Raw genomic sequence first — 57,671 nt, 5'->3', positions numbered from 1 at the left:
GAAGTAAGAAATGCATCTAAAGCTTCGGCTTGCGAAAGTGTTCTTGGATATCCGTCAAACAAAATTCCGTTTGTATCCGGATGTTTATTTACCTCATCAATCAGCATTTTTGTAGTCAATTCATCCGGTACTAAATCTCCGGCATCCATGAATACTCTTGCTTGCTTGCCTAATTCAGTATCGTTTTTTAAATTAAAACGAAATACATCACCGGTGGAAATATGCGTTAATTTGTATTTTTCTTTCAAAAACTCTGCTTGAGTTCCTTTACCAGCTCCTGGCTTTCCAAATAAAACAATGTTAGTCATGTTGTTGTGTAGTTATTCTTTTAGTTTATATACTTCGGGTAAATTCCTCCCTAATCCATTGTAGTCTAATCCATAACCAACGATAAATTTATTTGGAATTCTAATTCCAATATAATCTATTTTGATATCTTTTGTATACGCTTCCGGTTTGAAAAAAAGCGTTGCTATTTTAAAATGTTTTACATTTTGTTGCTTGAATAACTCCTTCAATTCCACCAAAGTATTTCCAGTATCAACAATATCTTCAATTATAACGACCGTACGTCCGGTTAAATCCTGGTTCAATCCTATTAATTGTTTCACTTCGTTTGTTGAAGAAATCCCTTCGTAAGAAGCCATTTTGATGAAAGACACTTCGCATGGTTTTTTGTAAAGCTTCATAAAATCAGAGACCACCATAAAAGCACCGTTCAAAACACCAACAAATACTGGAGTTTCATCAGCAAAATCGTCTGCAATCTGGGCAACCATTTTTGTCAAGGCAAATTCTATTTCTTTGGCAGAAATAAACGGAACAAATTGTTTATCGTGAAGTTGTATCATTATTCTCTTGTTTAAAATAATGCGCAAAGATACAGAATTCGGATTTGTGAATTGATAAATGGGAATTATTTTCTGTTATTAAGTGAAATCTACAAAAAACGACTCAAAAATGAATTACAACAACAAATCTTGTACTATAAATTCCGAAAAAATAAAATAGCATTTTCAACAGTAAAGGTCTTAGAAGAAATTCAAAAATATTCAGCCTACTGTTTTACTTTCTCTTTATTGTCGACTTGAATCATTAGAAAAACAAAAAAAGGCTGCCTTTATAAAAAAGAAAGCCTTTGATTATTTTTAAATTAAAACACTTTTGAAATCAGAGCAAAAACCTCTCAGTTCATTTGTGTATTTTTTACTGCTTGGTCTACTATAGCATCTTGATTACACATTAGCCACAACGGAATTTATTCGAAATTCCAACCCAATGTTAATCCGAATGCAACGGGTTTGATAGTTGCGTCTTTGTCAGTACTATACAATCCGTTTGCTTTTCTGTCAGTACTTGATGTTGGGTTATAGCTTAAATAAGACTCGTTTTGTTTTTGATCAAGGATTGTTCCATAACCGCTGTCAAGAAACATAGCGGCGTACAAAGCGTTCTTTTCTCCCATTTCAAAAGCAAACCCTAGCTCAAAAGTACTCATAAAAATACCTTTTGTGTTGTACTCTCCTGATGCAGCGTAATTTTTTTGATTCCCAAAACCATATTCAGGTAAATTATCAATATAGAGATTAACATCTGGGTAGTAAGCAATCCCATTTACAGATGACGCTGAAGACTCAATTTTATAATTTACAGGGAGAAAATACTTTACACCTACTCTAAAATTGAAATCAATTCCTTTATTAATATTCTTTTTATACTGCACAAAAAGCGGAATCTGAATGGCTTGCAGTGTTTGTGATTCTTTATAATTTCCTGTAGTAATATTGTACGAAAATGCAGAGCCAGTTTGATCAACCTCAAAATTAGTTAGCGTTGCTGAGGGTTGTTCTAAAAACACCTTTTGCTTATATTGTGCAAACTCAACTCCAGACCCGATACCTATGTGATCCGTCAATGAGTATATGTAACCTGCCTTTAATGCTCCGCCTATATCAGTGGATGACCTCACCCCTTTTACATCACTTTGAATATTCCCTATTCCTGTTTGTACGCCTACATAAAACTGCGCTTTAATTCCTTGAGAGAATAAAATCAGTGCAAATCCTACTATATATTTAACATCAAATTTCATATTTTATTTGTTTTTATTGCATTTGAATAATCCATCCTCGTTGCTATTAAACGAGGATTTCATACTCTTAATAATTTGATTTCTAATTTTTAACTAAAAGGTTTTTTGTAAAGTATTTACCATTTGCTAAGGTCATCCTTACCACATAAATCCCCTCCGTACTTGGCGCAATCATATCCGTTGTTATGCCATCAACCATTTTATCGTTCACTAGTACTCCAAGTATAGTAAAAACTGTAATACGAGCATTTTGCAACTTAGCTGAATCTACATTAGTAAGGATTTGGTAGCTTGCATTACTTTTAACCGGATTAGGTGCAATCTTTAAATATTCATCTACTATTGATGCAGAAAACGTCAAAGGACATGTTGTAACAACCGTTCCATCTGTTTTTGTAGCTTTAGCATAATAGGTGCCATTAAGAACTCCACTATCTTTAAAATATTGTGCTGTTTGACCGGATACTAACACTCCATTTTTATACCAACTATATGATACAAAAGCTTTAGAACTGTTATCAAAGAAAATAACATCGTCAAAATGTTTTCTAATTAAATTAGGCTGACTATTAACAATTGTTACAATAGCTGTTCTAGTAGCAACATTTCCACTATTATCTGTTACTTTTAGAGTAATAACATTCTCCCCTACATCGGCACAACTGAATAATGCTTTATCGAGTTCTAATAAACTGATTCCACAATTATCCGTTGAACCATTATTTACATCGGCAGCAGCTATCAATATATTTGACGAAGCATCAAGTTGAACAGTGATGTTTTTTGTAAATACTATTGGTGCAATTTTATCTTCAACTGTTATGATTGCCGTTTGAGTAGCAACATTTCCGTTATTATCTGTAACTTTCAATGTTACTGTGTTTGCTCCAACATTAGCACATGTGAATGCCATTTTATCCAACTCTACTAAACTGATTCCGCAATTATCTGTTGAACCATTGTTTACGTCTGCAACAACTATCGAAGCAGTTCCTGCAGCATTCAATTGAATAGTCTTATTTTTAGTAACTACAACTGGAGCCATTTTATCTTCAACTGTAACAATTGCCGTTTGAGTAGCAACGTTTCCGTTATTATCTGTAACGGTTAAAGTAACGGTATTAGGTCCAACACTTGCACAACTAAATGAAGTTTTATCTAATGCCAAAGTCGCAATTCCACAAGAATCTGTTGAACCATTGTTTACGTCAGCAGCTACTATTGTTGCATTTCCTGCAGCATTGAGTTGAACCGTGATGTTTTTAGTAAGTGCTACTGGTTTTTGAATGTCAGTTACAACTATGGTTTGAGTTACCGCTACCGCATTGTTGTTATTAGCATCTGCTACATTCCAAGCTATTGTTGTTGTCCCCACCGGGTAAAGTGCATCTAGTGCTAAACCATCACTGCGAACTCCCGTTGGTAATCCAACAGTACAATTGTCTGTTGCTGTTGCCGAAACAACAACTGTGGCACCACAAGTATCTAAATCTGTGTTTACATTTTTATCTCCATTTGAAACAATAACAGGAACTTGATTATCCGTTACAACTACCGTTTGAATAACTTCAACTGCTGCATTGCTGTTAGCATCTAAAACATTCCAAGCTATGGTTGTTGTACCTACTGGGTAAAATGCATCTAGCGCTAAACCGTCACTACGAACTCCCGTTGGCAATCCAACAGTACAATTGTCTGTTGCTGTTGCCGAAACAACAACTGTGGCACCACAAGTATCTAAATCTGTGTTTACATTTTTATCTCCATTTGAAACAATAACAGGAAGTTGATTATCCGTTACAACTACCGTTTGAATAACTTCAACTGCAGCATTGCTGTTAGCATCTAAAACATTCCAAGCTATGGTTGTTGTCCCTACCGGATAAAGTGCATCTAGCGCTAAACCATCACTACGAACTCCCGCTGGTAATCCAACAGTACAATTGTCTGTTGCTGTTGCCGAAACAACAACTGTAGCGCCACAAGTATCTAAATCTGTGTTTACATTTTTATCTCCATTCGAAGTTAAAACAGGCAACTGATTATCTGTTACAACTACCGTTTGAATAACTTCAACTGCTGCATTGCTGTTAGCATCTGAAACATTCCAAGCTATGGTTGTTGTACCTACTGGGTAAAGTGCATCTAGCGCTAAACCGTCACTACGAACTCCCGCTGGTAATCCAACAGTACAATTATCTGTTGCTGTTGCCGTTACTACAACTGTTGCACCACAAGTATCTACATCTGTGTTTACATTTATATCACCATTTGAAGCTATAATAGGAAGTTGATTATCTGTTACAACCACATCAAAACTTGTTGTTGACATATTGCCACTTCCATCTGTAGCTGTAAATGTATTTGTTGTAGTACCCACAGGAAAAAGAGAACCTGATGCTAAACCTGCTATTTGAGTCAATTGTACAATTGCACCATAACTAACTGCATTACTGTACAATTTTTGAATGTTCACATCTGACAAGACTGTTGAACCATTGAAATTTCCAGCGTTTTGAAAACCAATCGCCTTTCCTCCATTTGAAAACTCCCTAACAGCAACAGCATCTCCTTGAGATGAAGTCATCAATACTATAGGTTGATTGCTAGAATATACTCTTGCAAATCCAATATTTCCTCCTGCTACAGGCAAATTAAATGAAGTAGGAACGCCAGCAAGAATAGGATGTGATGCTTGAGAAGAAACCTGCGAATAAGTAGTTGAAGCTGTAAAACCACTATTTCTTTGCAAAACAATTATCTCTTTCATTGCTGCCATTGTACCAGCATCATCGGCCTCATAAGCGGACCATTCATCTGTAACATATGTTTTACCTTGATTCAAAACAAAATCAAGTATTGCGTTCTGACCTCCTATTGGCATGGCAGTTCCATAAGTTGTCCCATTTAAGTGAACAACAGCATCAAAACCTGTTAAAGCAGGATTCGTACCATTGTATGCAGTCTCTGAGGTAGCACTAAGTGTTACTGTATTTCCTGCTGCAATCAATGCGTTCTGTAAACTTGTTGTATTTGAGTTTATTTCATCCCAAATCAACAATACATTGGATTGACCTGCACAGTTGTCAATAGCAATAGGCTTTGTGTAAGTAACTATAGCTCCACAAGCATCTAAATCTGTGTTTACATTGATTTGTGGAACACTTGTAAACACAGGATCGATATTGTCTACAATTGTAACTGTAGCAGATTGATTTGCAAAGTTTCCTACCGCATCAGTACCTCTTAAAATTACTGTATTTGCACCTAAATCTTCACAAGTAAATATAGTTTTATCAATGCTTAATATTGGAGTACTACAGTTATCCGTAGTTCCGTTATCAAGTTGAGAAGCAGTTATAGAAGCAGTTCCAGAAGCACTTATCTCAACTATAATATTCTTAGTAATAACTATGGGTGCTATCGCATCTACCAAGGTAATATTAAAAGTCTTACTATCAAAATTACCATTACCATCATTAGCTGTTAAAGTAATCATTTGAACCGTTCCATTATTATTAATAATAGTTCCAGCCAAAGGTGATTGTGTTACAGTAACAGTTCCACAATTATCAGCAGCAGTAGTTAAAGAGGTATAATCAGGAATAGAAAAACTACAATTAGCATCGAGGTTTTCATTTCTATTTGCAACAGCAGTAAGGGTAGGTTTTGTTATATCTCCAAAACTTACCGTAAATATCACTGTCGACTCTTTCAATAAACTGTCTTGAATTCTGATTGAAATTGTACTTGTCCCCGTGGCATTCATGTTAGGCGTTACTGCAATTGATCTTGAATTTCCTAATCCTGTAATTACAATGTTACTATCTGACACTACACTATTATTTGAAGAAGTTCCTATAACAGTAAAGGTATTGTCACCGGGATACGCATCAGTGATAGTCAATGAAACAGGAGCAATAGCTGTATTCTTGCACAATAAAGGTTGATTAGGTATTGATGTACCAACAGGTATGTCATTATCTAAAGTAGAAAAATTTACCTGTTCTATATCAGAATAAACATCACCAGATCCTAGATTATATTTTGTGACAGTATAAAAATCATAACTTGTATTGTAAACAAGTCCTGTTAAGCTAAAAACATGATCGACATTTGCCGTTGTAGCACTACTCCCGCTCACTGCTATACTTACACTTGAATAATTTGTTCCCGCCTCTATTTGCGCATCCGTAGGCCCAGTAGAACCCGCAGGCACTAAAACGTAATAAGTAGTCCCACTTTGAGCAAAAGAATATTTAACATCAGCACTGGTGTACGTGATATTATCAACGCTACTGGATAATAATCTTGCATAATTAAGTGACGAAGGAATAATACTCTGAACCCAACTAGAACTGTATTGACCACAGCTTGTACCTGCATCATAAAAATCATATCCCATAAAAATTACAGAACCTGCGCCATATTTTATAACTGCAACGGCAGCATTAGCATCCGTTCCATACATAGCCGTAAAATCAGGAACGGTTCCACGAGATATTGCATCTGTAGCATCTACAAAAGGTAGTGTAGATGGTCCGCCTTCAAAAGGGGTTCCGGCAGTATTAACCGTGTTTTTAGCCCATGGAGAGGTACTTACAGTTCCTAAATTCCAAGAGAAAATTAAATTTAAAAAATCAGTGTCAAACGTTCCAAAAGTCCCGGTCATCACCATAACGCCACCATCATTTACCCAATTCTTAATTACATCTCTTGATGCTAAAGGCAAAAAAGTAGTGTTAGATGGATTTTGCGTTTCCATATCGGTCATGAAGAAAAATTCACTAGCATCCAACTGCGTTGCAAGTGTTGTAGCATTTGAAAAACTGGTTATCGAATTATCGACTGTGTAAGTTGGTATTGCACTAATAATCCCAATGAGGTTTTCATTTTCTGTGCCACATCCGCCGCCGCCATTCAGACCAGGATAATTAAAAACAGAAACCGCTGTGGTTTGTGCACTTACCTGCAAAGAAAAAATAGCAAAAACGACTAAAAACGCTTTTGCCAGTAGATCTTGTATTAATTTGTTATTTTTCATATATCTTTATTTAATCAATTTTTGAATTAACAACTTTCCATTTATCGGCATCTTTTTCGAGCAATAAATGAACTGGTACAACAATCTCTTTATTGTTGTTTTGATAAACAAAACTATACACCGCAGTTGATTTATTACCATCAAGTGATATTGTATCAAAAACAAAATAACTAGTTTCTTTTTTGCTTACTAGTCCCTGTTCAGAGACTAACAGAACTAATTTGTTGTTAACATTTAAATCCCTTTTAAATGTAAAATTTAAGGTTTTATTCAAAATCAAAATTTCTTTGCCGTTTTGAATAATTTCACTTGGGATCTTTTTTTGAAGTTCAGGTAAAGCCACACATTGCTTTATTATTTCTCCCTGAAAATCTGACTGGGCAATCAATGTGTTACAAAAAACACAAAAAAAGCTCATAATGAAGAGTAATTTTAATTTCATATAAGTTTGTTTAGATTTATATGCAAGCAAAAATAAAAGGAAAAAAAATCATCGAATAGCCCATTCGGACATATCGACAGCCCATTAAGACCAATTCTTTTTTTTCTAAAAGTAGAATCAATTATTATTTTTTATTTTTATACAAAACAATGAATACCAATTACTTATTTAATTTATTATAAAAAATTAAAATTAAAAAAAGGCAAATAAATAAGAATTATAGTCCCAAAAAAACAAAATAATTTATAAAAATATTGTTAAACGCTATTTATAAACCTACAAAAAACGCACTTCTGAGGGAAGTTTATCAAAGCGCTTTTTAAAATTGGCAGCAAATTTGCTCTGGTTAGTATACCCTATTGCAAAAGCAATATTTTTCATTTGCATATCTGTATTTTGAACCATTTGCATGGCGAGAAGCAGTTTTTTTTCTTTTTGGTATTGCAACATGGAAGTTCCATAAACAGATTTAAAAGCAGATTTTAATTTTGTGGGAGACATATCCACCTGTTGCGCAATATTTTCTACTCCCAGAAAAGAACTTGTTAAGTTATCCATGATTAGTTTTTCTGCTTTAGCAATTTTCCTATAATCAGGGGAATCAATAGGAGTATCATTCTCAATGCGTTGATCAACGAAAGCATTCTCAAAGAAAGTAGAAACTAAATAAAATGTTTGAGCTTTTAAAGTAGCTTCACTTGATAAATCCTTTCTGAAAGTTTTCAAATTCTCTAAAATCTCTTTGGACAATTCCTGTGCATTAGGCACAATGTCCTGATATGTTATAAAGCCTTTATTAGAATTTAGAAAATTTTTAATCGAATTGTCTTCTGGTAAAGTTGTAAAAGAAAATTTTTTTTGCGCCCATTCTTTACTGAATCCATACAAGTAAAATTCACAAACAGACCCTTTATAAAAATAAGCACCTACCTCAGTTCCCGGTTTTTTAAACCCCCAATATTTGCTTGAAAAAGGCGTTTTATCGCAAAATGTATTTTGCACTTTCACTTCGCTTTGAAAAACTGAAAAGGTAAGTGTGTAATAGTCGCTTACAACATCTTCATCATAAATGGCCTTTAGCATTGTGTTTTTCTTGAACTTAATGCTAGTCACCATAATCCAGAACCCTTCTTCGATCTCACGATAATGCAGTACGCCTTTAGAAAAAGGATTATTCCTATAAATGGCTTGCTGTTCCCGAACGTGACGAGAAGAGGGGGAATTGATAATGCTTTTTATTAAAATCTCAGGCGAATTAGACAAATACGGTAACTCGAAGAAACCATCTCTATAGAAGTTTATATTTTCTTTTATGAATTTAATCCACTTTACTAGACGCATCTCTACTCGTTATTAATTTTCAGAGTTGTCAAATTTTAATTATTCTTAAACTGTATTGGCAAATATAATTCACAAAAAAGAACAATACAGCTACTTAAACCTATTTTTATTACTAAAAAAAAATGTCTATTAGAAATACATAAATTCTATATCCACATCTAATAACTTACAATCTTCTCCTGCATGAAATTTTAAAGAAACTAAAATTGAATTTTTGGATTCAATCATTATAAAGTATCTTTGCTTAAACATACAACTACACCATGAATTATTTTTCTTCTGATTTCAAATTAGGAATTCTCGGTGGCGGACAACTGGGCAAAATGCTGTTGTTTGACACCCGAAAATTCGACATACAAACTTATGTTTTGGATCCAAGTGATGAAGCGCCTTGTAAAATTGCCTGTGACCAATTCTTCAAAGGGGATTTAATGGACTTTGAAACCGTTTATAGCTTTGGTAAAAAAGTGGACGTTTTGACTTTCGAAATTGAGCTGGTAAATCTGGAAGCTTTGGTAAAACTCGAAGAAGAAGGATTAAAAGTATATCCTTCGCCAAAAACATTGAAACTCATTCAAAACAAAGGAATTCAGAAAGATTTTTATATTCAACATGCAATCCCAACAGCAAATTACAAACGATTTGACAATCTAAAAAGTCTAGTTGTTTCTATATTGGATTCTAAAACAAAACTTCCGTTTGTGTGGAAATGTACGGAATTTGGTTATGATGGAAATGGCGTAAAAGTGATTCGACACATTTCGGATTTGGATAATTTAGCCAATGTAGAGTGCATTGCCGAAGAAATGGTTCCGTTCAAAAATGAATTGGCCGTTATCGTTTGTCGCAATCCATCCGGCGAAATCAAAACATATCCTGTGGTCGAAATGGAATTTCATCCCGAAGCCAACCAAGTGGAATATGTGATTTGTCCTGCTCGAATTGATGATACGGTAGCCGAAAAAGCAAGAGCAATCGCATTGACTGTTTCCGAGAAATTCAATCATGTGGGATTATTAGCCGTTGAAATGTTTCAAACCGAAGATGATGAAATCCTCGTGAACGAAGTCGCTCCCCGCCCGCATAATTCCGGTCATTATTCCATTGAAGCCAGCTATACGTCACAATTTGAAAACCATTTGCGTGCTATTCTTGATTTACCTCTGGGAAATACGGACAGTAAAGTAGCTGGAATTATGGTAAACTTAGTTGGTTCCGAAGGTTTTTCCGGAAATGTAGTCTACGAAAATATTGAAAAAATACTGGGCTGGAATGGTGTTACACCACACATTTACGGAAAAAAACAAACACGTCCTTTTAGAAAAATGGGACATGTCACCATCGTTAATGAAGACATCAATGAAGCCCGAAGAATTGCCGAGGATGTAAAGAATACGATTAGAGTAATCAGTTAATTGAAAAATTCATAACGTTAACTACATTGAATTTTTCTAAATCTTTAAATAAAAAATAATGAAAGTAGCCGTAATAATGGGAAGCATATCCGATATGCCTATCATGCAAGAAGCAATAGATATCCTAAAAGCATTTGATATAGAAATCGAAGTCGATATCGTTTCGGCACACAGAACACCAGAAAAATTATTTGATTTCAGTCAAAATGCGCACAACCGTGGTATTTCAGTAGTTATTGCAGGTGCTGGCGGTGCTGCACATTTGCCTGGAATGGTTGCTTCAATGTCGCCACTTCCGGTAATTGGCGTCCCAATAAAATCAAGTAATTCAATCGATGGTTGGGATAGCGTATTATCCATTCTGCAAATGCCAGGTGGAGTTCCAGTTGCAACAGTTGCCTTAAATGGAGCAAAAAACGCAGGAATCCTTGCCGCTCAAATCATAGGAAGTCACAATAAAAGTATACTAGAGAAAGTAATTAAGTACAAAACAGGATTGAAAGAAGCCGTTAATATCGCTTCCGAAAGTCTACAGAAATAGAAAAAGCTCCATTACGGAGCTTTTTTCATTTATTTACTTTTTGAAACACTTATTCAGCATCAACCACGATTTCAAGAACTCCTTCAAATTCTGATGCAATAATATCGTCTTTGCTTAACCAATATTCAGAAGTCATAATCGTATAATTCACATTATCCGTAGTCTTAACATCCCATAAAATGTCTTCGGCTTCTGGGAAAGGCGCGTTTTCCGACATTTGGCTGTCAAATAATCTTTTGATCAAATTACTCCCTGACAATCCGTTATTTAATAATTTTAAAATACTTTCTTTAGTCAATTGGTTTTCATTTTCACCTTCTGCTGGCGCCAAACTGCATTCCACAATAGTCGCTTTTGCATTAGGAAAAGTACCGTTATAGGCTTTAAAAAGCAATTGATTAATATGAAACAAAGTCGAATGCAATCCAATTTCAGGATATTCCTCACATACTTTATCCAAAAGCATATCGTTTGAAATTTGCTGAATTTGACCTTCATTCAAATCTTCTGATAATTTGTATTCCAACACAATTGCAGCGGCATCTTTCGGTTCAAAATCAGAAATTGCCATAAACAACAATTCTCTCAAACTGGAAGCGTCTGCATCCTCAGCATCCGGATAATCAAACTTTTCCAGGAGTTTTATATAATCCTCATTTGTCCAAGATTCTTCAACCTCATCAACAGTATTCGCTCTATTTATTGTAATTTGATAATTCATATTTTCTTTTAATTTATTATATTTTTTTCTGATTCCTCTTTTACAAAACGAATCATTTTTCACAATTTAGGGCTTTATTACTGCCAAACGAAATAAATAACATTTAAATAACACTTTTGAATCCGCTATTTTGACCCAAATCAATTCCTTCGACAACCCCATTTTTTTTATTAAATCCGTACCTTTGATTTCTTTAAACATCGAATTATTTTTATTACAAAATACAAATGAGCATCCTAACACACCATTTCAATACAAAATATAACACTGCACCTTTTTCGAAAATTAAAAATGAAGATTTTCTTCCTGCTTTTCAAAAAGGAATCGAATTGGCAAAAGCCGAAATCAACGCAATTGTAAGAAATCCGATAAAACCAACTTTCGAAAATACAATTGAAGCATTAGCATTCAGCGGTGATGTTTTAGATAGAATTTCAAGTATCTTTTTCAACTTGAATTCAGCAGAAACTAATGATGAAATTCAGAAAATTGCACAGGAAGTTTCACCTTTATTGTCTGAATTCGGAAACGATGTGCGCCTTAACCCTGATTTATTTGCACGAGTAAAAACGGTGTATGAGCAACGAGAAAAACTGAATCTCAATCCGGAACAAACCACGCTTTTGGACAAAAAATACAAAAGCTTTTCCAGAAACGGAGCGAATTTGTCAGAAGACAAAAAGAGTCAATTGCGAGAAATTGACAAAGAATTATCGAAATTGAGTTTGCAGTTTGGCGAAAATGTTTTGGCCGAAACGCAAGCGTATCAATTGCATATCACCAATGAATCCGATTTAGCCGGTTTACCTGAAGGAACAATTGAAGCCGCTCGCTCTTTGGCTAAAAGCCAAGAAAAAGAAGGTTGGATTTTCACGTTGGATTATCCGAGCTATGTTCCTTTTGTGACGTATGCTGATAATCGTGAATTGCGCAAGAAAATGGCAATTGCTTTTGGTGCCAAAGGTTTTCAAAACAATGAATTTGACAACCAAGAAATCGTTCTAAAAATTGCAAAATTGCGTTTTGACAGAGCACAAGTTTTAGGTTATGCCACTCACGCTCATTTTGTGCTTGAAGAACGCATGGCTGAAAGCCCGGAGAAAGTAAAAACATTTTCGAATGATTTATTAGAAAAAGCCAAACCGGCCGCTTTGAAAGAATTTGCACAATTGACCGCTTTCGCAAAAGAGCAACACGGAATTGACCAACTTCAGAAATGGGATGGTGCTTATTATTCGGAGAAATTGAAACAGCAATTATTCAATTTGGATGATGAAATATTAAAACCCTATTTTCAATTAGAAAAAGTTCTGGACGGTGCTTTTGCAGTAGCGCAAAAATTATATGGAATCACTTTCGAAGAAATTTTTGAAGTAGATAAATACCATGAAGAAGTAAAAACATACGAAGTAAAAGATGAAGATGACCAACTGGTTGCTGTTTTTTATGCTGATTTCTTTCCAAGAAAAGGCAAACGCAACGGTGCTTGGATGACTTCTTTTAAATCGCAATATATCAAGAAAGGAAGCAACGAAAGACCGCACATTTCCATTGTGTGTAATTTCACGAAACCTACTGAAACGAAACCGTCGTTGTTAACATTCAACGAAGTAACGACTTTGTTTCATGAATTTGGTCACGCATTGCACGGAATATTAGCCAATACGACATATCCGAGTTTATCCGGCACTTCTGTGTATTGGGATTTTGTGGAACTCCCAAGTCAGATTCTGGAAAACTGGTGTTATGAGCCGGAAGCACTGGCTTTATTTGCGTATCATTATGAAACTGGCGAAATGATTCCGATGGAATTAGTGCATAAAATCAAAGAAAGCGCTAGTTTTCAGGAAGGAATGGCAACCATGCGTCAATTGAGTTTTGGATTATTAGATATGGGATGGCATGCGCAAGATCCTTCCAATATCAAAGAGATCAAAGCTTTTGAAAACAAACAATTTGCAGCCACACAATTGTATCCTGATGTAAAAGAAAATGCGATGAGTACTTCTTTTTCGCACATATTTCAAGGCGGTTATTCATCCGGTTATTACAGCTATAAATGGGCCGAAGTACTAGATGCAGATGCTTTTGAATATTTTCAGGAAAAAGGCATTTTCAATAAAGAAATCGCAACCAAATTCAAGGAAAATATACTTTCGAAAGGCGGAACAGAACATCCGATGATTTTGTACAAACGCTTCAGAGGACAGGAACCAAAGCCAGAAGCTTTGTTGAGAAGAGCAGGATTGGTTTAGATAAATGGATTGCTAGTTAAATATAGAAATCTATTCTTTTATATCATAAATTAGTTTTAAATTCTGCTTAAAAAAGAGCATACCATAATACCCCTATCAATTCGATGTCTTAGGGGAAGGTACTCGATGACATCGAGCATCAGAGAACGTGGACAATCGAGCGCCGGTGGGTAAACTGAAATAAAAAAAACAGAAGAGTACTTGTTTAAAGTTTCTTCTGTTTTAGTTTACCGCGTTGCAAACGCTACAATTTGTCTTGTAATTTAAGTAGGTACTCAATGCAATCGAGTACCAGATAAAATGGACAAATTAGCGGCAATGGGTGTATATTGTAAATGGGTATTTATACCGTTCTGGAGTCTCTCCGGAACATTGCAAAACACAAACCGATAAAACCTGCCTTTTTTTGACCAAAAAATAATGGTTGCCTGAAGTTTTTTTAAACAGATTACAATCTTTAAAATAAATCACCAAAGTCATACTACCTGTATAACTTTGATGATTTTAATTCTTCATTTTAATTCAACATTTCACCCAATCTTACCGCAATACCAGTCCATGGACTTAAATTAGACATGATTTGATTTGCTAAAAGATCCAATTCCGACTGAAGAGTTCCAATACTATAAATTGCATAATTAGGATCAAAAAAGTAAATCGTTCCCTGGAATTTATATAATGCAGTTGCATGTCCATTTCCTCCTTGATTTGTTGCACTTATGAATCGGAAATTATTATCGTTCATGCTTTTCAAAACATTAAGCATGTCTTGTTTAGTGTTTATCGTTGGCCCATTAAAAGCGTCAAAAGTTGCATTTGATGCACCAAGAAGATCAATTAGATCTACTGCCCAAGTATATGTGCCATTTTCACATTTTGCTTGTAGAACATCGCAATCAGTTGCAACGATAGAATTTGCCCCTACAATACCATTAGTTGCAATTTGTTGTAACCAAATTGATGTTGCTGCCTCACACACACCATTGGGGTGAGTTGCTGTTGTGTTTTTCCAGTTTTTCGTTACCATAATAAGAAATTATTGATTTAATTAATTTGGATCTAGCCTAGCGTATTTTACAGGTGTATAGTTAAAACTACTTTCCAATGCTGTTCTCAAATCCAACATTGTAAAATCTGTATCAACTTTCATTAATACACCTGCAAAGGCACCACCTGTTTTTGAACTGCCGGTTCCCCATTGCACTTGCCAACAAGCATAGCCATTTTGTTCTTTTTGTAAATCGATTCTCAATCCTTTCACACCGGATTCTTTTTCACATTTTGTTATTACACCTTCACTATTTGCATAAGGTGAATTCACGCGAACAATTGTTTGATCCGTAATGTTTCTTACCGAAACGCCCATTTCATTGGCAATTTTCGCTTCCAAATATGTGTTTAAAACATAATCTCTAACCGAACTCTTACAACTGGGTGTAAATGTACCTGTGCCTGCATTTGTTATAACTGCCATATAAAATAAATTAGAAATAGCAGACCAAGATTATTGGTCTGCTATCTTTAGATTAAAGAATTTCTTTCAATGAAGTAACTCCGAAAATTTGAGGTCCTTGTAATACTGGACTGTTAAAAGTAATAGTTGTTGTAGTTTCACCTACTTCAGCCATTGAAGCTCCAGCAGTACAGTCAAATCTGAAAGACAAGATATCCACCCAATCAATACTTGAATTCAATGTTCCTTGAACTGTTTCTTTAAATGTATCGGTACTTATTGTCAATTCAATTGTTGGTTGATACATTACCCAAATTTGAGAAGGAATCATGTGTAAAGATCCGTTGGTAGCACTAAAAAATGTTTCACTCGTCACACCTGCAGCAGGTGAAAATTGTGCTGTAGTTGGATCAACAAAAGATGGTGAATACCAATTACCAAACGTTACATTGTAAGCTTTTAATCCTTTGCACATTACACGTAACTTGTAATTACTATCCTGAATCAATCGTGTAGAACTGATGGAGGTGTCAACGGAAGTACTAAAACAATGTTGTTCAACATTTGTAGTATAAACCGTTTTCCATGGAGTTGTTACTGTAGAATCTTTTGTCAATGTCACATCAAGATCATACTGCGTTGCAGGGTAACTGTCCCAATTCGTAACATCGGTACCTAAATCACCATTCAGTGTAATTGTAGGCAAAACAGTCAAGGATCCATCTGCCTTTTTGTAATTGGAAGTATTTGCAGGATCCACTAATTTTTTCTGATCCGAAGCCAATGCAGCATTAAGGGATTGCACCAACAAGGCAAGATTATTCCCAGTTGCTGTTTTCACTTTATTTGCATCGTCAATTGCAGTTTGATACTGTAGACCCCCAAGTTCATCAGCTAGCCATTCCGCTTGAGTTTCAACCGGTAAACCAGTTTTTGGATTCATGTTTTGCTGCTTGTAGGATGTCCAGGCAATAATAGCATTATCCAAAGCCGTTTGATAGTTAGTGGACGCATCTGTGAAAAGCTTCAAAGTTTTCAAGTATGTCGGGTCTGTGCTACCATCGATACTTGGTGAAATAGAAAGTATCATATCAGAATACGCATTAAAAAGTGATCCTGGGTTTGGTGTGTAAAAACCATTCGTGTCAGCTGAAACAGAATTCGCAATATTGTATGCGTTAATATCGTTTCCTGTTTTCCAATTTGCAGCCATCGGACTACCGGAAAATTGGAATTGCGTTGAATCTGTGTTTTGTCCAATCGCTGGATATTTATCCGCAACTGCGCTAAATAAATAATCAAATTGAGAGTCTTTAAAATCGGGCATAATTTTTTAGTTTAAATAAATGAATAGTAATTAGTTATGATAATAATTTAATATCAAACCTGCGCTTTCCTTCTTTTGGAATCCTGATCGTTTTTTTAAGTGGGTTCTGCTCCACTGTTTTTAATGTATTGTTTAACTAAAAACACCCCAATAAACAACGTTTTATTAATCATGTAAACACATGTGGGTTATGTTATTGAGAAAATTCATTAGTAACAAATCTCGAAAATAATCTTACTAGTATTTTGTTTTCAAGAGTAAAACTAAAAATAAGAGTAATGTCTTTCGTAAGAAATGTCACAAGACGGGAAACATTTGTCATGAAGCAGTCAAAAGAGGTGTATGAAAATTAATAAGCAAAAAAAATCTTTCAAAAAATGAAAGATTAGAAGATGCTAAAGAGAACAACAATTGACAAATTACTTCAAGACATGAAATTTCTTTATAAAGTCTTTATATTTATCACTTAGCATGATTTTATGATTTCCTTTCAAAATAATCAAATTATCAAAAACCATTATTTCTTCAATTTTTTCCGAGTTGACAATAAAGTTTCTATGGGTTCTGCAAAATTTATCGGCATCCAAAAGTGTAATGATTTTTGTTAACGATATTAAGCTCACAAATTTTTCACTATCGGTTACTATATTACAGTATCTTTCTTCTACTTCGATGTAGAGTATATCTGCAATTAATACTTTTTTTAAGGAATTTTTCTTTTTAATAAACAGGTATTCCTTGGTTATTACCGTGTTTTGATCTTCACTTAAAAAAACATTCGTCTGTGCATAAAACTTCTCTACAGCCATTTCTATGGCATACAAGATTTCCAACTCATTAAACGGTTTTAATAGGAAACTAAAAGGTTGCGTGAGCTTGGCTCTTTCAAAAATTTGACGGTCTTTTGAACTTGTTAAAAACACAAATGGTTTTATGGCATTCGGAATTATACTTATAGTTTCTGCAAATGCAATCCCGTCTGGCTTCCCATCTAAAAAAACATCAATAACTACAACATCAATCGCATTTTTATAAAACATTGATAGCGCTTCATTATATGTTGTTGCAACTCCTACAATCGTATAATTGTTTTCTGTAAGTACTTTTACAAGCGCATCACTTTCCGCAGGAAGGTCTTCAATAATAAGTACATTTATATTATCCATAATTCTCAAATTTTGGCACCATTACAATTATTTTTGTTCCTATATTTTCTTGGCTTTCAATTGCTAATTTACCGCTGTTTTTCTTAATCATCATTTTACACAATTGCATCCCTAAACCCGTCCCTACCATTTCATTGTTCTTCTTTTTAGAAAGTAAAACGGTTTCTTTCAAAAGCTCAAGCCGCGTATTTTCATCCATTCCCAATCCAGAGTCTTCTATCACTAAATTGCAAAAATCATCGTTGGTATTGCGGGTATAAATCAATATACTATCATTTTCTCCAGAAAATTTAATCGCATTGTCTAAAAGATTTCTTAGGATTATCTTCAAGGAATCCAAATCTGCAAACACAAAAATACTTTTAGAAACAGTATTTTCAAAACTGATATTTTTATCCAACATCAAGGGTTTATAATTGTATTCTATTTGCTGAATTACAGAAAACAAATGCAATGATTCTTTCTTAAAATACATTTGTTTTGTTTGCAATAAGGCCCAATTAAGCACATTGTCTAACAAATTATAAGCACCATTGGCAATAGCGCTATTGTTCTGAATTAATTTATCTAATTCAGTGAAATTTTTAGTCTCTAAGTTTTCAAATAATTTAGTATTACTTTTTTTTAATGCACTTACCGAAGAACGTAAATCATGACTAACAATAGAAAACAGTTTGTCTTTTGTTGCATTCAATTCGTCTAATTCTTCCTTTTGTGAAAGTATGATTTTATTGCGTTTTATTTTTTGCCTATAAAAATAAACACCCGCTCCAAACAAAATTAATAACAAAACCGAGGAATAGAACAAGCCATTTCTTTCAGCAATTTTTAACTGATTTTCGGCTTCAAGTACTTTAATTTCTTTCTCTTTTTGCTTTACAGTAAATTTCTTTTCCAACTCAGCAATTGCCCATATCTTATTCTGATCATTTAAGGAATCTTTCCAAGATTCATATTCTTTTCTATATACTAAAGCTAACGGGAAATTTTTCCTATTTTCCTCAACAACAGCCATATTTATGGCTGCTTTTCTTTTTAGTTCAAAATCTTTTACTTTTTTTGATAATAGATACGCTTTTTCAAAATAGGGAATGGCTTGTCTGTCTTTATATTGTACATAGTACAAATTAGCGATATCCATATAAGAGCTTATGAGCAATAAAGTGTCTTTTTCCAATTGCTGCAATTCAGCACTTTTAAACAGGTATTCTTCCGCTCTATCAAATTTATTAAGATGCAAATAACACAACCCTAAATTATGAGAAACATTGCTTCTTTTAAAATCGAATGCATCATCATTAGTCAGTTTCTCAATTTCTTGAAAATAACGTATGGCCTTTGAAAAATCCCTTAATTCTAATGAAATTTCCCCCAAATACATTTTTACTTTATAATAAAACCGAAATTTATTAGAAACTGCATTAAATTCATTTTTAGCTTCATTTAGAAGGTTTTTTTGTTTGAAACTAAACGCTCTAAAATAATGGCAGTAATCTGTAAGTTCGTTGTTACGATTATTAAAACTCAATTGTTTCATGGAATAAACCAAGGTGGAATCCCAATTTTTTTTCAAAAAAAATAAATGAGCTTTATTAAAATTGATTTCTTTTTTAAATTCTCTAGCTTTTTTTTTAATTTCGACACTTAACAAATCCCTACTGGATTGTTCTTTAGAAAAAAAGGGTGAAGTGTAACATAACAATATTGAAATAATAAATAATTTAATCTTAGTCATTATTCTCTTGCTAATAGATTTTGCGGATACAACAATATAATGAAAGTTAATTGATTTTTAAACTAAAAAGTTTTTCTAACCTTGTTGTACAGTAGTTTCAGTACCCCTGGATGTTACTGGGTCTATATCATTATTATATACTGTAACTTTATCTACATATTTACAAGTATAAAAAACATCAATATACCATGCAGTATAACTTTTAGGCACTTCCTCTCTAGAGTCATATTGCAGATAGAAATCTGTATTATTACTAGCTACACCAAGTGTAGGTGCTTTAGTGTTATTACTATCTATGAAAACAACAATTCTGAAATTAACAGCATCTTTTATATATTCTGCTGTAATTAGAGGCGCAATTGGTCTTGAAAAATCATTAACTGGTGCCTTAACTAAGCTAGCTGGTATATTTTGACCAATCGCTATAGGCGTAACAATAATAGGTTTTAATTTTAAAGTAGATTTCATAATTAAATATTTGGCTTGGTTAACAATAGAATTTATTTTAGCACTAAAATATACTTTTTACTTAACAATATATATATATTTAATATGTTTTTCTCATAATTCAACAAATAAGACTACAAATAAAGAGATTTTCAAAAAAAAAACACCATTAACCACCAAACAATCGGAACACTTTCTACAAAAAACGAGGTATAGTATTTCGAACGTTTTTCATTGGCAAAAAGCATAAAAAACGAAATGATAATCACTAAAAACAAGTTGATAATCAATTGATTTTTATCAAAATTACTTTTAAAAAATTCCAAAAAATAAAATGGAACTAAAAGTAGCAACCCTACTATTTTAGTGCGTTTCACTCCTATTTGTTGCGGAACGGTTTGCAAATGCGGATCGTCTTTCGCCAAATCAATAATTTCAAAAATAAGTACCAATACAAAAATCAGGATAAATCGTTGCAAGCATTTTAAATAAAAATCGGAAGTAATTGAAATATCGGCATTCAAAACTGGCAAAGCCAACGTCACTCCTACCCAACACAATGCTACGATATAAATTTTAACACCAGCCCAATTCCTGGCATTCTTCTTATTTGGAAAAAAGGGAAGTGTATACAATAATGTAATACTCAAGAAAACTACTGCAACTATTTGGGTTATCCTTTGCAGCTGACAAAAATAATATCCGACCAGAAAAAGAGCAAAAAAACTAAATAAAGCAATCATTTTTAATTCCTTGCGCATCTGCAATCTTTGAACTCTGGCCAAAGCATCATATTTTACAAAATTATATCCAACACTGGTACCAAAAAAAGCAAAGTTAGCAACTGCATCGTCTTCCGGAATGTGGAACATATGTTGCGTCATTCGCACCAAGGCATAACACGATAAACCTACGTGAATACTACTATTTATATAAAAATTGAATATTAGTTTTAAAAACCTCATTAGACAAAATTAATCAAAGTGTTAATAAGAACGGCTTTTAGTTGAAAAATTCACAGAAAATCAAGTTAAAAAAGGCAATTAATAGCATATTAATATTTAATTTTACAGCCTTTTAAAACAAGAAACACACAACCCATTTTATATACAATGAAAACAGACGCTTTTGCATTAAGACACATTGGCCCAAGAGAAAATGATCTAGAACACATGTTGAAGACAATTGGCGCAGCAACGCTGGAACAATTGATCCAAGAAACGATTCCAAGTGACATTCGTTTAAAATCTGATTTGGACTTAGAACCAGCAATGACTGAATATGAATTTGCAAATCACATCCAGAAATTAGGTAATAAAAATAAAGTTTTTCAATCGTACATTGGTTTAGGGTACAATGCAGCCATTATTCCTGCGGTTATCCAACGAAATGTATTTGAAAACCCGGGATGGTATACTGCTTACACACCGTATCAAGCCGAAATTGCGCAAGGTCGTCTTGAAGCAATTTTGAATTTCCAAACCATGGTTATCGAATTAACCGGAATGGAAATTGCAAATGCCTCTTTATTAGACGAAGGAACTGCTGCTGCAGAAGCAATGGCGTTACTTTTTGACGTACGTTCTCGCGACCAAAAGAAAAATAACATCAATAAATTCTTCGTTTCTGAAGAAATACTACCTCAATCTTTATCCGTTTTACAAACACGTTCGACACCAATCGGGGTTGAATTAGTAGTTGGAAACCATGAAACATTCGATTTTTCATCGGAATATTTTGGAGCAATCCTGCAATATCCGGGGAAATTTGGACAAGTTCATGATTATGCAGCATTTATCGCTAAAGCTGCTGAAAACGAAATAAAAGTAGCTGTTGCCGCTGATATTTTGAGTTTAGCAAAATTGACTCCTCCGGGAGAAATGGGCGCTGCTGTTGTTCTTGGAACGACACAACGTTTCGGAATTCCGTTGGGTTATGGTGGTCCACACGCAGCTTATTTCGCTACAAAAGACGAATACAAAAGAAGCATGCCTGGAAGAATTATCGGCGTAACTGTTGATACTGATGGAAATCGCGCTTTGCGTATGGCGTTACAAACCCGTGAGCAACACATTAAACGTGATAAAGCAACTTCAAACATTTGTACGGCGCAAGTTTTATTGTCAGTTATGGCAGGAATGTATGCCGTTTATCATGGTCCAAAAGGATTACAATACATCGCTGATAAAGTACATGCTTCGGCAGCGACGTTGGCAAACGCATTAGAAAAATCAGGTTATCAGCAAACCAATACTGCTTTCTTTGACACTATAGTTGTAAAGGCTGATGCGAAAAAAGTAAAAGCGATTGCTGAAGAAAACGAAATTAATTTCTATTACATTGACGACAATACGATTTCAATTTCTATAAACGAAACAACAAGTATTACCGATTTAAATAAAATTATTGCTGTTTTCGCTTCTGCAAATGGTACTCCGGTAAACACCATTGAAAGTTTATTAGAAACCAATCATTTCCCAGAAAACATAAACAGAAAATCCACTTTCTTGCAACACGATGTTTTCAACAAGCATCACTCTGAAACGGCGCTGATGCGTTACATCAAAATGCTGGAAAGAAAAGATTTAGCGTTAAATCACTCGATGATTTCACTAGGTTCTTGCACCATGAAACTGAATGCCGCATCAGAAATGTTGCCTTTGAGCATGCCGCAATGGAACAACATTCACCCGTTTGCACCATTGGATCAAGCGCAAGGATACCAGGAAATGTTAGCTAAACTAGAACAACAGTTAAATGTCATTACTGGTTTTGCCGGAACTACTTTACAACCTAATTCAGGAGCTCAAGGAGAATATGCCGGATTAATGGTTATTCGTGCGTACCACCAATCAAGAGGAGATCACCATAGAAACATTGCTTTAATTCCATCATCAGCTCACGGAACAAATCCAGCTTCAGCAGCGATGGCAGGAATGAAAGTTGTGGTTACTAAAACATTGGAAAACGGAAATATTGACGTGGAAGATTTACGTGAAAAAGCACTTTTGCACAAAGACAATCTTTCTTGTTTGATGGTTACATATCCATCAACTCACGGTGTTTTTGAAAGCGCAATCAAAGAAATCACACAATTGATCCACGACAATGGTGGGCAAGTATATATGGATGGTGCCAACATGAACGCTCAAGTTGGATTAACAAATCCTGCAACAATTGGTGCTGACGTTTGTCACTTGAACTTACACAAAACATTCGCTATTCCTCACGGTGGTGGTGGACCAGGTGTAGGACCAATATGTGTTGCACCACAATTAGTCCCATTTTTACCTACAAATCCAGTAATTCCAACAGGTGGAGAAAACGCTATTACAGCTATTTCTGCGGCACCTTGGGGTTCTGCTTTGGTTTGTTTGATATCGTATGGTTATATCTGTATGCTTGGCGCTGAAGGTTTGAAACAATCTACTCAATATGCAATTTTAAATGCGAACTACATTAAAGAGAAATTAAACGGTTACTATGATACGTTATATTCTGGAGAAATGGGTCGTGCAGCACACGAAATGATTTTAGAATGTCGCCCTTTCAAACAAAAAGGAATTGAAGTGACAGATATTGCAAAACGTTTGATGGATTATGGATTTCATGCTCCAACCGTTTCATTTCCTGTTGCCGGAACTTTAATGATTGAACCAACTGAAAGTGAAAATTTAGAGGAATTAAACCGTTTTTGTGATGCTATGATTGCTATCCGAAAAGAAATTGAAGTTGCTACTGTAGACAATCCAAATAATGTATTGAAAAATGCACCACATACTTTGATAATGGTAACTACTGATAGTTGGAATTTCCCATACAGTCGTGAAGCTGCTGCATTTCCATTAGAATACATTGTCGAAAATAAATTCTGGCCTACCGTACGTAGAGCAGATGAAGCATATGGAGATAGAAATTTAGTTTGTTCTTGCGCGCCAATTGAAGCGTACATGGAAAGCTAATTTTGCATATTTAAAAAAAAACAAAAATGCCTCGATATATCGAGGCATTTTTTTTGGCCTTAAAATTGTACAAACTTTAGAAAATAGTTTAATACAATTTCTCAAAATATCAATTTAATCAATTACAACAATTAGGAAATAAATATCGTATCATTTTTTGCAATTCGTAATAAAATAATCAATATTTTTGCCAATAAATTATTATTTCATAATTATATGCATGCATAGTAAATATTGTGAGTGTAATAATTTTTTAATGATTAATTTAGCATAAAATTTGGAAAATTAACGCAATGAAAATAAAAATAGCTGGAATAGGAAGCTATATTCCTGAGAAAAAAGTAAGCAATACAGACTTTGGCGAACATGTTTTTTTGAATGAAGATGGATCTGCCTTTGGTTACCCTAACGAAGTAGTAATAAAAAAATTTAAGGGAATCACCGGAATCGAACACAGGCGGTATGCCGAAGACCATTTGACATCTTCTGATTTAGCTTTCTTCGCCTCTAAAAGAGCAATAGAAAATGCTGGAATCGATCCGGAGACAATAGATTACATCATCTTCGCACATAACTTTGGTGATGTAAAACATGGCACAAGCCAGTCTGACATGATTCCAAGTCTCGCTACCCGCGTCAAACATAAATTACAAATAAAAAACCCAAAATGTGTCGCTTACGATATCCTCTTTGGATGTCCAGGTTGGATTGAAGGTGTACTTCAAGCCAATGCTTTTATCAAATCAGGGATGGCAAAACGCTGTTTGGTAATAGGATCTGAAACGTTATCTAGAGTAGTTGATGCTCATGACAGAGATTCAATGATTTATTCTGATGGCGCTGGTGCTTCAATCATAGAAGCTTCTGAAGATGAAACAGGAATGTTGGCCTATGAAAGTGCAACCTATGCAAATGACGAAGCTGGGTATTTGTTTTTTGGAAAATCCTATAATCTAGATTTAGATCCAGACACTCGCTACATTAAAATGTATGGGCGTAAAATATATGAATTTGCATTAAATCAAGTTCCTATGGCTATGAAAAGTTGCTTGGACAAAAGCGGACTAGGAATTGATGACGTAAAAAAGATTCTTATCCATCAAGCCAATGAAAAAATGGATGAAGCAATAATTCAACGTTTTTACAAATTATACGACAGACCCGTTCCAAAAGATATTATGCCCATGAGCATTCATGAACTAGGAAATAGCAGTGTAGCAACCGTTCCTACTCTTTTTGATCTGTTAATTAATGGACAAATAGAAAACCAATCTATAGAAAAAGGCGACATTCTTCTCTTTGCTTCCGTTGGAGCAGGAATGAACATCAACGCATTTGTTTACAGATATTAATTCTTAAAAGGAATGTGGCAATTAGGAGCTAATCCGGCTGTCCATTACAATTCCTCACTACAAAACTTGTTTTTCTAAGGTGCAAAAAAGCTTCTTTCAGTCGCTTTTTGCACCTTGAAAAACTACATTTTGAAGCTCCGGGATTTTCATTCCCATCCAGGCTAAAAAACAATGCCCAAAAACACATTTATTACTATATTTGTGCCTTCGTGCCCTAGCGGCAAAATCAAAAAAACATGTACGAAAAAACGTTTCCCAATAAAAGATTCAAACATACTTTAGAATTTCTAAAAAAACACGTCTCAACTTCAGAGACCATATTAGATTTAGGCGTTGAAAATCCTTTCTCTAAAATCATGAAATCCGAAGGATTTGCAGTTACAAATACAACAGGAGAAGACTTAGACAAAGACCAATCCGTATTTTCAACAGAAAAAAAAGATGTAGTAACCGCTTTCGAAATTTTTGAACATTTATTAAATCCTTACACGATTTTAAATGAAATAAAATCGGACAAACTTTTCATATCTATCCCAATGCGTTTGTGGTTTTCACCCGCTTACCGCAGTAAAACGGACATGTGGGACAGACATTACCATGAATTTGAAGACTGGCAACTGGACTGGCTTTTGGAAAAAACAGGTTGGAAAATAATTGACCGCGAAAAATGGACAAATCCCGTAAAGAAATTTGGTCTTCGTCCCTTATTGAGAAAGTTCACCAATCGCTATTATATTGTTTACGCTGAAAAAATAAAATAATGAATTATTATATTGTCATTCCGGCGCATAACGAAGAAGCTTTCATCGCTTTAACTTTAGACTCTTTGATTTCGCAAACCGTTTTACCTAAAAAGGTAGTTGTCGTCAATGACAATTCTACGGATAAAACAGCAGAAATAGTTACGGCTTACGCCAAAGAAAATCCGTTTATCTCTTTGGTAAACAAAACTTCCAGAGCCATACATTTACCGGGAAGCAAAGTCATTCAGGCTTTTCACAAAGGTTTTGAAACATTGGATGAAGAGTATGACGTTATCGTAAAACTGGATGCCGATTTAATTCTACCCAACAATTATTTCGAAACCATTCTAAACATTTTCGAAAAAGATGCTACGATAGGAATGGCTGGAGGATTTGCCTACATTGAAAAAAATGGCGAATGGATTTTGGAAAACCTAACTGATAAAGATCATATTCGTGGTGCATTCAAAGCGTATAGAAAAGCATGCTTCCAACAAATAGAAAATTTAAAACCTGCTATGGGTTGGGATACTGTTGATGAATTATTGTCAAAATTTTACGGATGGAAAGTCGTTACTGACGCTTCATTGATCGTAAAACACTTAAAACCAACTGGAGCAAATTACAACAAAACTGCCCGTTATAAACAGGGAGAAGCGTTTTACACTCTAGGCTACGGTTTTATAATCACTTCCATAGCTTCGGCAAAACTGGCGATGATGAAAAAGAAACCGTTACTCTTTTTAGATTACATTAAAGGTTTTTGGAAAGCCAAAGCTGCTAAAACACCATTATTAGTAACGGAAGAGCAAGCTAAATTCATCCGGAATTATCGCTTAAAAAAAATGAAAGAGAAGCTTTTTTAGCTTCAGAAATCAAAAACTGCTAAATCAAAAGGTATAACTCTTTACAATTTTTGTAATTTAGCCCATATTCGCAAAACTTATGATGCTCATTCGATATATAACGCAAATAGGAAGATACTTCTTAATGCTGAAAGAAATTTTCAACAAACAAACCAAATGGTCTGTAATGAAAAATTTAATTTTCAAGGAAATTGATGATTTAATTATCGGCTCCCTCGGTATTGTAGCCTTTATTTCTTTCTTTGTTGGTGGTGTTGTCGCCATACAAACTGCATTAAACCTGACCAATCCTTTAATTCCAAAATACCTTATTGGATTTGCAACACGACAATCCGTAATATTAGAATTTGCCCCCACTTTCATCTCCGTAATTATGGCTGGTAAAATGGGTTCTTTTATTACGTCAAGTATAGGAACAATGCGGGTTACAGAACAAATTGACGCATTGGAAGTAATGGGAGTAAATTCTCTTAATTATCTTGTCTTTCCAAAAATAATTGCTCTGCTATTGTATCCGTTCCTTATCGGAATTGCTATGTTTCTAGGAGTTTTAGGCGGATGGATGGCTGGTGTATACGGAGGCTTTACGTCAAGCGACGAATTTATCAATGGAGCTCAAATGGATTTTATTCCATTTCATATCATATATGCTTTTATTAAGACTTTAATATTCGCCATGTTATTAGCAACTATCCCTTCTTTTCATGGGTATTATATGAAAGGTGGAGCACTTGAGGTAGGAAGAGCAAGTACCGTTTCCTTTGTTTGGACATCAGTTACCATAATATTATTCAATTACATATTAACGCAGTTGTTACTAGGATCATGATAGAAGTAAAAAACGTAGAGAAATCATTTGGCGGAAACAAAATTCTTAAAGGTATTTCGACGGTTTTTGAAACCGGAAAGACAAATTTAATTATTGGACAAAGTGGATCTGGTAAAACAGTTTTGCTAAAAAGTCTTTTAGGGATCCATACTCCGGAATCCGGAACGATTTCATTTGACGGCCGAATTTATTCTGAATTAAATCCTGATGAGAAACGAGAATTACGAACTGAAATCGGAATGGTTTTTCAAGGAAGTGCCTTGTTTGATTCTATGACTGTAGCTGAAAATGTTGGATTTCCGCTACGAATGTTTACCAAAGACAATAATTCAAAGATTCAAGAACGAGTTGACTTCGTGTTAAAAAGAGTGAATCTTACAGATGCACATAAAAAATTACCTTCAGAAATTTCAGGAGGAATGCAAAAACGGGTAGCGATTGCGCGCGCGATTGTAAATAACCCAAAATACTTGTTTTGTGATGAACCAAACTCTGGTTTAGATCCAAATACAGCTATTTTGATTGATAATCTTATCAAAGAAATCACCGAAGAATACAACATCACAACGGTTATAAATACCCATGATATGAACTCTGTGATGGAAATTGGAGAGAAAATTCTATTCTTAAAAGATGGCTTAAAAGCTTGGGAAGGAAGCAAAGAAGAAATTTTTAGAACCGATAACGAAGCTGTTGTAGCGTTTGTTTATTCTTCTAATTTGTTCAAAAAAGTACGAGAAGCTTATTTGAAAGAGTAAAAGACTAGCTTGATTTCAACAGTTCTACCTCCGCATTAGGATTGAATAAATACGTTTTTCCAGAACTCATTTCGAGACATTCAAAACGCTTAGTTCTTACAGCTATTTTCTTAAAAATCTTTCCGTTTTGGATTCGAAAAACGCTGCCGTACGGAATTTCGAATACATAGTTTTTATCATTTTGCTGGTCAAATTGTTTCAATGCCAAAGCTAATGTAGCATCAGTATCGCTGCTGGCTGTTGGATTTTTGAAATGACGAGCCAATAAAGGCAATAACTGATTCGGGAAAATTTCTGGGCGAATGTAAGGAATCATCAACCGTTGAAAGGAATATTTCCACTCGTTTCCATGCGGTTTAATGTTTCTTCCAAATTTTTCAAACGCAACCAAATGTGAAATTTCATGAATCAACGTAATCAAAAACTTGTATTTATTCAGATTTGAATTGACCGTAATTTCATGTTTCCCATTCAAACCTTTTCGATAATCGCCATGACGCGTCTGACGCTCGTTTACAATCTTAAGGTGCACTTGATTGGCAACAATAAGTTCGAAAACGGGTTTTACCGCATGCTCTGGAATGTATCTGGCTAAGGTTTCGCTCAAAATAGAGGTGAGTTATAAATTAAGGATTCGTGGAAGAAACTTGCAACACTTTCCCGTTGAAATATTTGTTTCCGGTCAAAGTGAAATCATAAATATAGTTGGCCATTTCGCCCGCTGATATTGGCGCTTGATAGCCTGGAAAAGCTTCTGCCAGCATTTCAGTTTGCACGGAACCCAAAGCTAAAACATTGAAAGAAATCCCACGATCTTTGTATTCTTCTGCCAGTAATTCAGACAATGTAATAACAGCACCTTTACTCGAACTATAGGCAGCCAATCCCGCAAACTTTAAACTTCCCTGAATTCCACCCATAGAACTTATGGTTACCACATGGCTTCCTTTTTGTAAATAAGGCAAGCAAATTCGAGTCAAATTAGCAACTCCAAAAACATTGACTTTATAGATGTTTTCAAAATCTTCCTGAGTCGTTTCTGAAAAGGGCTTCAACAATAAACTTCCCGCATTATGAATGACCGCATCTATTTGTTTCCAAGACTTGGAAAGGAAATCGCTTACTTTCATTAATTCAGACTCAGTGGATAAATCAACTGAAAGACAGGTAATGTTTTCGTTCCCCAACAAAGCTTGAGGAATTTTTCTCGAAATAGCTAACACTTCATGTCCCGCATTGGCAAATTGCAATGCCAACTCAAATCCTATTCCCCTACTCGTTCCTGTGATGATAATATTTTTCATAGAGCAAAAATAAACAAAAACAGTAAAAAAAGTAATGCTTTACGCAAAGGATTGTTGCTGTAATAAAAATTAAAGTTTCTTATAATTTTACTTATTTTTGACAAACCAAATTAACATCGGAATTTTGATAAAATGACAGAAAATATACAACTCGAAATCGCAAAAATGAGTGACATTGATGGCGTATTGGCATTACAAGACTTGTATCTTGTAGCTAAATTATCCGAAGAAGAAAAAGCTTTCGGATTTGTTACCACGCCATTTACAATACAGCAACTAACCGAAGTTATCCATGAAAACAACTTATTTATTGCCAGAGACAATAACAAAATCATTGCTTATATTTTTGCCGGAAGTTGGGATTTTTTCAAACAATGGCCTATTTTCAATTACATGAGTTCATTGTTTCCGGAACTGACCTTTTTAGATTTTGAAATCACCACAAACAATAGTTTTCAATACGGCCCCATTTGCATTCACAAAGAATATCGTGGCAAGGGATTGATAACGCCACTGTTTGAATTCATGAGAACGCACATGCTTCATAAATATCCATTGGCCTTAACTTTCATCAACAAAATCAACATTCCGTCTACGAAAGCGCATACCGAAAAACTAAAATGGACCATTATTGGAGATTTTCAATTCAATAATAACGAGTACTTTATTTTGGCGTATGATATGAGTCAGGCAGTTTGTTAAACTATTTAAGCATTATGATTTCTTGTGTTGGCGAATTTGCCATTTGTGTTACAGCAGGTAATAATTCCTGAATAAAAGATGTCATGTGCGGAATATCCATCGCTTTGAAATCATCAGAAACATGATGGTAAAATTCAAAGTTTTCAAAATCAAACGTACTCACAGACTGACAAGGCACTTTAAAAAGTTCGTAAAAAGAATAGTTGTCTGATCTGTAAAATAATTTATATTCGGCTTCTTTTGGAAGAAAACCAATCGTATTTTTCCCAGTATATCCATTGATTTTATCTGCCATATTAGATTTATCAAAACCCGTAATATAAGCCAGATAATCTCTTTTCATTGGCACACCAATCATTTCAATGTTGAACTGAGTGTACAATTTAAAATCTTGTGCTTTCAGTTTTTTGGCTAAATGTTTAGAGCCTAATAAACCTTTTTCTTCTCCAGCAAAAAATACAAAAAGAATGCTTCGTTTATTATTTTTAGTGATGCTAAAATATTTCGCCATTTCAGCAACCGCAGTTGTTCCTGAGGCATCATCATTGGCACCATTGTTTATAAAATCACCGTTTACCCCTTTTTTCTCCAAGCCAATATGATCGTAATGAGCACTTAAAATTATAAATTCATTTTTAAGAACCGCGTCGCTTCCTTCAATAAAACCTACAATATTGAAAGCTGGTTCTTTAAATGTAGACAAGGTATCGCGATACGATTTGAAATACGGTTTCACATTGTTATTTTTGAAGAACTGCTCCAAATAATCAGCGGCTTTTACCATTCCTGCTTTTCCGGTTTCCCTTCCTTCCAATTCATCCGAAGCTAAATATTTTAAAGTCTCGGCAACATCATTTTCTGTTACTTTATATTCAGCCTCAACAATTTTTAATTGCGCGTTACTCGCAGTTTGAGCAATTACTGACGAAGCTGACAAGCAACCGAAGAAAACGAAAGAAAGAGATAGGAATACTTTTTTCATGATATTGAGATTTATTTTTTATAATGTGACTTTATTTCTATAATATTTCTTGTAAACTTTCACCATTTGAACAAAAGCTAAAATCACAAAAAATGACGGAATTATTACCGGCATTACATATTTAGAAAAACTGGTAGTGTTTTGAGACAACGTGTTTAACACCAAAACCAAGGTTAACATCCCAAAAAATGTACCTATCAAAGTCCCTGAAACATAATACAGTTTTAGCTTTTTTACAATTGAAATATAATTCCCATTTATTAAATAAAGGTTCCAACCGGTCCAAAACGGCAATTGAAGAAAATTGATGCAATTCAAGAAAACACCGATAAGAAAAGGAGAATACATTGCATATTTCTCCAAAATCCCTTGTTCTTCAACTGTTTGATTGGAATTAGCATAAAAAGAATAGCCTAAAATCAACAGAAAGAAAACGGCAAAAAAATCAATAATTTTCATAAGTTTTTTATTATTGACTAATTGCTTTGCGAAAATTAAAGTGAAATAAATCACAAACATCTCCACGAAAATTACTCCTAATAAAAAGAATACCAGACTGTTCATTCCTAGCTTTGAATAGATTTCAAAACCTACAACATTCAAATATCCTAACGGTATAGAACCGATAAAACTCACTAAAAAACCAACGAAAATGTTTTTTAATGCCTTCATGATTTTAGAAATTTACAATTCTATTGCTTTGTTCTAAATGCATTCTGTATTCCTTCATCCCATCTTTATGCGGTAAATATGGAGCGCCATTTTTATGGTTTGCCACACTTATTTCATACATATACGTAATGTGACGCGCAAGTTCTTTCCATGCAAAAAACAAAGAATGTTTTGGGTCGTAAATGTGTGTCGGTTCACTTGCAGCACCATTCAGTTCCACAACTGAGAAATGTATTCCTTGTTCTAATTCTTCAATTGTATTATACATCACATCCAATCTACCAAAGTAGAAACCTGGAATTTGCAAACACATTTCATTAATGGTTTGTGTCAATTTTGGTGTTATCCAATGACTTCCATCAATGAATTTTGCACCTCGTGCATGATTCCCATACGGCACCAAATTCAATTTTTCACCTTTTGGAAGAATATCGAGTAGTTTTTTTCCGTATTCCTGTTTCAAAACCTTTAATTGCAATTCGTATCGAGGATTTTCTTTAATTAATTCCTCTACGGTAGAGAATCCGTTTCCGGTAATAATCAGAAATTCTTTAGAAACTATTCCTGTAATTCTGCCGGCTTTTTCATGAGGATAACGCACATAAAAAATTCCAACTTCATTCTCGTACGGAATTAAATCCTGCACTACGTAATCGAAATTTGCTTTTTCAGCATATTCTTTTAAATCTTGAACAGTGTTAATTTTTTTTACCCCAGATCCTCGTAGTCCAATATCTGGTTTTGCAATCAGAGGATATTTTATTTTTGATAGTTGAATAGTATTCAAAATTTCTTCAAGAGCAGTACCTTCTTTTATTAATTCTGTTTTTGGGTAATACTGTTGTGGAATCAAATCGTAGATTTCTTTTTTGGACTCCATCATAAAACCGCCATTTTTTATGGTTGGATTAGAGGCATTGAAGAAAAAAATAGATTTTGCTTTGATGGAATAATAGGACCAAAGAAAATAAATTGGAATATAAACAATCTGGAAAGGCCAATATTCCCAATGCGTAATTTTATGAAAAAATAGTTTCAAATTAAGTCCTTTAAACGGTGATAAATGAGGTCGAAAAATCCTGTTGCGCAATCAAATCGTAATGCAATATAGCTACTTTATTTTTTTCAATAACCGCTTGTGTGATACTTAAGGTTTTCATTTCGTCATTTCTATTGATAACAAGACCGTTTTCATCATTTTCTTCCTCGGTGTAGCGATGAAAATCGTGCATTTTTGATTCCGTTATTTCAGGATTTTGATTCATAAAAGTATGAAACCAGTTGGCTCTTTTTTCACGAATCGATGAGGAATACAAAGTCGATGAAGACCAAATGTGATTTTGATGAATATCCAAAGTGATTGTTTTTTTCTCTTTTCCGTTCCAGCGCAATTGAAAAAGAGCATTGTTTTGAAATAAAACTAATGTAAAAGGCTCTATGTTTTCCAAATCAATTTCTGTCCAGAAATCCTTTGGAGAAATACTGCTGATCATTTCTAAAACAATAAGGCCGCGACTTTTTCGATATGGAAGTTGCACTTCATGCTTTTCATCGGCACCATTTAAAAGCACCAAAATTACTCCGTCAGCATTAGCCACAAACCACGTTCCTCCTGCTTTTGGATCCTTTGGAAAAATAAGATTTTTTCCATTAACGGTATAACTTCTTGGTGGTATTGCACTCGGCCTTACTGTTTTTTCATCCCGATTGGAGGTAATGATAATTTTATCATTGGTTGCTACAAAACTTACTGTGCACATTGATTTCTATATTCTATTGTGGAGCGTGCAACGCCAAAATTAGGATCAATGGTCACTGTTTCACATTGTAAAATAGCTACTTTTATAAGCGCCTGATGGTGAATACAATGTTCTAGATTATACAGTAATTCTCTGAAATAATTGCTTTCAATTCGGATTTCCTCTCCATCAATAATTTGCAACAACTCGATGTTTTTATTTTTTTTGTCTAAATTTTGTTGAATCAACACAATATTTTTAATAGCAAAAACGGTATCCGTTTGAATTCGAATATTTCGTTCTCTTTTATCATAATTCACAAGACCTGAATCATATTGGTTTTCTAAACAATGAAACATTTCAATAATATGCCTGGTATGCTCCCCAATAGTTGCATTACTTAATTCCGCACAAGAACTGGAATATTCTTTTTGAGACAATTGATTCAGCAAATCAACTAACTCGTTCAAACTATTATTTATAGAAGGTATTAACATATTTACGTTTTAATTCAACAAATTCATCAATCTAGTCCTCTCATTAAAAACTAAAATAACACAACAAAGAAAGGTAATTAGTGCCAAAATAAAAAGGGCTCCACAATCATTTTTTACTACAATACCTAACACGTATAGATGAACAAAAATCACACCAACCATACTGCCTCCCCCATTATAGCAATAAATAAAGATGCTCTTGGAATTAAAACCAAAATTACTGTAATTCCAGATTCCTCTTGATTCCCTCATTTCAGTAAATGTATTAAAAAAACAAAACCCTTTCTAACCGAAATTAGAAAGGGCTTAAACAACTATTTTTATTTTATTTACGAAACCAATCCTCTAGAAATTACAATTCGTTGTATTTCAGAAGTACCTTCATAAATTTGAGTGATTTTAGAATCACGCATCATACGTTCTACATGATATTCGGCAACATAACCGTTTCCACCGTGAATTTGAACCGCTTCATTGGCCACTTCTAAAGCAATTTCTGAGGCGTATAATTTTGCCATTGCGCCAGAATGAGCGATATCCTTCCCTTCATCTTTTTCACAAGCCGCTTTCATCACCAATAATTTGGCTGCAGTTACTTTCACATACATATCAGCCAGTTTGAAAGCAATCGCCTGATGATTGAAAATTTCTTTTCCAAATGCTTTTCTTTCGTGAGCATATTTCAAAGCAATTTCGTAAGCTCCAGTTGCTATTCCTAACGCTTGTGATGCAATTCCAATTCTTCCGCCATTTAAAACATTCATTGCAAAAGCAAATCCAAATCCGTCGGCACCGATTCTATTTTCTTTAGGAACTTTTACATCCGTAAACATTAACGAATGCGTATCGCTTCCACGAATTCCCATTTTTCTTTCTTTTGGTCCAATATCAAATCCGGCCCAACCTTTCTCTACGATAAAAGCATTGATTCCTTTGTGCCCTTTTTCAATATCCGTTTGAGCAATAACTAAATAAGTAGATGCAGTTGATCCATTAGTAATCCAGTTTTTTGTGCCATTTAATAAATAATGATCTCCTTTGTCTATCGCTGTTGTTTTTTGTGACGTAGCATCACTCCCCGCTTCAGGTTCAGACAAACAAAAAGCTCCAATAACTTCTCCTTTTGCAAGTGGCACTAAATATTTCATTTTTTGCTCTTCACTGCAATATTTTTCAAGACCAGCACAAACCAAAGAGTTATTTACTGACATGATTACAGCCGCTGACGCATCAACTTTTGCAATTTCTGTCATTGCTAAAACATAAGAAATGCTATCTAAACCAGATCCACCATATTTTGGATCTACCATCATTCCCATAAAACCTAAACTGGCCATCATTTTCACTTGCTCCGTTGGAAATTTTGAATGTTCATCACGTTCAATAACACCCGGTAACAATTCTGCTACTGCAAAATCTTTAGCGGCCTGTTGAATCATTAAATGCTCTTCGGTTAGATTAAAATCCATATTTTATAGTAAATTAATTGTTCTTAAATTGGTCAACAAAAGTAATTATTAAAAGTTAGTTTTCAAACGATTTCGTAAATTTAGCCAATGTTTAAAGAAAAGTGTAAAGTTATATCGAAACAATGCCAAAAACGTATGCTATGGAGTAGATTTAGCATATGGTATTTTTTCTGTCTAAAACAGGAAACCAAAAATCTTATTGCAATATATTAAGGTAAACACATAGATAGCTACACCAATTATAAAACTAATATACATTGCAAATTAATAATTTATCAGAAATAAAAACCGTTCTATCTAATAAAATAATGATATTCAAAACCTCTAATTCTTTACTTTACTAGGCATTTTAAAATTCACTAGAAGCAATCAATATATTGAATAGTATTAATGGCGTAAAAATAATTACTGTTCTACAATAACCTAATTGTATTAATATTTTGAACTCAAACGTTGTAATGATTATTAAATAACCAAAAAATGATTCTTCTAAAATCTTAACTCAAAAAAAAGCACTGTTTGACTGCTAAATAAGTAAATAAATGATAGTTTTGCTAAAATTTATATCAGTTATATTATGAAAAATCTTTTATTATTATTCGTGTTTCTATTCTCTGTGCAATTCAGTCAAGTATCCGCACAAAAACAAATTGAAGTAGATGGTGTTGTTTTGCCAAGGACTATTGAGTTCAAACAAAGAACTTTAATGCTAAACGGTGTAGGAATTAGATCCAAAATGTGGGTTGACGTTTATGTTCAGGCGCTCTACCTATCAGAACTTTCACAAAATGCTGAAAGTATAATTGAAAGTAATTCAGAGATGGCGGTTAGATTACAAATCACTTCATCAATGGTTAGTTCAGATAAATTGTCAAAATCCCTTAATAAAGGTTTATTAAAATCAATTGGTGATGGTAATATTGCGAACTTCAAAACACAAATAGCTTTACTTGAATCGCTGCTAAACAAGGAGAAAACGGTAAAGGACGATGCTTTTAACCTCATTTATAATCCTGCGGATGAATCTCTTTGGGTTTTTAAAAACGACAGATATGAAGGGAAAATTCCTGGATTTGAATTCAAGAAAATATTTTTCGGGATTTGGCTTTCTAACAAACCTGTTGACGAAAAACTTAAAAATGACTTATTAGGTAAATCTTAATAGCTTTTATTTTTGACTAAAATGCTTTTGATAAATAATAACAAAAAATCAAATTCGCATTATTGTATTTTTTATATTTGTCAAAAATAAACATATCGCAATAAATGAAAGATTTATTAAAGAAATTCGAAAATAAAGAGCCTGAAATAATTTTCAACTGGAAAGATGCTGAAACGGAAGCTGAAGGATGGACTGTCATCAATTCGCTGCGTGGTGGTGCTGCCGGTGGTGGAACTCGCATGAGAAAAGGGTTGGATATGAATGAAGTTTTGTCATTGGCAAAAACCATGGAAGTAAAATTTTCGGTTTCTGGACCAGCTATTGGCGGTGCAAAATCTGGAATTAATTTTGATCCAAATGATCCAAGAAAAAAAGGCGTTTTACAACGTTGGTATAAAGCCGTTTCTCCGTTATTGAAAAGTTATTACGGAACTGGCGGTGATTTAAATGTAGATGAAATTCACGAAGTGATTCCAATGACGGAAGAATGTGGGGTTTGGCATCCGCAAGAAGGTGTTTTCAACGGTCACTTCAAACCGACCGAAGCGGACAAAATCAATAGAATTGGACAATTGCGTCAAGGTGTGGTGAAAGTGATAGAAAATCCAAAATTCTCACCAGATGTTTCCAGAAAATATACCGTTGCCGATATGATTACCGGTTACGGCGTTGCCGAAGCCGTTCGTAATTATTACACTATTTATGGTGGAGACGTAAAAGGGAAGAAAGCAATTGTACAAGGTTTTGGAAATGTAGGTTCTGCAGCCGCTTTTTACTTAGCCGAAATGGGTGCTAAAGTAATTGGTATCATCGACAGAGATGGTGGATTAATCAATGAAGAAGGATTCTCTTTCGAAGAAATAAGAGCTTTATTTCTTGCTAAAGACGGAAACAAACTAGTTGCCGAAAACATGATTCCTTTTGAAGAAATCAATCAAAAAATATGGACCATTGGTGCTGAAATATTCACTCCATGTGCCGCTTCCCGATTGGTAACTCAATCTCAAATTGACAGTTTAATTGCTCATGGTCTTGAAGTAATTTCTTGTGGCGCAAATGTTCCTTTTGCCGATAAAGAAATCTTTTTCGGTCCAATTATGGAAGATGTAGATCATAAAGTGAGTTTAATTCCTGACTTTATTTCTAATTGTGGTATGGCTCGTGTTTTTGCTTACTTCATGGAAAAGAAAGTACAAATGACGGATGAAGCTATCTTCCAAGATACATCAGAAATCATCAAAAAAGCGATTGAAAAAGCACATGCTTTAAATCCAAGTAAAACAAATATTAGTGCCACTGCTTTTGAAATCGCACTGAAGCAACTTACTTAAAATAAAAGAGTATTCTTTACAATATCGGAACTGGGATTAAGCAGATTTTAAAATCTATTTAATCCCTTTTCTCATTTTTAGTTTTAAGCCAAAAAGCAATCTCATTTATATTCCGGTAGTCCCTTTTTACTCTTGACAATTTTTAGTACTTTTCAACGTTTTTTAGTAATACACTTTTTAAAATTTAAAATACAAATGAGTTCCACCATTTCATCAGATCAAAAGAAATCCTTAGCAATATCAATTCTTTTGTATGCGACAATGTTGTTAATTTTATTTTTCATCCGCTTTTGGCCTCCCGCAAACATGGATGAACTTGCTGGTGGCGGTGGTGGCGGTGGCGTTACAGTAAATTTTGGCGACAGCGATTTAGGTTCTGGAGCAAATTATAAAAGCGAAGTTTTGGAAGTAAAAAATCAAACCAAACAAACACCTACAAAATCAACTCCTGACAAAGCTATTTTATCTCAGGAAAACAGCACTGAAGAAAGTGTTGTGATTCCGACAAAAGAAAAAACTAAAAAACCAACAGTTGTTGTAAAAGAAGAAGTGAAACCAGTGGCTGTAAAACCTAAAGTTTCTAACAATACAAATGATGCTTTATCAAGCATATTAAAAGGTTCTAATAAAGGTGGCGATGGCGATGACAAAGCTGCCGGAAACAAAGGAAAATCTAACGGTAGCTTGAGTTCTAATGGCTATTATGGAACGGGTGGTTCTGGTGGAGGAACAGGTGGCGGAAATGGCACTGGAACCGGAATAGGAACTGGCAGCGGTTATGGCTCCGGAAGCGGTGGCGGAACCGGAAGTGGTTCTGGCGGCGGGGTTGGATATTCTTTAGGAAACCGAAAAGCATTATCTAAACCTGCACCAAAATATACGTGTAATGAACAAGGAAAAGTTGTTGTAGAAGTTTCTGTAGACAGAACTGGAAGGACTGTAAACGCAGTTGCCGGTGTAAAAGGAACTACAAATACCGCAAAATGTTTATTAGATCAAGCCCGAATTGCTGCGATGAATACGAAATGGGATGCCAGCAACGATGCACCAGAAAAGCAAGTGGGCAAAATTGTTTATAACTTCAATTTGAATTAGAACAATTAGGAGCACTTCTTTTTCATTTTTCCAATAGCACCTCTTCTTGTCATTGCGAGGAACGGGCGCCATCACAGTTGTTGCTCTCTTTATGCGATTGCTTCGTTTCTCGCAATGACTATAGTGTTTTACGAATTTGCGTGAGGGATAGAAGCAAGTACCGAAGTACTGCGGATAGCCCGACCACAATAGAAAAAGGAGCTAATCAGTATAAAGTTGATCAGCTCCTTTTTCTATTGTGGTCACGCCCAAATAATGCAGATGCTTCGTAAAAACTACAAATAACTTTTACTTTGGACTAGTAGCGATCACAAACTTCAGATTGTTCTTCACTCCTATTTGCAGTACGTCAACTAAATCTTGTACTTGCAAATTGAATGGAATACGAACAATAACCGTTTGGTCTTTCGATGAATCCATCTTAGACATTAAGGTTGTTTCCAATTCTTCAAAGGAAACTGCTTGCTTGTCTATGTAGAATTTTTTATCCTCTGTGACAGATAAACTAATGTACTGCTTGTTTGTTTTCTCGTTGGATTGTGCTTTTGGCAACGTCATCTTGATAACATTAGGATTCGCCAATGTTGATATAATCAAGAAAAACAACAACAGAAAAAACATAATATCACTTAATGAAGAAGTCGCGACCTCGGCATGAAATCTTCTTTTTCTTTTTATAGACATATTATGATCTTTGAATAATATTTACAAATTCAAGTACTTGTTTCTGAATTTTTAAAGCAAAATTATCAATCTTGCCGTTTAATATATGATAGCCGCTGTACGCGATTATACCAACGATTAATCCAGCACCACTACTGATCATTTTCTCGTACAATCCTCCGGAAATATTACCAATACTAATATTCTCCGTTACCGAAATACTATAAAATATTTTGATAACTCCTGAGATAGTTCCAACAAATCCAAGTGTAGGCGCAATTCCGGCAATAAGTCCTAAATGTCCTAAATGCTTTTCCATTTCCCCTATTTCGATATCGGCTGCACGATCCATATTCGATTCGATTTCAACAATAGGTCTTCCAATAACCAGAATTCCTTCTTTGATAATATTCCCTGAAGCGGTACTGTTCCGTTCAGCGATTGATCGCGCCAAATCAAGATTTCCGGAATTGAGATTATCACGAACATCGCGCATCAAAAGAGTATCAATTTTTGATGCTTTACTAATGTACAAATAGCGTTCAATAATTAAGTAAAACGTGTAAAATAATAGAATCCCGATTGGGATAAGCCACACACCACCTTTTAAAAGGAATCCTAAAGTGGAAATTTCGGCATTTGGAGCAATTTTTTCAATAACTACGTTTGAAGCAGCGTTGGTAATGGTGTCGGCCTGTAATTGTATAAAACTAAACATATAATATTATTGTATTTTAATCATTAATTCTAAAAATTATTTCAATTTTGCACTAAAGATACTTTTCGATGTACTATTAAACTAAAAAAATCGAAAAATATTTTAAACAACTACTATTTTATTACAAAAATGAACTATCAGGAAACCATAAATTGGATGTTTAATCAACTCCCGATGTACCAACTTCAGGGCGCTTCAGCTTATAAGAAAGATTTAACCAACACGCATTTACTGATAGCTCATCTTGAAAATCCGCAAGAAAAACTTAAGTGCATTCATGTTGCAGGTACCAACGGAAAAGGCTCGACATCACACATGTTGGCATCCATACTTCAAGAAGCGGGCTATAAAGTTGGATTGTACACTTCACCTCATTTAAAGGATTTTCGAGAACGCATAAAGATTAACGGTGAAAATATTCCTGAAAAATTTGTTACTGATTTTATTAATACACATAAAAGTTTTTTCGAATCAAACGACATGAGTTTTTTCGAAATGACCGTTGGATTAGCCTTCGATTACTTTGCCAAAGAAAAAGTAGACATCGCCGTTATTGAAGTGGGAATGGGCGGACGATTAGACGCTACCAATATTATTACTCCATTAGTTTCGGTTATTACCAATATAGGATTAGATCACACACAATTTTTAGGAAATACATTAGAAGCAGTTGCTTTCGAAAAAGCAGGTATCATCAAACCCAACATTCCTGTAGTAATAGGAGAATACACTCCTGAAACCAAACCTGTTTTTTTGGCTAAAGCCAAAGAATGTAATTCAGAAATCTATTTTGCTTCTGATTTGATTTCAGAAACCTATCCTTCTGATTTAATTGGCGATTATCAAATTCATAATAAAAAGACGGTTTTACAAACTATCAAAATTTTAAACAGTCAGAACGAATTTAAAATCACTCCCGAGAATACAAAATCCGGTTTATTGAATGTGGTAAAAAACACCGGGCTTCAAGGAAGGTGGCAACAACTGAATGAATTCCCAAAAGTTATTTGCGACACGGCACACAACAAAAACGGACTGGAAATTGTTTTAAAACAAATACAAAAAGAAGATTTTGATGCTTTACATATTGTTTTGGGCGTGGTAAATGACAAAGATTTAGATGAAATCCTGCCTTTATTCCCTAAAAAAGCAATCTATTATTTCTGCAAACCCAATATTCCTCGCGGGCTGGATGTTGTAATTTTAAAACAAAAAGCGGCCAGTTTCGAACTAAAAGGCGAAGTATACAATTCTGTTTCAGAAGCTTATCAAAAAGCAATGAAAAATGCAGGAGCAACTGACTTCATATACATTGGCGGAAGTACATTTGTGGTCGCAGAAATTTTATAATTTTTTTATTTTTTTACTTGCAAATACCAATTCTAGTCGTATATTTGCACACGCAATAACGGAAACGAAAGTAACCAAATTGTTTAGGGCGATTAGCTCAGCTGGTTCAGAGCACCTCGTTTACACCGAGGGGGTCGGGGGTTCGAACCCCTCATCGCCCACAAAAAACTCCATTAGAAATAATGGAGTTTTTTTATGCTTACTATTTTAGGATTGATCCGAATAAAATAAAACTCAATAAAAAAGTGAGTTGTAAGTATTTTTAATTAGCATGCACTCTAAACAAGAATGCAATCACATTATAGGTGATTACATTCTTGTTTTAAACCAAATAGAAAAAAGCGCTATATAAGTTCCAAGGCGCGTTCTAATGCCATTCCTCGTGAGCCTTTAATTAAAAATGTACTATTACTTAATTTCGTTTTTGAAAAATCATTTGAAAAACTTTCAAATGTATCATAGAACCAAAAATTATCTTTCTCTATTTTATTTTCATAAAATGCTGATCCCACAAAGTAACATTTTACATTTTGACTATTTGATAACATAGTAACAATCGCTTTATGCTCATCTAAACTTTCACCTCCAAGCTCAAACATATCTCCAATAATCATAACCTTATTAGCACTCTCTAATTGTAAAAAATTCTCAATAGCCACAGTCATGCTGCTCGGATTGGCATTATAAGCATCCAGAATGATTTGGTTTGTTCCTTTAGACAGAAGCTGTGATCTGTTATTTTCAGGAATATAACTTTCCAAAGCCTGTTTAATTGCAACATCATCGACTCCAAAATACTTCCCGATAGTAAGTGCCGCATTTATGTTGTTTGCATTGTATAACCCTATTAAATGCGATTTTATTATACGATTAGAGTAATTAATTTCAACAAAGGGATTCGCCTTTACAGCTGTTATATTTACATCTGCGTTTTCTTTATTTATACCAAAAGAAAAGAACTTTAATACCTTTGCCTTTTCAACCTGAATTGAGTCCTCTAAATTTATAAAAGCGAGCTTGTTATTTACCGAAAGATATTGATACATCTCACTTTTCCCTTCAATAACACCTTCAACCCCACCAAAACCTTCTAAATGGGCTTTGCCAAAATTAGTGATATAACCATAATCTGGCTTTGCTAAATCACACAGAAACGCAATTTCTTTTTTATGGTTCGCTCCCATTTCAACTATACCAATTTCAGTCTCAGCATTAAACGAAAGTAGCGTTAATGGGACTCCAATATGATTGTTCAAATTTCCAACAGTCGCCTTAGTACTATATTTTTCAGAGAGAACAACATGAATAAGTTCTTTCGTTGTTGTCTTACCGTTGCTTCCCGTAAGAGCAATAATAGGCAATTTCAAAAACGCGCGGTGGTATTTTGCCAATTCTTGTAATGCTATCAGACTGTCGCTAACTAAGATCGTTCTGTTGTCAATGTAACATGATTCATCATCAATTATTACATAAGAGGCTCCTTTTTCCAACGCCTCTTTTGCAAATGTATTGGCATCAAAACGATCTCCTTTTATAGCAACAAATAAAGAATTTGGCATAATTTTCCGTGTATCTATCGAAACCGAATTACACTTTAAAAATAAATTATGAATGTCTTTGATATCCATTTGAAACGATTTAAAAAACCAAAAGCCCTAATAAAAGGGCTTTTGGTTCAATTTTATATAAAAAAATTAATTTCTTGGTGATTTTCTTTTTTCAGCTTTTGGACCTACTCTAGACATTGCACATCTAAAACCTATATAATCTGTTGCCATATCTTGAGGAAAATATCTTCTTTGGGCAGGATCTAGCCAATATGCTCTATCTCTCCAAGAACCACCTTTATAAACTCTTACCTGATCATTAATCAAAGTAGATCTTTTATTTGAGGCATCATATTTCCTAACCATTTTACCTAAACTATCAGTTGTTACATTATGTCTAGGAGAATTATACATGGATTTTTCTTGTTTAGATTTTTCATCATCTGAATCGGAAGATCCAAAATTATAATATTTAGTTGACTGCTTGTCTCCATCTCTATAATTGATGTTATCGCTTTTATCAAAATTTTGTCTCAAATAAGTTTCTTGCTCATCAACGGGAACTTGCGCAATCTCTCCTGGTAAGTTTCTAGCTATAATTCTACCGTTACTTAAAGTGTCATATTGAATATTATCTTTAGTAACAATTTCAATTTTACCATCTGCACCAATTTTATTTTTAGTGTATAAATTCCCTCTAAAATAATTAAAATCGTTTGCTTCATTGTCTACAATTGGTCTGTATACATCGGCAACCCATTCAGCAACATTTCCAGCCATATCATACAATCCAAAATCATTTGCTGGATATTTTTTTACTTCATTAGTAATATCAGCACCATCATCTGACCATCCTGCTATTCCACCATAATCACCATTTCCTTGTTTGAAATTGGCTAATTGATCCCCTTTACTTTGTCTTTTTCCAGAGCGAGTATACCCGCCAGACCAAGGGTATTTTTTCTGACCTTTATATGTATTATATTCTCTTTGACCTACATCTGCTGCTGCAGCATATTCCCATTCAGCTTCGGTAGGAAGTCTATATTCCGGCAAAACAATCCCAGAAGATCTTTGTGCATATACATTTTTTTCTTCTGTAATCTTACCGTCTTTATCTGCTTTTGGAGCTTTAGCCTTTTTAGAACCTCTTCCTCCTTTTAATACAATCTCTTCATTACCACCAAAAGTACTTGTTGGAGATTTTAAATATGTCTCAGTACTGAAAGAACTTTCTGCACTTACATCTGTAGTTTTAGCATTCTTTTTCAGATACCCATTTTTTTCTAAAACCGCTTCATTTACACGATCAGTTCTCCATTTACTGAATTCAACTGCTTGAATCCAATTCACACCTACAACTGGATATTCTGCATAAGAAGGATGTCTTAAGTAATTATTGGTCATAGTTTCATTATAACCCAACCTATTTCTCCAAACTAAAGTATCGGGAGAAGCTCCTTCGTATATATTTTTATAATTTTCCTCACTAGGTGGGAATACCATTTTCAACCAATCTAAATATTCTAAATACATAAAATTAGTCACTTCAGTTTCATCCATATAAAAGGATTGAACATGTTGTTGAGTTGGAGCATTATTCCAATCATGCATAACATCATCCTGCACTTTACCCATAGTAAAAGTTCCACCTTCCACAAAAACCAAACCTGGTCCTGCTTCTTGTTTTTTATTACTTGAGCCTGCTTTTTTACCATCAACATTCCAACCTGTTGCTCTTGATGAATTTTTAGAGCTAGATTTTTTACTGCAACTAGCCAAACAGACAATCAATATAATTGATAACATCAATCGTAAGACCATAATTTTCTTTACTTTCATACTCTTTAGTAGGTGATAATTTTTGAAGCCGCAATATAATAATTAACATTTAATCTGCAACATCCTTTTTTTAATAAATAATTACAACTGAATTCCATTTTATATTTGTATAAATACGAACGCAAATTTATAATATTTATTATTTATAATTACGTTAAATGATTTATTTTTACTCAATAATTATTCAATACCTTGAACCACGATTTACAAAACAATGAGAAAAACACTTCTGCTATATTTGACATTAATTCCTTTTTTTTCATTTGCTCAAATTAAAGGGAATGCTGTTATTGAATGGTTAGGCATAAAAGAAATGTCTTATGGCAATTTCAAAGTAAATATCCCCCAATTTTCAGGTAATAGTTTTCATTATGATGCTTCCAAAAAAATTCTTTCTCATACAATTAAATTAAAAGAGACGCCCTATTTTAACGAAAACAAAATTCAAATCACTAATGTCATTTATGAAGCGATTACACTTTCTGAGCTTGGTGATTTAGCCTCTGAAAATATCCCAAAAGCAACTAATCCTACCATAATTGTTTCTACTTCGAGAGACATCAGAGAGGCTTTTCTCACTATTTCTCCAATTATAAAAGACGATTTTGGATTCAAACGTGTCAAATCCTTTTCTTATGAAGTAGAAAACAATAATTCTAGAATCTCACAACTTAACAAAACGGCCAATAGTATTTCTAACTCTGTATTGGCAAATGGCAATTGGTTTCAATTTTATGTTGAAAAATCAGGTGTATATAAAATATCCAAAAGCTTCCTGCAGCAACTTGGGCTTGACGTAAACACTATAGACCCACGAAAAATAAAAATTTACGGCAATGGCGGAAGCATGCTGCCCTTAACAAATAGTCTTTACTACCCAAATGACTTGGCTGAGAACGCTATTCAAATTACCGGTGAAAGTGATGGTGTCTTCAATAATGAAGATTACATTCTTTTTTACGGGCAAGGAGTTGATTCCTGGAATGAGGAAAGCAAAACTCATGTCAATCTGTATGATGATAAATCCTATTATTACATTACCGTACAGGGTTCAGATGGAAAAAGAATTACCCCTTTAGCTCAAGCTACAGGAAACAGCACTGTGACGTTAACTACTTTTGACGATCATCAGTACCACGAATTGGACCTCATTAACATTACACGTCTGGGCCGTCAATGGTTTGGCGAATCATTTGAAGTCAAAGACGAACAGGAATTTGATTTTGTTTTCCCCAACATTGATTCTTCAGTTCCAGTAAAAATTATGCTGACAGCCGCTTCAGCCGCACTAACCCCAACCTCTTTTGATGTTATTGCAAACGGAAATACAGCTGGCACTATTTCATTTCCAGCTCTTAACAGTAATTCAGAAACCGAATTTATCTTAGGATTTTTACCCAATAACTCGAATTTTACTGGAGCCGAAAACATAAAAATAAAATTAAAATACAACAACAATGGGGTTCCAGGTTCCAAAGGTTTTTTGGACAACATGCGGCTTATTGCAAAGAGAAAACTTCAAGGCTACGGAAAACAATTTCATTTTCAATACGATCAATCCGTTTCGAGTCTAGGAATTGCAAATTACGAAATTTCGAATGCGACCGGGATTACTCAAATTTGGGATATTACTGAAACTGATAATATAACCAAAGTTGATAACTTAAATCAAAATACATTAAACTTTAAAGCAAATCTGGGAGAACTCAGAAAATACATTGCTCTAGACGCATCCGATTATTACACGCCATCAAAAGACAGCAAAACAAAAATTAAGAATCAAAATCTAAAAGGCACAGTATTTAACAATGGACAAGGCCAATTTCAGGACATTGATTATGTAATTATTTCGCCATTTTTTTTAGCCAATCAGGCAGAAAAATTAGCTAATTTTCACAGAAATCATTCCAACTTGAATGTAAAAGTGATTACTTTAGAATCAATATATCAGGAATTCTCTTCGGGAAAACAAGATATTGCTGCCATAAGAAACTGCATCAAATACATTTATGAAAATGCATCAGCACCAGAGAAAAGAGTGAAATATATCAATCTTTTTGGTGATGCTTCTTACGATTTTAAAAATAGAATCATAAACAATACGAATGTTGTTCCTATATATCACTCCTTAAATAGTAGCACAACAGGAGAATCCTCTTTTGCCTCTGATGACTTTTTTGGATTAATGGATCCGTCGGAAGGGAATATTGTATCCTATTTTGGAGGAATCGATATTGCTGTGGGAAGAATGTTGGTCAACGACACCAAACAGGCTGATGAAATGGTAAACAAGGTAATTGAATACCACGATTTAAAATCTTATGGCAGCTGGAGAAATAACTTTGTATTAGTTTCCGATGATTCTGATTTATCTTCGGATGCCACTTTACAAAACAGACAAAACATCCTTGCCGATGCAATTGCTTCAGAAAAACCATTTTTGAACGTGAATAAAATCCTGTTAGACTCCTACGTACAGGAAGCTTCAGCAGGAGGCTCAAGATATCCCAAAGCCCGAACCGATTTTTTTAACGCCTTTGAAAAAGGAGCTTTGGTATTTAATTATTTAGGACATGGTGGTGAGGATGGACTGTCAAGTGAACGGATTTGGGAAAAATCAGATGGACAGAACTTGAGCAATCAATGCAAGTATCCGTTATTCATAACTATCACTTGTGAATTCTCTCGTTTTGACAATCCCTTTAGGCCAACCGCCGGGGAATATACGTATTGGAACCCAAAAGGGGGAGCAATTTCCATGATTACTACGATACGATCTATAGGTCAGTTTAGCGCAGAAAACTTCAATGATACTTTTACAAAAAATCTATTATCATATGGTTCAAGCCAATACACATCAATTGCAGAAGCACTAAGAATCTCAAAAAACAGCAATCCAAATTCAGCGACAAATGTTGTCTTTTATATTGGTGACCCTGCCTTAATGCTTGCTGTAGCGAAACCAAAAATCAGATTGACAAAAGTAAATGATATTGATATTACTCAACCTATAGACGATTTCAAGTCATTATCTAAAATTAAGTTAAACGGGGAAGTTACTGATGAGAATAACAATCCATTAACAAATTATAACGGAGAAGTTTCTACTATAATTTTTGACAAAAGTATTTCAAGAACAACCAATAACAATGATGGAAATAGTCCAGCCTTTAATTTTAATATTTTAGGGGAAACTATATTTAGAGGAAATGCATCCGTTACTAATGGAAAATTTGAATTTAGCTTCGTTGTACCCCGAGACATCAGAATTCCTTTAGCAAACGGAAGAATTAGTTTTTATGCCAAAAAAAACCAAGTATTCCAAAACGAAACAGGTTATGATTCCAGCATAAAAATAGGCGGAATAAATGAAAATGCAACAGCAGACAATATTAGTCCAAGAGTTAAGTTATATATGAACGATGAAACTTTTGTTTCCGGCGGAACAACAAACGAATCCCCATTTCTTGTTGCCTTGCTTGAAGATGAAAATGGAATAAATACAGCTAGTGGAATAGGCCACGACATTGTTGCTATTTTAGATGGAGATGTGAGTAACCCATTTATTTTAAATGATTACTATCAAACAAAACTGGATGATTTTACAAGTGGAACGCTTCGATTTCCATTACGCAATTTAGCTGCTGGATTACATACTATAACATTCAAAGCTTGGGATGTTTACAACAACCCAATAACTGCCGAAATACAATTTATTGTGGTCGGTGATGAAACAATAACATTAACACATGTATTGAATTATCCCAACCCATTTGTCAGCTATACTGAATTTTGGTTTACACATAACAGGCCTTATGAACCACTTGAAGTGCAAGTTCAAGTAATGACAATAACAGGCAAAATAGTTTGGACAAAAAATCAAATTATAACAACTGAAGGATTTTTATCCAAAGAAATTACTTGGGACGGCAAAGATGATTTTGGAGATAAAATAGGAAAAGGCGTTTATGTTTATAAACTTACCGTTAAATCAAGTTTGACAAACAAAAAAACCGAAAAATTTGAAAAACTTGTAATACTTTAATAATATACTATATTTGTCTAATAAAATTCCTATGATAATGAAAAAAATAGCTTTGACTTTTGTCTGTTTCTTTGCAATTTCTTTTGCAATAGCACAGGACAGAGTCCTAAATCCTGGAGTTCCCTTTTTATTGGTTGCTGCAGATGCAAGAGCAGCTGGAATGGCAGACATGGGAGTGGCAACATCTGCCGATGCATTTTCTCAGCAATGGAATCCAGCAAAATATGCTTTTGCAACAGATGCACAAGGATTTTCGATCAGCTATACGCCTTATCTTACTGATTTAGTAAATGACATTTCACTAGGTCAATTCACCTATTATAACAAACTTAATGAAAGAAGTGCATTTGCAGCGAGTATTCGATATTTTGGTTTGGGTGAAATTGAACTAAGACAGGATTCAAATGATGAACCAAGAATAGTTTCTCCAAACGAGTTTGCTATTGATGGATCTTATTCATTAAAACTAAGTGAAAAATTCTCTATGGCAATCGCAGGACGATTTATTAATTCCAACCTGAAAGTACCTTCTGAAGGTAATGATGCATCATCCGCAAGTTCATTTTCTGTTGATGTCGCTGGTTTTTACCAGTCTGAAGAAATAGCCTACAATGAATTCAACGGGAGATGGAGAGCAGGATTTAACATTCAAAATTTAGGTCCAAAGATTAGTTATGATAATGATGATTTAAACAACAACTTCCTACCTGCTAATTTAAAAATAGGAACTGGTTTTGATTTTATTTTAGACGATTTCAATAAGGTTTCCTTAAATGTTGAATTTAATAAATTGTTAGTACCAACTCCCCAAATTCCAGGATCGCCAGTTGACACTAATAATGATGGTGATTTTAATGATCCTGAAGACATAACTCAAGCTGAACAAAATGCACAGACCTCAAACAATTACCGTTCTATTGGATGGACATCCGGGGTTTTCAAATCATTTGGTGATGCTCCTGATGGATTCAGCGAAGAATTAAAAGAGGTCACTTATGCTGTAGGCGCAGAATATTTGTACCAAGATTCCTTTGCGATGCGTTTGGGTTACTTTCACGAAAGTCCGCTAAAAGGAGCTCGACAATTTTTATCGCTTGGAGCAGGTTTCAAATACAATGTTGTCAAAGTAGATGTTTCGTATTTATTCTCGGCATCAAAAGTAAAAAACCCATTAGAAAACACCCTGCGTTTTTCACTTACCTTCAATTTTGGAGATAAATATGACGAATATTAAACATAAATAAAATCCACAAATAACAATCCAAACTTCAACACTATGAAGTTTGGATTTTTTTTCCTTAAAAAAGTATGAAAGAAATAACAATTACCACTCAATTCAAAGTATTCGATTCTGTTCAAGATTTACCAAATGACATTCAGGATTTAATGACGCAAGCTGTTGAAGTACGAAAGAATGCTTATGCTCCTTATTCCAAATTCAGAGTTGGAGTTGCAATTTTTTTAGACAATGGAAAAATTGTACTTGGTTCTAATCAAGAAAACGCAGCTTATCCGTCAGGGCTTTGTGCAGAACGTGTCGCAATTTTTTATGCCGGAGCAGTTTATCCGGAAGCCAAAATTTTAAAAATGGCAATTACAGCTGCATCGGACACAAACCAAACTACGGCTCCAATTCCGCCTTGTGGATCTTGCAGACAATCAATTGCAGAATATGAAATTCGACAAGAGACTCCTATCGAAATCTATTTTATGGGAGAAATTGGCGCAATTTACAAGTCGGAATCTCTGAAAAATTTACTCCCATTTATGTTCGATAAAAAATTCTTGTAAAAATTCCAAAAATTGCCTATTAAATTTTAGTTCTTACTTGGAATGTCTTATTTTTGCATTTCGCAAATTTGTGGGAGGAAACTATTTTGCGTTATAGTACAAATTGATAATACAATAACACTTTAGCAAAAGAAAAATTCAGATGAAAGAAGTTACAAAAGAAGTATATTTAAAGTGGTATGAAGACATGCTGCTTTGGAGAAAGTTTGAGGACAAACTTGCAGCATTATACATACAACAAAAAGTTAGAGGTTTTCTACATTTATACAACGGTCAAGAAGCAGTATTAGCTGGTGCATTGCACGCTATGGACTTGACAAAAGACAAAATGATTACTGCTTACAGAAATCATGTTCAACCAATAGGTATGGGAGTTGATCCTAGACGTGTAATGGCAGAACTTTTAGGAAAAGTTACCGGAACGTCAAAAGGTATGGGTGGTTCTATGCACATCTTTTCAAAAGAGCATCGTTTTTATGGTGGTCACGGAATTGTAGGAGGACAAATTCCTGTAGGTGCAGGATTAGCTTTTGCAGACAAATATTTTGAAACCGGCGGTGTTACTATGACTTATTTTGGTGATGGTGCTGCACGTCAAGGATCTTTACATGAAGCGTTTAACATGGCTATGTTATGGAAACTTCCAGTTGTATTTATTGTTGAAAACAATGGATATGCCATGGGAACTTCTGTAGAAAGAACAGCCAATCATACTGATATCTGGAAATTAGGTTTAGGTTACGAAATGCCTTGTGGACCTGTTGACGGAATGAATCCTGTAAAAGTTGCTGAAGCAATGACTGAAGCAATTGACAGAGCACGTCGTGGAGACGGACCAACATTCCTGGAAATGAAAACATACCGTTATAGAGGTCACTCTATGTCGGATGCACAATTATACCGTTCGAAAGAAGAAGTAGAAGAGTACAAAAAAATTGATCCAATTACTCAAGTTTTAGATGTAATTAAAGATCAAAAATATGCTACAGAAGAAGAAATCGAAGCAATTGATCAAAGAGTAAAAAATTTAGTGGAAGAATGTGTAACATTTGCCGAAGAATCTGAATACCCTCCTATTCAACAGCTATACGATGTAGTATACGAACAAGAGAACTATCCATTTTTACCTCATAAACTATAAATCAATTATGGCAACAATAATTACAATGCCTCGTTTGAGCGATACGATGACGGAAGGAACGGTAGCGACTTGGCTAAAAAAAGTAGGTGATAAAATAAGCGAAGGTGATATCCTTGCAGAAATTGAAACCGATAAAGCAACAATGGAATTTGAGTCTTTCAATGAAGGAACACTTTTACACATAGGAATCCCTGCTGGTGAAACTGCACCAGTTGACTCTTTATTAGCAATTATAGGAGAAGAAGGTGAAGATATTTCAGCATTATTAGCCGGAAAACCAGCTGATGTAGCTCCAGCAAAAGAAGAAACAAAAGGAACTGAAGAAACAAAAGTTACTGAAGAAATAGCAACGACAACTGAAGTTACTAAAGCTGCAGCACCCGCAACAGCTTCATTACCAAAAGGAGTTGTAGTTATCACCATGCCGCGTTTAAGCGATACCATGACTGAAGGAACAGTAGCTACTTGGTTGAAAAAAGTAGGCGATAAAGTAAGCGAAGGAGACATTCTTGCTGAAATCGAAACTGATAAAGCTACGATGGAATTCGAATCTTTCAACGAAGGAACTTTACTATACGTAGGAATCGAAGAAGGAAATACTGCGCCAGTTGATAGCCTTTTAGCAATCATTGGACCTGCAGGAACTGATATCAGCGGAATTGCTGAAAACTATAAAACTGGCGGAGCGCCACAAGCTGCTCCTGAAGTTGCAGAGGAAAAAGAAGTTGCTTCAACAGAAAAAGCTTCGGAACCAGTCGCTCAAGAACCATCAACTGATGGTCAAAGAATTTTAGCATCACCATTAGCAAAGAAAATTGCAAGTGACAAAGGGATCCAATTGACACAAGTAAAAGGTTCTGGTGAAAACGGACGTATTGTAAAAAGCGATATCGAAAACTTTACCCCACAAACTGCAGCTGCTCCGGCGCCGACAACTGCAACTACACCAGCAAAAATAGAAACTGTTGCTGCTGCAAAACCATTTGTTCCAGCAGGAGAAGTTCTCACAGAAGAAATCAAGAATTCGCAAATGCGAAAAATCATAGCGAAGCGTTTAGCAGAATCTTTATTCACAGCTCCACATTACAATTTAGTAATTGAGGTAGCAATGGATGAAGCTATGAAATCTAGAACTATCATCAACAGCGTTCCTGACACAAAAGTATCGTTTAACGATATGGTGATCAAAGCGTGCGCAATGGCTTTGAAAAAACATCCAAAAGTGAATTCACAATGGAGAGAAGATTCAATTCTTATCAATCACCATGTGAACATAGGAGTTGCTGTAGCTGTTGAAGACGGATTAGTAGTTCCAGTATTACGTTTTACAGACGCTATGAGTTTATCTCAAATTGGCGGAAGCGTAAGAGATCTTGCAGGAAGAGCTAAGAACAAAAAATTATTACCTACAGAAATGGAAGGAAGTACTTTTACAGTTTCTAATCTTGGAATGTTTGGTATTACAGAATTCAACTCTATCATCAATCAACCAAATTCTGCTATCCTATCCGTAGGAGCAATTGTAGAAAAACCTGTAGTTAAAAATGGTCAGATTGTAGTAGGAAATACGATGATGCTATCTTTAGCTTGCGACCACAGAACAATTGATGGCGCAACTGGAGCTCAATTTTTACAAACATTGAAACAATTTATAGAAAACCCAGTTACGATGCTTGCGTAATATCTCGGATTTTAAAACACAAATCCCGTCTTGTTTCTAAAACTTGACGGGATTTTTTATTTATTTTTCTCCTCAATCCAACGCGACATATATTTGGTGCTTTTCAAAGTATGATGTTGCAATATGGAACCCATAAAATTATTTAATCGATGTTGCTGTAAATTAGAGCATAAAAATTCTATTTTAGTTCTAAAGTCACTCTCGAACAAACCTTTAGAATAGCGTTGATTAATAATTTCCAATCCATTTTGTTGGGCTTTAAGCCAAATTGTTTTACCTTGATACAATTGTACTGCTCTATCGACAAAATCAGCTATATCATTCGTAATAAAGCCATTCCAAGGCAAATATCCATGCATGGATTCAGAACCAATGGAAGTCGTGACACTTGGCGTTCCGCATTGCATCGCTTCTAATAATTTCCCTTTAATACCTGCACCAAAACGCAAGGGAGCTAAAACCACTAGTGCTTCCTGAACTACTTCTTGAGCATCAATCGCTCGTCCCATGATTAAAAAGCTTTCTTTCTTGTTATGTAATTGCAGTACTTTTTGTGAAGGATAAGCGCCATACACATTCAACACAGCTTCTGGCAGACTTTTTTTAATTAAAGGCCAAATTGTATCTTTTAAATATTGAACCGCATTCCAATTAGGCTCATGAAGAAAATTTCCAATAAAAACAAAGCCTTCTCGTTCTTCAAAAGTCGGCAATTCCTGCATTTGGGCACCGTCAATCGGTTCCAACAAAAAAGGCAAATAGTACAATAAAGATGGGTCAATTTTAAATACAGACTCTAGTAATTCCATTTCAAATTCGGAAATCATCAAAGACAAATCACAACGCAAAATACTGGCAATTTCCCGTTTTGCAATCTCTTCAACAAACAAATCAGTAGTCTTAAAGAGACGGTTTTCTTTGAATGCTTTCTGGCGAGCCAATCTTAGACAATGCAAATCTTCGGTATCTAACAATCGTAACGCATCCGGACAATTTTCGGCAACGCGCCAACCAAATTGTTCTTCCATCATAAAACGATCAAACAAAACTACTGATGGATTTAATTCTTTTATAAAAAAATCAAAACTGGAATTATTAAGTTCAATTGATTTCTTATCAACTTCGTATTCTTGTAAATCAACCATGAAATCACTGTTTTGAGCAGGGCTGGCAAACGTAACATTAAAACCTTGTGCTTTAAAAAGTGAAATCAGCTGCATCATCCTTCCTCCTGCTGCGGACGAATTAGGTTCTGGCCATACAAAACCGATAATTAAAAGCTTTTGAACTTGATTCATAGTATTATAAAATTTCAATTACAAAATAATGCTATTTTGAGTTCAATCTGGTCATTTGGACAAAAAATAGATTAGAAAACACTAATTTTGTTCTAAATAAATTTCAGTATCATGTTAGGATTAAAATTAGCCACAGACCCTCGTTGGGTAAATATAGTTGAATCGAATATAGAAGAAATCTTGACGGATCATGCTTGGTGTGAACAAAAGGCAGCATCAAATGCGATAAGCCTAGTTACTTATAACTCCGAATTAGAAGAATTAGTAACCGAAATGTTAATCATTGCAAAAGAAGAATTAGATCATTTGCAATTAGTTCATAATTTAATCAAAAGCAAAGGATTGACTTTAGGTCGAGAAAGGAAAGATCATTATGTAAATGAACTTTTTAAATTTATGAAAAAAGATGGCAGTCGAAAAGATGCTCTTTGCGATCGATTGCTGTTTTCTGCTATGATTGAAGCAAGAAGTTGCGAACGGTTTAAAGTTTTATCAGAAAACATAAAAGATATTGAACTGGCTACTTTTTACAGAGATCTAATGATTTCTGAAGCGGGGCATTACACTACTTTTCTGGGATTTGCACGAAAATACGCTGACAATATAGATGTAGACAAACGTTGGAAGGAATGGATTGAATTTGAAACTTCAATTATCACTAACTATGGCAAACAAGAAACGATTCACGGTTAGGTAAAAGCCGATATTATTTTAAGTATTCCACAATAATCAATTTATAAAAAAAGACAGCTTGTTGTACCTGATTTTTGGATTTTAATAATTCTCAAAGGTTTTAAAAAATCCAAAACCCTCTTTTAAAATTCCATTAACAATCAGCAATGACATTTTTATACGATCCGATTGCTTATTTCATACATATTAGAATATTTTTTTGATTAAATATTCCTTATGTTTTTTACTATAATATTGTAGAAGTCTACTGAAAATGGTAAATAAGATTTCCCAATCTATTCCCTATTGATTACAGCCATTATAACGCTATTTAAAGAGAAAGTAGCCATAAAGGTTATCCGTCAATTTCTACCCTACTATTTTCCTTGTATAAGCATATGTTACAAAATGTAAATAATACATTTTATACTCAATTAGAAGATAAATAATATCTACAACCCAAAGCAATTCTGGTCTATTTAGAGTAATTCCAGGATTAGATTTAGAAATTTTCACTAGCTATAAATGCTATATCTTTACGCCGGTTTTAAGTTGCTTTTAGTGTACTGAGACAACTAAACATCTCAATTGATCTCTATCAAAGCTTTCATTTTAATCAAATAATTTATGCTTATTATAGACTTCCTTGTTGCAACCGAGCATCAGACCTACATATTTGCAGCATTAACTCTTGAATGATAACTTATTTCATGGACTGCATCAAACCAAATCTTTTTACAATCTCAATTTTAAACTCGTGTTTGGCTATTTCAATGAACTTATTCAAGACTTTTAACTATATTCTTTTCATACATAATGAGAGGTATAATTCTTTTATGTCCTAAGATTTAGAATCTTTAATAGCTCGTATCATCGGTTTATATAATCATAGGTTAATTCACCCTATTTTTAACCAAAAATAAATATAACTATTCGCTCGAATACCATTACCTCTACGTAGTTCGGTTTATATGAATGATCCAAATTAAAATTCTTTAAACACTAGTCTTTTCTTAAAACAAAATTCTCATAAAATCCGTGCGTAAAAGCGATAAGCATCTAATAAAAAACCTTATTAAACACAAAAAATCCAGATCAAATTCAAGATGAGGATTCTTTAAAGGAAGACGACCAGCCGAGGCGTTGTGTGAACACTTCGGAGAGTTATAAAACAAAAAATCCTCATCAAATAAATGATGAGGATTTAATAGAATCTGAAACTAGTTCAGATTAAAGAAAGGCGACGACATACTCTCCCACATAACTGCAGTACCATCTGCGCAGGCGGGCTTAACTACTCTGTTCGGGATGGGAAGAGGTGAGCCCCGCCGCAATAACCACCTTAAGAGGTTATAATTGCTTTGGGCAATTACTGTAATGTTGTTTATAGTTATATAAACATCAGTTACATAATATCTTAACATACTGAGATAAAGAAAATAAAAAGTTGATACTGAAACATTTACACTGAATTTATTTCA

Annotated in this window: 47 protein-coding genes, 1 tRNA gene and 1 rRNA gene (1 of these 49 running past the window's edge); 21 read left to right on the top strand and 28 right to left on the bottom strand. The window is 34.4% G+C overall.

The features are described 5' to 3' along the window. From BMX64_RS14160 to BMX64_RS14135, 6 genes are all read right to left on the bottom strand, one after another. Positions 1–308: the 5' portion of an adenylate kinase gene (locus BMX64_RS14160; RefSeq protein ID WP_091173626.1), read on the bottom strand. Its footprint begins 265 nt before the window's first position; the window shows 308 of its 573 coding nt (coding positions 1–308); the start codon lies at positions 306–308; its stop codon lies beyond the left edge, outside the window. Positions 309–320: 12 nt separating this feature from the next. Then, positions 321–851, bottom strand: a complete 531-nt coding sequence (gene hpt / locus BMX64_RS14155; RefSeq protein WP_091173623.1) for a hypoxanthine phosphoribosyltransferase — start codon at positions 849–851, stop codon at positions 321–323. 407 nt (positions 852–1,258) lie between these two features. Further along, entirely contained in the window at positions 1,259–2,092 is an 834-nt protein-coding gene (locus tag BMX64_RS14150) for a hypothetical protein (protein WP_091173620.1), read from the bottom strand. Between the two features lie 82 nt (positions 2,093–2,174). Further along, positions 2,175–7,136 (bottom strand): T9SS type A sorting domain-containing protein, encoded by a 4,962-nt coding sequence (locus BMX64_RS14145; RefSeq protein WP_091173615.1) that lies wholly within the window; start codon positions 7,134–7,136, stop codon positions 2,175–2,177. A 10-nt stretch (positions 7,137–7,146) separates the two neighbouring features. Beyond that, the gene (locus BMX64_RS14140; protein WP_091173613.1) at positions 7,147–7,578 is read right to left on the bottom strand and encodes a hypothetical protein; all 432 of its coding nucleotides are present in this window, start codon (positions 7,576–7,578) and stop codon (positions 7,147–7,149) included. 276 nt (positions 7,579–7,854) lie between these two features. Further along, positions 7,855–8,919 carry a helix-turn-helix domain-containing protein gene (locus tag BMX64_RS14135; protein ID WP_091173608.1) on the bottom strand — a complete coding sequence of 355 codons (1,065 nt, stop codon included), beginning with the start codon at positions 8,917–8,919 and terminating at the stop codon, positions 7,855–7,857. 263 nt (positions 8,920–9,182) lie between these two features. Here BMX64_RS14135 and BMX64_RS14130 point away from each other — a divergent pair, with 263 nt between their 5' ends. Together BMX64_RS14130 and purE are read left to right on the top strand one after the other, a co-directional pair. After that, positions 9,183–10,334 (top strand): 5-(carboxyamino)imidazole ribonucleotide synthase, encoded by a 1,152-nt coding sequence (locus BMX64_RS14130; RefSeq protein WP_091173604.1) that lies wholly within the window; start codon positions 9,183–9,185, stop codon positions 10,332–10,334. A gap of 58 nt (positions 10,335–10,392) precedes the next feature. Further along, complete coding sequence (purE, locus tag BMX64_RS14125; RefSeq protein WP_091173599.1) at positions 10,393–10,875, top strand: 5-(carboxyamino)imidazole ribonucleotide mutase; 483 nt, start codon at positions 10,393–10,395, stop codon at positions 10,873–10,875. 49 nt (positions 10,876–10,924) lie between these two features. Here purE and BMX64_RS14120 read toward each other — a convergent pair whose 3' ends face one another. Continuing rightward, positions 10,925–11,596 carry a hypothetical protein gene (locus BMX64_RS14120; protein ID WP_091173908.1) on the bottom strand — a complete coding sequence of 224 codons (672 nt, stop codon included), beginning with the start codon at positions 11,594–11,596 and terminating at the stop codon, positions 10,925–10,927. Between the two features lie 227 nt (positions 11,597–11,823). On the opposite strand from BMX64_RS14120, the gene BMX64_RS14115 reads away from it, so the two are divergent. Next, positions 11,824–13,851 carry a M3 family metallopeptidase gene (locus BMX64_RS14115; protein WP_091173595.1) on the top strand — a complete coding sequence of 676 codons (2,028 nt, stop codon included), beginning with the start codon at positions 11,824–11,826 and terminating at the stop codon, positions 13,849–13,851. Between the two features lie 517 nt (positions 13,852–14,368). Here BMX64_RS14115 and BMX64_RS14110 read toward each other — a convergent pair. The 7 genes from BMX64_RS14110 to BMX64_RS14080 form a co-directional block, all read right to left on the bottom strand. Further along, positions 14,369–14,878: a hypothetical protein gene (locus tag BMX64_RS14110; protein WP_091173592.1), complete on the bottom strand. Its 510-nt coding sequence runs from the start codon at positions 14,876–14,878 to the stop codon at positions 14,369–14,371. 21 nt (positions 14,879–14,899) lie between these two features. Then, complete coding sequence (locus BMX64_RS14105; RefSeq protein ID WP_091173588.1) at positions 14,900–15,325, bottom strand: hypothetical protein; 426 nt, start codon at positions 15,323–15,325, stop codon at positions 14,900–14,902. 52 nt (positions 15,326–15,377) lie between these two features. Continuing rightward, positions 15,378–16,631 (bottom strand): hypothetical protein, encoded by a 1,254-nt coding sequence (locus BMX64_RS14100; RefSeq protein ID WP_091173584.1) that lies wholly within the window; start codon positions 16,629–16,631, stop codon positions 15,378–15,380. Positions 16,632–17,050: 419 nt separating this feature from the next. Further along, positions 17,051–17,797 carry a LytR/AlgR family response regulator transcription factor gene (locus BMX64_RS14095; RefSeq protein ID WP_091173581.1) on the bottom strand — a complete coding sequence of 249 codons (747 nt, stop codon included), beginning with the start codon at positions 17,795–17,797 and terminating at the stop codon, positions 17,051–17,053. Next, complete coding sequence (locus BMX64_RS14090; RefSeq protein WP_244273307.1) at positions 17,790–19,370, bottom strand: tetratricopeptide repeat-containing sensor histidine kinase; 1,581 nt, start codon at positions 19,368–19,370, stop codon at positions 17,790–17,792. The genes BMX64_RS14095 and BMX64_RS14090 overlap by 8 nt, the downstream gene beginning before the upstream one ends. Before the next feature lie 237 nt (positions 19,371–19,607). Continuing rightward, positions 19,608–20,000 carry a hypothetical protein gene (locus BMX64_RS14085; protein WP_091173570.1) on the bottom strand — a complete coding sequence of 131 codons (393 nt, stop codon included), beginning with the start codon at positions 19,998–20,000 and terminating at the stop codon, positions 19,608–19,610. 131 nt (positions 20,001–20,131) lie between these two features. Further along, on the bottom strand, positions 20,132–20,944 hold the full coding sequence (locus BMX64_RS14080; protein ID WP_091173566.1) for a UbiA prenyltransferase family protein: 813 nt from the start codon (positions 20,942–20,944) through the stop codon (positions 20,132–20,134). A gap of 147 nt (positions 20,945–21,091) precedes the next feature. Here BMX64_RS14080 and gcvP point away from each other — a divergent pair, with 147 nt between their 5' ends. The 6 genes from gcvP (at position 21,092) to BMX64_RS14050 (ending at position 28,489) form a co-directional block, all read left to right on the top strand. Then, entirely contained in the window at positions 21,092–23,941 is a 2,850-nt protein-coding gene (gene gcvP / locus BMX64_RS14075) for an aminomethyl-transferring glycine dehydrogenase (protein ID WP_091173564.1), read from the top strand. Between the two features lie 293 nt (positions 23,942–24,234). Continuing rightward, positions 24,235–25,293 (top strand): 3-oxoacyl-ACP synthase III family protein, encoded by a 1,059-nt coding sequence (locus tag BMX64_RS14070; RefSeq protein WP_091173561.1) that lies wholly within the window; start codon positions 24,235–24,237, stop codon positions 25,291–25,293. A 236-nt stretch (positions 25,294–25,529) separates the two neighbouring features. Next, positions 25,530–26,054, top strand: a complete 525-nt coding sequence (locus BMX64_RS14065) for a methyltransferase (protein ID WP_091173555.1) — start codon at positions 25,530–25,532, stop codon at positions 26,052–26,054. After that, positions 26,054–26,902 carry a glycosyltransferase family 2 protein gene (locus BMX64_RS14060; protein WP_091173550.1) on the top strand — a complete coding sequence of 283 codons (849 nt, stop codon included), beginning with the start codon at positions 26,054–26,056 and terminating at the stop codon, positions 26,900–26,902. The genes BMX64_RS14065 and BMX64_RS14060 overlap by 1 nt, the downstream gene beginning before the upstream one ends. A 79-nt stretch (positions 26,903–26,981) precedes the next feature. Further along, entirely contained in the window at positions 26,982–27,731 is a 750-nt protein-coding gene (locus tag BMX64_RS14055; protein ID WP_091173546.1) for an MlaE family ABC transporter permease, read from the top strand. Continuing rightward, the gene (locus BMX64_RS14050; protein ID WP_091173542.1) at positions 27,728–28,489 is read left to right on the top strand and encodes an ABC transporter ATP-binding protein; all 762 of its coding nucleotides are present in this window, start codon (positions 27,728–27,730) and stop codon (positions 28,487–28,489) included. Before BMX64_RS14055 ends, BMX64_RS14050 begins: the two co-directional genes overlap by 4 nt. A gap of 4 nt (positions 28,490–28,493) precedes the next feature. On the opposite strand, the gene BMX64_RS14045 is transcribed toward BMX64_RS14050, so the two are convergent. Together BMX64_RS14045 and BMX64_RS14040 are read right to left on the bottom strand one after the other, a co-directional pair. After that, complete coding sequence (locus BMX64_RS14045) at positions 28,494–29,096, bottom strand: SprT-like domain-containing protein (RefSeq protein ID WP_091173539.1); 603 nt, start codon at positions 29,094–29,096, stop codon at positions 28,494–28,496. A gap of 19 nt (positions 29,097–29,115) precedes the next feature. After that, the gene (locus BMX64_RS14040; RefSeq protein WP_091173536.1) at positions 29,116–29,793 is read right to left on the bottom strand and encodes an SDR family NAD(P)-dependent oxidoreductase; all 678 of its coding nucleotides are present in this window, start codon (positions 29,791–29,793) and stop codon (positions 29,116–29,118) included. A gap of 132 nt (positions 29,794–29,925) precedes the next feature. On the opposite strand from BMX64_RS14040, the gene BMX64_RS14035 reads away from it, so the two are divergent. After that, positions 29,926–30,495, top strand: a complete 570-nt coding sequence (locus tag BMX64_RS14035; RefSeq protein WP_091173532.1) for a GNAT family protein — start codon at positions 29,926–29,928, stop codon at positions 30,493–30,495. Between the two features lies 1 nt (position 30,496). On the opposite strand, the gene BMX64_RS14030 is transcribed toward BMX64_RS14035, so the two are convergent. From BMX64_RS14030 to BMX64_RS14005, 6 genes are all read right to left on the bottom strand, one after another. Then, on the bottom strand, positions 30,497–31,477 hold the full coding sequence (locus BMX64_RS14030; RefSeq protein WP_091173528.1) for a M28 family peptidase: 981 nt from the start codon (positions 31,475–31,477) through the stop codon (positions 30,497–30,499). Between the two features lie 18 nt (positions 31,478–31,495). Continuing rightward, entirely contained in the window at positions 31,496–32,149 is a 654-nt protein-coding gene (locus tag BMX64_RS14025) for a hypothetical protein (protein WP_091173523.1), read from the bottom strand. 4 nt (positions 32,150–32,153) lie between these two features. Further along, positions 32,154–33,188 carry a D-alanine--D-alanine ligase gene (locus tag BMX64_RS14020; RefSeq protein ID WP_091173519.1) on the bottom strand — a complete coding sequence of 345 codons (1,035 nt, stop codon included), beginning with the start codon at positions 33,186–33,188 and terminating at the stop codon, positions 32,154–32,156. Between the two features lie 10 nt (positions 33,189–33,198). Continuing rightward, the gene (locus tag BMX64_RS14015) at positions 33,199–33,909 is read right to left on the bottom strand and encodes an NRDE family protein (RefSeq protein WP_091173515.1); all 711 of its coding nucleotides are present in this window, start codon (positions 33,907–33,909) and stop codon (positions 33,199–33,201) included. Then, on the bottom strand, positions 33,897–34,385 hold the full coding sequence (locus BMX64_RS14010) for a hypothetical protein (RefSeq protein WP_091173511.1): 489 nt from the start codon (positions 34,383–34,385) through the stop codon (positions 33,897–33,899). Before BMX64_RS14010 ends, BMX64_RS14015 begins: the two co-directional genes overlap by 13 nt. Before the next feature lie 329 nt (positions 34,386–34,714). Then, positions 34,715–35,854 (bottom strand): acyl-CoA dehydrogenase family protein, encoded by a 1,140-nt coding sequence (locus BMX64_RS14005; protein WP_091173507.1) that lies wholly within the window; start codon positions 35,852–35,854, stop codon positions 34,715–34,717. A gap of 577 nt (positions 35,855–36,431) precedes the next feature. Here BMX64_RS14005 and BMX64_RS14000 point away from each other — a divergent pair. From BMX64_RS14000 to BMX64_RS13990, 3 genes are all read left to right on the top strand, one after another. Then, on the top strand, positions 36,432–37,016 hold the full coding sequence (locus BMX64_RS14000; RefSeq protein ID WP_091173503.1) for a chalcone isomerase family protein: 585 nt from the start codon (positions 36,432–36,434) through the stop codon (positions 37,014–37,016). Positions 37,017–37,120: 104 nt separating this feature from the next. After that, the gene (locus BMX64_RS13995) at positions 37,121–38,347 is read left to right on the top strand and encodes a Glu/Leu/Phe/Val dehydrogenase dimerization domain-containing protein (protein WP_091173499.1); all 1,227 of its coding nucleotides are present in this window, start codon (positions 37,121–37,123) and stop codon (positions 38,345–38,347) included. A gap of 195 nt (positions 38,348–38,542) precedes the next feature. After that, on the top strand, positions 38,543–39,442 hold the full coding sequence (locus BMX64_RS13990; protein ID WP_091173495.1) for a hypothetical protein: 900 nt from the start codon (positions 38,543–38,545) through the stop codon (positions 39,440–39,442). Positions 39,443–39,730: 288 nt separating this feature from the next. Here the strand turns inward: BMX64_RS13990 and BMX64_RS13985 are convergent, their stop codons facing one another. Further along, positions 39,731–40,126: an ExbD/TolR family protein gene (locus tag BMX64_RS13985; protein ID WP_091173492.1), complete on the bottom strand. Its 396-nt coding sequence runs from the start codon at positions 40,124–40,126 to the stop codon at positions 39,731–39,733. A 1-nt stretch (position 40,127) separates the two neighbouring features. Then, positions 40,128–40,823 (bottom strand): MotA/TolQ/ExbB proton channel family protein, encoded by a 696-nt coding sequence (locus tag BMX64_RS13980; protein ID WP_091173488.1) that lies wholly within the window; start codon positions 40,821–40,823, stop codon positions 40,128–40,130. 129 nt (positions 40,824–40,952) lie between these two features. On the opposite strand from BMX64_RS13980, the gene BMX64_RS13975 reads away from it, so the two are divergent. Together BMX64_RS13975 and BMX64_RS13970 are read left to right on the top strand one after the other, a co-directional pair. Next, positions 40,953–42,173, top strand: a complete 1,221-nt coding sequence (locus BMX64_RS13975; protein ID WP_091173484.1) for a bifunctional folylpolyglutamate synthase/dihydrofolate synthase — start codon at positions 40,953–40,955, stop codon at positions 42,171–42,173. An 86-nt stretch (positions 42,174–42,259) separates the two neighbouring features. Beyond that, a tRNA-Val gene (locus tag BMX64_RS13970) sits at positions 42,260–42,334 on the top strand. A gap of 183 nt (positions 42,335–42,517) precedes the next feature. On the opposite strand, the gene BMX64_RS13965 is transcribed toward BMX64_RS13970, so the two are convergent. Together BMX64_RS13965 and gldJ are read right to left on the bottom strand one after the other, a co-directional pair. Further along, positions 42,518–43,801, bottom strand: a complete 1,284-nt coding sequence (locus BMX64_RS13965; RefSeq protein WP_091173481.1) for a UDP-N-acetylmuramoyl-tripeptide--D-alanyl-D-alanine ligase — start codon at positions 43,799–43,801, stop codon at positions 42,518–42,520. 66 nt (positions 43,802–43,867) lie between these two features. After that, complete coding sequence (gene gldJ / locus BMX64_RS13960; RefSeq protein ID WP_091173478.1) at positions 43,868–45,562, bottom strand: gliding motility lipoprotein GldJ; 1,695 nt, start codon at positions 45,560–45,562, stop codon at positions 43,868–43,870. 214 nt (positions 45,563–45,776) lie between these two features. Between gldJ and porU the strand changes: the two genes are divergently transcribed. The 5 genes from porU (at position 45,777) to BMX64_RS13935 (ending at position 54,220) form a co-directional block, all read left to right on the top strand. Then, entirely contained in the window at positions 45,777–49,607 is a 3,831-nt protein-coding gene (porU, locus tag BMX64_RS13955) for a type IX secretion system sortase PorU (protein ID WP_091173472.1), read from the top strand. Between the two features lie 37 nt (positions 49,608–49,644). Further along, positions 49,645–50,841: a type IX secretion system outer membrane channel protein PorV gene (porV, locus tag BMX64_RS13950; RefSeq protein WP_091173469.1), complete on the top strand. Its 1,197-nt coding sequence runs from the start codon at positions 49,645–49,647 to the stop codon at positions 50,839–50,841. 74 nt (positions 50,842–50,915) lie between these two features. After that, positions 50,916–51,398, top strand: coding sequence for a cytidine deaminase (gene cdd / locus BMX64_RS13945; protein WP_091173465.1), 483 nt, complete (start codon positions 50,916–50,918; stop codon positions 51,396–51,398). A 142-nt stretch (positions 51,399–51,540) separates the two neighbouring features. After that, positions 51,541–52,539, top strand: a complete 999-nt coding sequence (gene pdhA, locus BMX64_RS13940) for a pyruvate dehydrogenase (acetyl-transferring) E1 component subunit alpha (RefSeq protein ID WP_091173462.1) — start codon at positions 51,541–51,543, stop codon at positions 52,537–52,539. Between the two features lie 7 nt (positions 52,540–52,546). Continuing rightward, positions 52,547–54,220 carry a pyruvate dehydrogenase complex dihydrolipoamide acetyltransferase gene (locus tag BMX64_RS13935; RefSeq protein ID WP_091173457.1) on the top strand — a complete coding sequence of 558 codons (1,674 nt, stop codon included), beginning with the start codon at positions 52,547–52,549 and terminating at the stop codon, positions 54,218–54,220. Between the two features lie 56 nt (positions 54,221–54,276). Here the strand turns inward: BMX64_RS13935 and BMX64_RS13930 are convergent, their stop codons facing one another. Next, the gene (locus tag BMX64_RS13930) at positions 54,277–55,518 is read right to left on the bottom strand and encodes a glycosyltransferase (protein WP_091173452.1); all 1,242 of its coding nucleotides are present in this window, start codon (positions 55,516–55,518) and stop codon (positions 54,277–54,279) included. A gap of 111 nt (positions 55,519–55,629) precedes the next feature. On the opposite strand from BMX64_RS13930, the gene miaE reads away from it, so the two are divergent. Then, positions 55,630–56,211: a MiaE family protein gene (gene miaE / locus BMX64_RS13925; RefSeq protein ID WP_091173449.1), complete on the top strand. Its 582-nt coding sequence runs from the start codon at positions 55,630–55,632 to the stop codon at positions 56,209–56,211. A gap of 1,214 nt (positions 56,212–57,425) precedes the next feature. On the opposite strand, the gene rrf is transcribed toward miaE, so the two are convergent. Next, positions 57,426–57,535: ribosomal RNA gene (rrf, locus tag BMX64_RS13920) — 5S ribosomal RNA — on the bottom strand. Positions 57,536–57,671 lie beyond the last annotated feature (136 nt).

The sequence above is a fragment of the Flavobacterium sinopsychrotolerans genome (genome assembly GCF_900110375.1).
Classification (GTDB): domain Bacteria; phylum Bacteroidota; class Bacteroidia; order Flavobacteriales; family Flavobacteriaceae; genus Flavobacterium; species Flavobacterium sinopsychrotolerans.
The sequence above is the reverse complement of the archived record's forward strand: the minus strand, read 5'-3'. Positions and strand labels throughout refer to the sequence as shown.

Bases quoted from the DNA above. Each gene is read 5' to 3' on its own strand.
- hpt (WP_091173623.1), bottom strand. From the start codon at position 851: ATGATACAACTTCACGATAAACAATTTGTTCCGTTTATTTCTGCCAAA.
- BMX64_RS14150 (WP_091173620.1), bottom strand. From the start codon at position 2,092: ATGAAATTTGATGTTAAATATATAGTAGGATTTGCACTGATTTTATTC.
- BMX64_RS14145 (WP_091173615.1), bottom strand. From the start codon at position 7,136: ATGAAAAATAACAAATTAATACAAGATCTACTGGCAAAAGCGTTTTTA.
- BMX64_RS14140 (WP_091173613.1), bottom strand. From the start codon at position 7,578: ATGAAATTAAAATTACTCTTCATTATGAGCTTTTTTTGTGTTTTTTGT.
- BMX64_RS14135 (WP_091173608.1), bottom strand. From the start codon at position 8,919: ATGCGTCTAGTAAAGTGGATTAAATTCATAAAAGAAAATATAAACTTC.
- BMX64_RS14130 (WP_091173604.1), top strand. From the start codon at position 9,183: ATGAATTATTTTTCTTCTGATTTCAAATTAGGAATTCTCGGTGGCGGA.
- purE (WP_091173599.1), top strand. From the start codon at position 10,393: ATGAAAGTAGCCGTAATAATGGGAAGCATATCCGATATGCCTATCATG.
- BMX64_RS14120 (WP_091173908.1), bottom strand. From the start codon at position 11,596: ATGAATTATCAAATTACAATAAATAGAGCGAATACTGTTGATGAGGTT.
- BMX64_RS14115 (WP_091173595.1), top strand. From the start codon at position 11,824: ATGAGCATCCTAACACACCATTTCAATACAAAATATAACACTGCACCT.
- BMX64_RS14110 (WP_091173592.1), bottom strand. From the start codon at position 14,878: ATGGTAACGAAAAACTGGAAAAACACAACAGCAACTCACCCCAATGGT.
- BMX64_RS14105 (WP_091173588.1), bottom strand. From the start codon at position 15,325: ATGGCAGTTATAACAAATGCAGGCACAGGTACATTTACACCCAGTTGT.
- BMX64_RS14100 (WP_091173584.1), bottom strand. From the start codon at position 16,631: ATGCCCGATTTTAAAGACTCTCAATTTGATTATTTATTTAGCGCAGTT.
- BMX64_RS14095 (WP_091173581.1), bottom strand. From the start codon at position 17,797: ATGGATAATATAAATGTACTTATTATTGAAGACCTTCCTGCGGAAAGT.
- BMX64_RS14085 (WP_091173570.1), bottom strand. From the start codon at position 20,000: ATGAAATCTACTTTAAAATTAAAACCTATTATTGTTACGCCTATAGCG.
- BMX64_RS14080 (WP_091173566.1), bottom strand. From the start codon at position 20,944: ATGAGGTTTTTAAAACTAATATTCAATTTTTATATAAATAGTAGTATT.
- gcvP (WP_091173564.1), top strand. From the start codon at position 21,092: ATGAAAACAGACGCTTTTGCATTAAGACACATTGGCCCAAGAGAAAAT.
- BMX64_RS14070 (WP_091173561.1), top strand. From the start codon at position 24,235: ATGAAAATAAAAATAGCTGGAATAGGAAGCTATATTCCTGAGAAAAAA.
- BMX64_RS14065 (WP_091173555.1), top strand. From the start codon at position 25,530: ATGTACGAAAAAACGTTTCCCAATAAAAGATTCAAACATACTTTAGAA.
- BMX64_RS14060 (WP_091173550.1), top strand. From the start codon at position 26,054: ATGAATTATTATATTGTCATTCCGGCGCATAACGAAGAAGCTTTCATC.
- BMX64_RS14055 (WP_091173546.1), top strand. From the start codon at position 26,982: ATGATGCTCATTCGATATATAACGCAAATAGGAAGATACTTCTTAATG.
- BMX64_RS14050 (WP_091173542.1), top strand. From the start codon at position 27,728: ATGATAGAAGTAAAAAACGTAGAGAAATCATTTGGCGGAAACAAAATT.
- BMX64_RS14040 (WP_091173536.1), bottom strand. From the start codon at position 29,793: ATGAAAAATATTATCATCACAGGAACGAGTAGGGGAATAGGATTTGAG.
- BMX64_RS14035 (WP_091173532.1), top strand. From the start codon at position 29,926: ATGACAGAAAATATACAACTCGAAATCGCAAAAATGAGTGACATTGAT.
- BMX64_RS14030 (WP_091173528.1), bottom strand. From the start codon at position 31,477: ATGAAAAAAGTATTCCTATCTCTTTCTTTCGTTTTCTTCGGTTGCTTG.
- BMX64_RS14025 (WP_091173523.1), bottom strand. From the start codon at position 32,149: ATGAAGGCATTAAAAAACATTTTCGTTGGTTTTTTAGTGAGTTTTATC.
- BMX64_RS14015 (WP_091173515.1), bottom strand. From the start codon at position 33,909: ATGTGCACAGTAAGTTTTGTAGCAACCAATGATAAAATTATCATTACC.
- BMX64_RS14010 (WP_091173511.1), bottom strand. From the start codon at position 34,385: ATGTTAATACCTTCTATAAATAATAGTTTGAACGAGTTAGTTGATTTG.
- BMX64_RS14005 (WP_091173507.1), bottom strand. From the start codon at position 35,854: ATGGATTTTAATCTAACCGAAGAGCATTTAATGATTCAACAGGCCGCT.
- BMX64_RS14000 (WP_091173503.1), top strand. From the start codon at position 36,432: ATGAAAAATCTTTTATTATTATTCGTGTTTCTATTCTCTGTGCAATTC.
- BMX64_RS13995 (WP_091173499.1), top strand. From the start codon at position 37,121: ATGAAAGATTTATTAAAGAAATTCGAAAATAAAGAGCCTGAAATAATT.
- BMX64_RS13990 (WP_091173495.1), top strand. From the start codon at position 38,543: ATGAGTTCCACCATTTCATCAGATCAAAAGAAATCCTTAGCAATATCA.
- BMX64_RS13985 (WP_091173492.1), bottom strand. From the start codon at position 40,126: ATGTCTATAAAAAGAAAAAGAAGATTTCATGCCGAGGTCGCGACTTCT.
- BMX64_RS13980 (WP_091173488.1), bottom strand. From the start codon at position 40,823: ATGTTTAGTTTTATACAATTACAGGCCGACACCATTACCAACGCTGCT.
- BMX64_RS13975 (WP_091173484.1), top strand. From the start codon at position 40,953: ATGAACTATCAGGAAACCATAAATTGGATGTTTAATCAACTCCCGATG.
- BMX64_RS13965 (WP_091173481.1), bottom strand. From the start codon at position 43,801: ATGGATATCAAAGACATTCATAATTTATTTTTAAAGTGTAATTCGGTT.
- gldJ (WP_091173478.1), bottom strand. From the start codon at position 45,562: ATGAAAGTAAAGAAAATTATGGTCTTACGATTGATGTTATCAATTATA.
- porU (WP_091173472.1), top strand. From the start codon at position 45,777: ATGAGAAAAACACTTCTGCTATATTTGACATTAATTCCTTTTTTTTCA.
- porV (WP_091173469.1), top strand. From the start codon at position 49,645: ATGAAAAAAATAGCTTTGACTTTTGTCTGTTTCTTTGCAATTTCTTTT.
- cdd (WP_091173465.1), top strand. From the start codon at position 50,916: ATGAAAGAAATAACAATTACCACTCAATTCAAAGTATTCGATTCTGTT.
- pdhA (WP_091173462.1), top strand. From the start codon at position 51,541: ATGAAAGAAGTTACAAAAGAAGTATATTTAAAGTGGTATGAAGACATG.
- BMX64_RS13935 (WP_091173457.1), top strand. From the start codon at position 52,547: ATGGCAACAATAATTACAATGCCTCGTTTGAGCGATACGATGACGGAA.
- BMX64_RS13930 (WP_091173452.1), bottom strand. From the start codon at position 55,518: ATGAATCAAGTTCAAAAGCTTTTAATTATCGGTTTTGTATGGCCAGAA.
- miaE (WP_091173449.1), top strand. From the start codon at position 55,630: ATGTTAGGATTAAAATTAGCCACAGACCCTCGTTGGGTAAATATAGTT.